This is a genomic window from Maridesulfovibrio frigidus DSM 17176, assembly GCF_000711735.1.
Taxonomy (GTDB): Bacteria; Desulfobacterota; Desulfovibrionia; order Desulfovibrionales; family Desulfovibrionaceae; genus Maridesulfovibrio; species Maridesulfovibrio frigidus.
Window position 1 is genome coordinate 1 of sequence record NZ_JONL01000004.1, and the last position, 57,671, is coordinate 57,671.

The window sequence follows — 57,671 nt, forward strand, 5'->3', positions numbered from 1 at the left end:
CTTAAATTGCAGACTCGGGTATCCATGTTCAATCCATGGCTACTTAAATTGCAGACTCGGGTATCCATGTTCAATCCATGGCTACTTAAATTGCAAAAAAAATCCCGCTAAGCTTAACGCCTAGCGGGATTTTTTTGTATTTCATACTGACCTTACAGCTGACAAAGATCCTCTTCCATATCATTGCGTAGATGCCCCTGCCCAGTGGACTCAAGCACCGCTCTCCAATAATCTGACTTCACATTCAGCTTCTTCCTTTTCAGCGTAACGAGATCAAGGGGCAAATGTACATAACGAGCCTGAAGTCTACTGATAACCATGTCCGTCTTGCCCGCCATTGCTGCATGCACAGCGTGCTGCCCTAAAAATCCGCAATAGACACAATCATTTGCGTTAGCCGGAACTGAGCGGATGATATAACTCGGATCAATAAATTTAAGAGTGAAATCTTTATCAACTTTCTTGAAATGCTCCTTAACACGCTTGATTAGCATAGTGCAGATATCGCAGAGAACAGGGTTGCCGGAAGCATCTTTTTCACCTGTATATTCACACTGTTCCTGCCCCGCACCCTCTGCGCAGACAATTACAGCGTGCTGCCTATCATCAAGCCTTTTCTCAAGAGACCTGAGCAGTCCATATTCACCGTCAAACTCGAACGGATGCTCAGGAACGAGCACAAAATTTACATCTTTCAGAGCAAGAGTCGCTTGGGCCGCAATAAAGCCTGACTCGCGTCCCATGAGTTTTACCAGGCCAATGCCGTTTACAACGCCTAAAGACTCAACATGGGCCGACTGTATGGCTTCTGTGGCCTTATCGACAGCAGTATCGAACCCGAAAGACTTAGTGACGAAGCCAATATCGTTATCAATAGTCTTTGGGATACCAATGATAGATATGCGAACATTACGTTTATTAATTTCCGCCACAATCTTTTGAGCGGCGCGCATTGTACCATCTCCACCAATCATGAAGAGAACACTGATATTCAAGCGTTCAAGCGCATCAACAATCTCTTCGGGGTCCTGTGGACCACGCGAAGAACCGAGCATAGTGCCACCGAACTGATGAATATTTGCGACAGCTTCAGCAGTAAGCTCGACGACATCATGTCCATATTTAGGAATAAAGCCCTGTAGCCCGAATTTGATACCGAGTACTGAGGACACTTTATAAAGATAGTGCGCTTCAAGAACAATGGAGCGGATTACATCGTTTAATCCCGGACAAAGTCCGCCACATGTAACAACAGCACACTTCGTTTTTGAAGGATCAAAATATGTTTTTGCGCGAGGGCCCGCCTTTTCAAATTCTTCATAAACGGTGTTGTCGTCAGTAAGGCCCATATCTTCTTCAGCAAGATTTACTAGCGTTCTATCTCCATCATCTATGAAGAAACAACGCTTCAGAGGTGAAGGAATTTTTGCGGTTCCGAGAACTGCAATATCGGTATCCAGTAACTTATTTTTTTTTCTAGCTTTCTTTATCACTTTTAAACTCCTCCGAGCATATCGCCCGGCCTTCATGAGTTGGAGAAATTAACGTATTTCACCCTGAATCAACGGGGTCCAAATGGCGGGTTCATTTGCTAGAATGGAATCCCTTACCGGTAGTTCCATTGGATGAGGAAGACTGTTTACAACACTTCCTGCCTGAGTCCACCACAAATAAAATCCCTTACCTTCAAGGTATCGGCAATAAAGTTTTAAAGCCCCTCTTTGGCAAACTTCATCATACAAACGAAACGAGCCTTTTCCGGCTTTGTAAATCCCGTTCTTAGGATTCAACAACTCCCAGTCAGAACCCTCTACTTTTGAAAATTCTTTTCCGTCTAAAGTGCTATAGTAGCGAGTTTTCGAATCCAGGTCACGAACTCTGAGCATTTTATTTGTTGCGGAATATGAAACAATGAACATGGGTCTTCCGAAATGTTCTGCAACCCTCCAGCGGTCAACTCCCGTAGAATAAACCAAAGAACCATCTTTTTCATATATCCATGAAGGAGACTCTTTCATGGCATCTGACTTTTTAACCAAAGCCCGCTTACGAAGATCCCAGTAAACATCCTTACCATCTTCACGTTGCAGGCAGACAACATAGCCGGCCAGCCTTGCGGAATCGAAAGGGCCACCGGGAACATCATCAGTGTTAATAAAAGACTGGTTATTCATGCCCCACATAGTAACCTTACCCGAAGCTTCAGCCGTAATAAGAATACCCTGCCCCGGGGTATAACCAAGGAATAAAGGAGTTCCCTCTAGAACGGACATCTCTTTTAAAGGACCATTCGAAGGGCCATATAAAAGAGCATTGAAACTATCTATGATTCCTAGCCAGTCACCCGTTCTGGAAATATCCATCATTTTAACGGGGCCATGCTCAACAGGAATATCACCGGGTATCCGCGTGCAAGTTTTTAAATCAAAAATATTTATCTTATCGCCAACACTGTCAGTAGCAGCAAGCATCGGACTTCCCGGAGCATACGCAACAAGCATTGCGCCCTTTCCAGATGGCAACCTCATTTTTTTACAAGGATAGTTGCTCCACAACCGAATAGACCCATCATATAAAGCGGCCGCAAGCCCCTCTTCGTCTCCAGAGTAAGCAGAAACTCCTCCGGCAATTATAGGAACAGCTTTTTCACGGATAACTGAAATATACAGCTTATCTTCAAGCCCTTCAAAAGGTGGAAGATACAGTTTTCCTGTGCTGACGTACTTCTTGGCAAGCTGCTGTTTAACATACGCTTTTAAGGATTTAGTCGTACCCTTTTTCAGCTGCGGCGGGAAATCAATGTAGCTTTGCCCAACCCGCTCAGTTATATCTGCATGGGAGAGTGTTGGTATGCTGAAAAGCATCACAAGAACTAGCAAAGTATAAATCTGAGCCTGTAAAATTCTGGCTGTCATTCCAGTTGTTCCTCGTACTTCTTGTCTGTAAATTTGGGAAGTTAGGCTTAATTTACTCACTGATTCCATCAATCCATGTTGCCGTCTGATCTAATACCGAGCCAAGAGCTTCTTGAGCTGCTTCTGCAAGTGACTTACCCGCCAAAGTTTTAACTGGCGCTGAACCGGCAATAAGCTTTCTGGCAAGCAGCTTTTTACCGGAGCTATCCCAGAGTGAATACCTGACTGCAACTTTAAAAAAATCGCTAGAGCTTCGTTGCACTTCAAAGGCCATAATGACACCCGATAAAATAAAATCATTACTAGGTCCGGGACGGTATGGCGCAACGACTTCGTAATTCTTCATACAGCCAAGAGCCGTTTCCGTTGCAATATCAAATATTTCGCAAGGTGTTCCTTCCCAGCTCCATCTATAATCAGGCTTTAAAACTGGACCCTTCGCGATGATCACGGTTTCGCGATCAAGAGCCGGAAGACTTGTAAATCTCTTTACTGCCAGTGTTGGAAGGCTGGAGTTTACATCTTCACAAGTTGCATTAAGTTCAAAATTTGAACCAACTCGGAGATATGAAGTCTCTACAGATTTACCGCCTATACACCCGCTCGTTAGCACCGCGCTACAAAGCAATATTATACTTAAAAAAGATTTTATCATTTACCAGCTCCTGAAGGCGGATTTAGCACCTGCCACGGACGCTCACGAAGCGATCGGGCTAATCTGTTCATTTCTCTAGATAGGCGATTTACATTCACGAGAATAGCTTCAATCTCTTCCTGATCATATTCAATATTTTTGCGTAGATCAGTAGTAAGACCGTCAATTCCATCCACAGCTCTTGTAACCTCACCATTCATATTTCCCAGAGTATACTTCATCTCGGTTTCAAGTGTCTCGAGAACATTTTCAACCTTATTTAAAGTTCCCGCGAAGTCACCAGTAATAACTTCAAGGCTTTTAGTTCCAGATTTAATTCCACTGGCAGTAGTCCTTGAAAGATCCGCCCAGTCTTTGCGGAAAGCAACGAAGGTAGCATTACTCTCTTTCAGAACACTAGTAGCCATTTTCAACGTTTGCTCCAGATACTCTCTATTTGCACCTGAAAACAACATTTCAAGACCTTCAGCGGCCCTTTCAAGCTTTGGAGCTATTGCCGCAACAGCTTTACCAATTTCAGCGGCAACAGCACTCATACTCATGGTGATAGCTGCTGGGATAAGGGCTCCGTCCGTTAATCTAGGGCCAGCCTGGGCTTGGAGTTCGAGCAAAATATAATTATCACCAACCAGACCTTTCTGAGTGATCGTTGCAACTGTTCCCTCGTATAGAGGAAAGTCTTGATCGATATTGATAACTACTCGTATTTTGCCGGGGTTATCCTTATCGACCGCGATGCTTCCGACCTTACCGACACTGAGTCCTGCATACTTTACAGGACGTCCGGAGGTTAGATCTTTAACATTACGGAACACAATATTATAACTTGAGTAGTCGGAGAAAAAATCGTGACCGCCCAGAAAAACAATAAAAATACCAAGCACTGTCATACCAGCCAGTCCGGCTAATAGTGCTTTAATTATATCAGTTCTTGAACTGCGCGGATTCAAAACCATTTCAACCTCCGATAAATCATACTCTACTTCTAAACGTAACTGACCGTTGCATTGAATTATCAATTTCAGTCGGTCTTCTTTCTAGAAAATCAATTAAATATTCATCATCTGACTCTTTGAGTCCTGGCAAATCGCCCTGATATAAGCACTTACCCTGATGCAACACCACGACATGATCTGCAATATTAAATAAACTATCCAAATCGTGCGTCACAACAACAGTAGTAACGTTAAATGTCTCTTTGAGCTTCAATATCAGCTGATCAAGATCTGCCGCACTTATAGGATCAAGCCCTGATGACGGTTCATCGCAAAGCAAAGTAGTCGGGTCCATTACCATTGCACGTGCGAGCCCTGCCCTTTTCCGCATACCGCCGGAGAGCTGACTCGGGAAATAATGTGTAAAATCACCAAGCCCGACCATTCTGAGCTTCATTTGCACAACTTCTTCAATTATTTCATCTGGAAGCTCAGTGTGCTCCTGCAGCGGCAAAGCCACATTTTCACCCAATGTCAATGATCCAAGCATGGCCCCATCCTGAAACAAAACCCCCATACGTGTGCGGATAAGCCTGAGCTCATCTTGATCTTTAAGATTTGTAAGGCTTGTAGCGCCTAAAAATATTTCACCCGAAACAGGAACATTTAAACCTAAAATGTGGCGAAGCAAAGTAGATTTACCGCAACCTGAACCACCTAGAATCACACTGATTTTTCCCGCTGGCAGTACTGCATTAAGATTTTCCATAAGAACATTACCCGGATACCCGAGGCTTAGTTCTTTTAGTGTTATGTCTTGCGCTAGGCGTGATACTTTCATGATAAATCAGCGGAACATAAAGTTCAGTGTTGTAAAAAATAAATCTAAAAGAATAATCATAAATATTGAAATAACTACTGAATTTGTAGTTTTTCGACCTACATCAGCAGCCCCTTCTCGAGCTAGAAATCCTTGCCAACACCCGATCACTGTGATCGAAACTGCAAAAGCTCCACTTTTAACGAGTCCTGCAAAAACATCACGCAACTGTAAAAATTCAACTGTATTATTGAAATATGTCGTTTCATTAATTCCGAGAGCAAGAGAAGAAAATATACCACCCGAAACTATGCCCACAAAATCGGCCCAAACTGTGAGGCAAGGAACCATTATCAACATAGCAATAAGCTTCGGGACAACAAGAAAACGAACAGGTTCAATGCCCATTACTTCTAAGGCATCAATCTCTTCGGAAATTTGCATGGTAGCTATTTCGGCTGTAAAGGCTGCACCGGAACGTCCGGTGATAATAATTGCGGTAAGAAGTGGTCCCAGTTCGTTAATAATAGTTACACCAACGAGATTAGCAACATAGCTGATAGCACCAACTTTTTCGAGCTGCTGCGCTGACTGGAGAGCCAGAATGATTCCTGTACAGGCAGAAATAACACTTACGATGGGAATGGAATCGGCCCCGACATTTGCGAGGTCCTTATAAAGCTTTTTGCGGTAAAAAGACTTTTTAGGTTTTATGCTCAGACGCATGCATCCCAATAATCTGGAAACCATCCAAGCCAGCACCTGCAACCCTTTCATAGCGCATCTACTCCATGCCGAATAAAGATTTCACCTGAGTAAGATGCAGAAGCCTGTCGACCTGCTCTGTAACTGAAATAATTACAACGGTACGATCTCTTTGCATCAGAATTCTGCGTAATTCAATTAATGAAGCAAGTCCTGAGCTATCCAAATATTCAAGTTTTGAAAGATCAACCCTGACTTCTCCAGTACTGACCTCAATAAATTTATGCAGTTCTTTTCTTAGTGCAGGAGTACCTGTGAAATCAATTTCACCGCTAATTTTAATAAGCGATTCTTCAACAGTAACTTCCAATTCATAACCAGACCCCATATATCTCTCCTTAAATTTCACCCTATATTGGCTCAATCCACCTAAGATTTGTAAATTTCAACCACAGTTGTATCATCATTAGGAGGGGTTTTACCTCTCCATTTTGACACAGCTTTCAACAGCTCCTTCCCTACAGGAGGGGCATCGAACCCTCGTAGTGCTTCTGCAAGACGCTCAGTCCCAAAAAAGCCGCCATCTTTATTTCTAGCTTCATCTACTCCGTCTGTTACGACGATAAGAGACTGACCTTTTTCAATCGTAATTTCTGTCATGCCAAACTCACCGTCACTGAGAATTCCTATAGGAAGTCCTGAAGGTCTGAACATTTCAGTGACCGCGCCGTCAGCCACTAGCAGTGGAGCAGGATGTCCGGCAATTGAATAGCTACAAACCCCAGTATCCGGTTCATAGCGGGCAAGCATCATTGTAGCAAAGACCTCGCCACCCATAAATTCATAAGCGGCACTGTTTATCTCTTCCATCATCTTACCCGTAGGAAGCTCTTTTGAAGCTGCGGCTCTTATCCTTGTCCACAAAGCCGACATTATAAGTGCGGCAGGCAGTCCCTTACCCGCGACATCTGCTACATAAACGTACCAGCTTCCATCTGAATTCGGTATAAAATCGTATAAATCTCCGCCCACAAACTGAGCTGGGACAGAATTCCCCCAAATATAATTACCGCCCTCTAGCACAGGCTGCTTTGGGCTAAACTGTCTCTGTATACGTGAGGCTGCTTCAAGCTGCGTTTCAAACTTCTGCTGATCCAGTCGTTGAATCAACAGTTCGGATCTAACAAGAGCGACACCTGCCAAATGACCGAAACTCTCAAGTAGCTCTTGATCCTCTATATTGAAGCAATCTTTCGCACTTGAATTAAGAACCTGAACGACACCTTGCAGTTCACCTTTATGAATTACAGGGACACAAAGAATGCAGCGCGTTTCAAATCCAGTTTTCTTATCAGCTTCGCGCGAAAATCTTTCGTCATTTTGAGCATCGACTACATTCAGAGATACTTTATGCTCTGCAACCCAACCAGCTATTCCTTTTCCTAAAGGCAACTCGATGCGAGTCTTTAGGATGTCCATCTTCACGTCGCTGAGCACATCATTCATTGCTAGAGCGAACTCAAGAACATTCTTTTCTCTATTATAAAGCATAATCGAAGAGGCTTCCGCACCTGTTACATCTTGTGCAAGTCGTAACAACTGTGGCAGCAGGTCAACTAAGGAATCAATGCTTGCCAAAACTTCGTTTGCCTGAATCAATTTTTTTAATCTACCTGCCTGATTACTCAAAACCTTCTCCTCATTTAAAACGGCCTGTTTGTCGCTAATTAAAGCCTATTTTAAACTTTCCCTTATTGATTAGTCACCTAGGGCATTATTACTTATTGCAAAGCAAGAGCTTACACTATTTTCAATGTACTTTAAATTAGTAAAAACTACTTGCTCCAAGTATTTACTTCTGGCTTAGGCCAATTGCGGACCGCTTCAGCTAGTTCTTCAACAGTCGCCGTAGCCGCGCCAACCTGTCCAACCACTATTCCGGCAGCATAGTTGGCGAGCACAGCAGAAGTTAATGGATCCAGCCCTGACGCAAGACCAAGTCCAAGTGTAGCTATTACCGTATCACCAGCGCCAGTCACATCAAATACTTTCTGCGCAAAAGTCGGAACATGCTTAACTACATCTCTGGACTCGAAAAGAGCCATTCCATCTCCGCCAAGTGTAATAAGAAGATGCGTCGGATCAAGTCTATCAAACAATTTTTTACCGACTTTAAGTACATCATCCCTGCTTTTAATCGTCATACCCGCGCCTTCTGCGGCTTCTTTCGCGTTCGGGGTAAGCAGATTCACGCCTTTATATTGATCGTAATTTACAGTCTTAGGATCTACCAAAACATGCGGGCTATGATCTTTACTTTTCAGCAGTTCCCAAAACCTATCAAAAAACTTTTGAGAAAGAGTGCCTTTGCCGTAATCTGATAAAATCACAACACTATAGTCACATATTTCTGTATCTAAAAATGCAAACAGCAAGTCCATATGAGAAACAGAAAACTCATCTGTTTTTTCTCTATCGACCCTGACCATCTGCTGATTATGAGCCATTACCCTAGTTTTTTTAGTGGTCGGTCTATCGTCAGATTCATAAAGACTGCATGGGATACCGGAATCAACGCAAAGCTTGTTGAATACCTGTCCCTCAGCGTCAGCCCCGACAAATCCAGTCAAATGCGGTTCCCCGCCGAGTGCGACAATGTTGCGAGCCACATTACCAGCTCCGCCAAGAAGATACTTTTCCTCTGTGACTTGAACAACAGGAACTGGAGCTTCAGGAGAAATTCGGTCGACAGATCCGATCACATAATGATCGAGCATAACATCCCCGATAATCAAAACCTTCTGACCTTTCAGCTTAGGCAATACACTTAAAATTGTCTTATCCATATCTTGAAAAATCCTTATGTAACTTATCTTCGCAGCCAGTTCAGTTATATATCAAGCATCGCGACTATGCGCTTAAGCTCATCTTCAGACATATATTTAATAGTCAAACTACCTTTCTCAGGTGAACCGCTGAAAACGACTTTAGTCTCAAGCGATAATTCCAACTGATTCTTGAATTGCCTGAGCTTATCATCCATTTCTTTTGGTTCTTTCTTCTTTCGAGAAGCACCCTTTAGAGGAGCAGCAACTTCACCTTCTGGAAGTGATCCGTGCTCTTTGAAATAGGAAACAGTACTCTCTGCTTGCCTCACAGACAAACCATCAGAAAGAACTTTTCTAAACAACTCTCCCCGCGCTTCATCGTCAGCAATGGATATCAATGCACGTCCATGCCCAGCTGAAATCTCCCCTTTACCTATTGAGCTTTGAATCGGCTCAGAGAGGGTTAAGAGTCTCATTGAGTTAGAAAGCGTAGAACGGCTTTTCCCGACTTGTCCCGCCAGTTGCTCCTGACTTAGGCCAAATTTGGAAATTAGCTCCTGAAAACCTTTAGCTTCCTCAATAGGATTAAGATCTTCACGCTGTAGATTTTCGATAAGAGCAATGGCCATGCTCTCCAGATCCGTCATCTCTTTGACCAGCACAGGGATTTCAGATAGCCCCGCTAGCTTGGAAGCTCTTAAACGACGTTCACCTGCAACCAACTCAAAAGAATCCCGGCGTCCTGCAATTGGCCTTACTAATACGGGCTGCAATACACCTTTAGTTTTAATTGAATCTGCAAGATCTTTTAAAGCCTCAGGTGCAAATTCTTTGCGAGGCTGATTAGGATTTGCAATAATTCTACTTATATCTATCTGACGGGCATCCACTATTGATGCCGAATCCTTCTCATTTAATTTAGCCCCGCCAAGTAGTGCGTCAAGGCCTCTTCCGAGCCCTCCTGTTACACCTGCCATGGACATCTCCTTATTTTTTATGAACTTAAACCATAAAGGCAAAATTCGATCTAATATTTCCTTTGACTTGATTGAAACCGTGATTAATGTAGCGTCTGACCTTGTTACATTAAAATAAACGTCGGAGGCGACATGTCTAATCAAGATGATAGTCTTACAGAACTTTTCGATAAAAGCGGCAACCTCATCGGCGCCCTTCTTACTGCTGAATTATGGACTAAAGTTAAGCCGCATATTCTACCCCTTCTTCCTAAAGCTGAGCCGGAAGAACGCCCTGAGCCTATGAGTGCATGGGTTGAACTTAAGCAGTACTGGGATTTTTCCTACCCGATTGACTTAGACGTCAAATGTGATCACTGCGGCAGTACCACCGAACATTGGGAAATTGACTCTCCCCGCAAATTCAGGCTCGTATCCGCAAACCTTGGCGGCTTAGTTTCTTTTAAATGCTCTGAGTGTAAATCTCGTATAACAAAGCAACATTTTAAAGATAAAATAGTTACTAAGTGCACTCCCTTCATAGATGAAAAAGATAAAAACTTTGAAGCAAGATACAACTACTCAAACAAATAACAATCCTAAGCATTACTAGCCGTGACCTTATAAGGCCGACAACTCGTCGGCCTTTTTCTTTGTCAAAACATCTTCCATAGCGGCATGTCTTTTCACTACTTCCTGAGCAAGGCTTAAGTAGGCCAGCGCCCCATTCGATTTTGCATCATAGGAAATAGCCGGCTTACCAAAACTAGGAGCTTCGGAGAGTCTTACATTCCTTGGAATTATTGTTTCAAACAAGCTATCTGGAAAAGCTTTACGAACTTCGTTTTTAACTTGGCGCGCAAGCCTGTTGCGACGATCATACATCGTTAAAACAACGCCGAGCAGCTCGAGATCAGGATTCAATCTCTTCTTCACCAGCTCATATGTCATCAACAACTGAGCTACACCCTCAAGTGCATAATACTCGGTCTGCAGCGGAACCAAGAGTTCCCTTGCCGCGCAAAGAGCATTTACAGTGAGCAGACCAAGCGAGGGAGGACAATCAAATATGATGTAATCATAATTGTCTTCAACCTGATCGATCAACTCCCTAAGGTAATATTCACGCCCCATCTTATCTATCAATTCAATTTCTGCACCTACCAAGTTCTGACTTGCAGGCATAAGCGACAGAAATGGTATATCCGTCTGAAATATTGCTTCTTCCGCCCGTTCAGGCTGAAAGAGCACCGAGTAAACATTCTCTCTGGAATCTCCAGGATAAAAACCCAAACCGCTTGAGCCATTCCCCTGAGGGTCACAGTCCACCAGTAAGACTTTCTTTTCCATTACCGCCAAAGAGGCTGAAAGGTTAATAGAAGTCGTTGTTTTACCGACTCCACCTTTCTGATTTGCTACTACTATTCTTTTTGCCACTGAAAACCACCTTGTTCACGATATTCCAATTTTCATGTTTCACGTGAAACATCACGTCAAAAGCAGACACGAAAACAACATAATGGAAATTAGACCGAAACCAAGTTTAAATCAAGAAATCAAAAAACAAAAAAAGACAAAACAAAACACCCTCTCACCTGCTCATCAAACCTAACAACCTAAATTAAAATACATAAAACAATAATGGCTATTGATTAATAACTTTGATCATCACGCCAAAAAAAAGGGTCGCTGAATATCAGCGACCCCAAAACAAAAGCAATATAAACCTGAATACTAAACTTTATAATACTCTTTGTACCAATCAACAAACTTAGCGATACCTTCTTCAATAGTAGTGCAAGGCTTGAACCCTACATCCTTAAGAAGATCATCAACGTTAGCGTAAGTACATGGAACATCACCAGCCTGCAAAGGCATCATGTTCATCTGTGCCTTCTTACCTAGACACTCTTCTAAGACTTCGATGTAACGCATCAGCTCAGTAGGCTGATTGTTACCGACGTTGTAAATCTTAAATGGAGCAGGACTTGTACAAGGATCAGGAGCATCCCCAGACCAGTCAAGATTAGGCTTAGCAGGGCTTTTTAATACTCTGACAACCCCTTCAACGATATCATCAATGAAAGTGAAATCACGAAGCATTTTGCCGTGATTAAACACATTGATAGGCTCATTGTTAACAATCGCCTTAGTAAATAGGAACAATGCCATATCAGGTCTGCCCCAAGGTCCGTAAACAGTAAAGAACCTAAGGCCAGTTGTCGGGATATTGAAAAGATGACTATAGGAGTGAGCCATCAACTCATTGGACTTTTTAGTTGCAGCATACATGGAGATCGGATGATCAACATTATCGTGTGTGCTGAAAGGCATACTAGTGTTCAACCCATAAACCGAGCTTGATGATGCATAAGCAAGATGTTTAACACCGTTATGCCTACACCCTTCAAGGATATTCATGAAGCCGACAACATTTGAATCAATGTAAGCCTGCGGATTTTCGAGTGAATAGCGAACACCCGCCTGAGCAGCAAGGTTCACGACATGCGTGAACTGATGATCTGCAAAGAGCTTTTCCATGGCTGCTCTATCGGCCATATCCATGTAAGCAAAGGTGAAGTTCTCATGATCTTCAATCTGCTTTAGACGATTCTTTTTAACCTGAACGTCATAATAATCATTTAAAATATCAAGACCAATTACTTCGTGACCTTCAGACAGAAGGCGCTTTGAAAGGTGGAAGCCGATAAATCCGGCTGCACCGGTTACAAGAACTTTCATTCTTCGCTACTCTCTTTAATGTTTTTTGCATTTAACTCTTCCCGGTTGGCACTAGGCACCAACATCCTCATCAAATCAAGGGGAAGAGGGATTATGGTAGAAGATTTGCCTTCAGCAGACATTTCTCTGAGTGTCTGTAAATATCTAAGTTGCAATGCTTCAGGGTGAACGGAAAGAATCGAAGCAGCCTGAGATAATTTCTCAGAAGCCTGAAACTCACCAAGAGCATTAATCACCTTAGCTCTGCGTTCCCGCTCAGCTTCGGCCTGCTTAGCCATTGCTCGTTGCATTTCCTGCGGAAGATCAACGTATTTAAGCTCAACAGTGCTGACTTTAATTCCCCAAGGATCAGTATGAATATCCAGAATTTCCTGGATCTCATTATTAACTTTTTCCCTTTGAGATAGGATATCGTCAAGCTCGACGCCTCCACATACGCTACGCAAGGTGGTTTGGGCAAGCTGAGAAGTGGCGAACATAAAATCTTCAATCTCCAAAATAGCTTTCGTAGGATCTGTAACCCTGAAATAAACCACTGCATTAACCTTAATGCTGACATTATCTTTAGTAATTACGTCCTGACTAGGAACATCTAAAGTCATTATTCTAAGAGAGACTCTCACCATCTTATCAACCAATGGGATCAAGACGATCAGCCCGGGCCCCTTGGAATCAATCACCCTACCGAGCCTAAAAATCACGCCTCGCTCATACTCATTTAAGACTTTGAGTGCAGTGATAAGAAAAAAAACGAGAAATAAAACCATAGGAATCATATAAGTCATGTCATCCTCCAGAGTTATAAATTGAAATTAGGAAATATTAATTACTGTCAAAGTAAGTCCTTCAGAGCTGATAACTCTAACCTTAGACCCGACATCCAAATCAGCCCCTTCTTCAGCGATGGCGTTCCATATTTCTCCGCGAACCCGGACCTTTAACTTGTTACTATCAATCAACAGCACCTTTCCCTCAAGACCAGCCATACTCTGCATGCCCACGCCGGGCTTTCTGGTATGGGCCTTTGCAACCAAATAGATCACTAGTGCGGCAAAAAGAGAAAACGAGAACACAGTTCCGAGAATCGTTCCGAGTGGAATTTGATCAACCTCATCACCGCGAAATAGAGCTTTAGAGCCTATGAAAAGACTGATGATCGCGGCTACGCTGAGCAAACCATAACTGGTAATAAACGCTTCTAATATGAATAATACAGCACCGAATACCAGCAAAAGCAGCCCTACGGCGTTGGTCGGGAGGATGGACATAGCATATAATGCAGTAACAAGGCTGAAACCTCCAAGAACTCCCGGTAGGATAGCCCCGGGATTAAGGATCTCAAAAAACAACCCGATAATACCGGCAACAAGTAGCAAATACGCAACCTGCGGATTAAGTAGCCACGACAAAACAGAATAAGAAAAACCTGCATCAAAAGGAGCCAACGAATAGCCCTCTTTAGAAAATTTTACTCGCTTACCATCAATCGTAGCTCCTCTAGCCCCCAACTGCTCAAGAAAATCTTCTGCAGAAACAGCTATGAAATCGACTACATTTAACGTTGCGGCGCCCTGAGCATCGATAGTTACGCTTTTATCAACCGCATCAGCATACCACTTGATATTCCTACCTCTTTTCTTCGCAATGCTTGTGATCAAACTAATTAGATCATTCTTGATCTTTGTGTTCATAGTTGTCGGCAGATCATCACCGGAAGATAACACGGGTGAAGCGGCCCCGATTGTAGTGCCCGGAGCCATCGCAGAGACGTCAGACGCAGCGACAATAAATGTGCCTGCGGATGCGGCATGTGAGCCATCTGGCCCTACCCAGATACATATAGGGATAGGCGATTTCATCAAAATTTTTACGATATCACGCATGGAAGAAGTCAAACCGCCAGGAGTATCTAATCGCAACAAAATCAAGTCATGCTCATCATCACGAGCCTCTAAAGCGAGATCTTCAATAAAACTGACCTGCGCAGGAGTGATAGCCCCCTCAATCTGGCCATAAAGAACACTGACGTTGGAATCATTCGAGTCATTCGCATGAGATAAAACAGTCATGAATGTGATAATCACGCACGCGATAATCATACATGAACAAGATTTAATGAATTGCTTGAAAAATAACATATGCATTCTCCCTGCAGATAGCTTTTGTAATCCATCATGCCAAATAGCAAAGCATAAGGAAACAAAACATTCAAAATAATGAACGCACCACTACCTTTGCCCGCAAGAGGCAAAAAATCACTCAGCTCTAAAAATAGAGGAAATCGCTGAACGGAATAGATAAAAGCTGTAATTTTTGAGCACCCTATTCGTTAAAAAAGAGGAAGCCGTAAAAGCGGAATAGATAAAAGCTGTTGCTCTTCTGGAGGTAGGACTTTCAAGAAATCAGGATCTTGCAAAACAATAACCTGCACACCATTAACGTGCACAGAAGATGCATTTGCCGGAGCTTCAGGAGCAATAATAGAGCAGGCTTGTGAACCGAAACAAGCAACAAAACGCACACCGTAGGACCGAACACCCTGCCAAAAAACATCAGTGTTGTTTTCAAGCTCAGATCCATTCCATGTTGTGCATGGCCAAAAAGAAATGGCTCCCTTTGGCAAGCCCATGTAGCCAATCAAAGATTGAAACAATTTGCGCCTTGCAGGGTCAGCGTCACCGGAAAGATCCTGTGCGAGCTGAGGATATGTCCAAAAAATTTGTAAACGAGGCGTAATGCGTGAAGCAAGTTGACACCACGGAGCAGGCCATGAACCAGCATCTGGATGACAAACGGGTGTTTGCGAAGGCTTACTCGGGGTAGGCGGAACTCGGGAAGACTTCAGAGGCGGCGTTTCCTGCTTAAAATGGCTTGGCATTGGCGCGGCGGCCGTCCTGCTGACAGGAGAGGAGTGTGGGCTATTTTGAAGGGGTGCGCTATTTGGTACGTCAGATTGAGCATGTACGGGCTGCTGCGCAGGATTCTGCTTAGCCGCAATACTCTGCCCTGCAGGCCTAACGCCTTTCTGCTTTACAGCTTGCTCAAGTTTCTCAAGACCGGGAAAAGCTTCTTTGTAAACAAAACGAAGCCCATTATTGTACCATGGTCTGAGGCTTTCAAGCACATTTAATTCTGCAGAAGGAGATCCCATATTCGCCACGCTATTTCTGTTTTAGGAAGATTAGGCCATTCTTCGGCCCGACCAGTCTTGTCTAAAACATAAACGGAATTAGTGGAAGACTCAAATCCAGCTCCGGGAATATTTATTGGATTCGCAATAATCATATCAAGATTTTTAGCTGCAAGTTTACCCGCAGCGGCTTCGTGAATATTTGAAGTCTCAGCGGCAAAACCGATAAGCTCCTGATCATCGCGTTTAACTGATCCGAGTGTTTTTAGAATATCAGGGTTAGATTCAAAATCTACACGAAGTGAATTCTGACTAGCTTTCTTAAACTTGCTATCTCCATGAGGTATAGGACGGAAATCAGCAACGGCGGCAGTAAGACATCCTGTTGTGCACTCGGGCCAAACGGTTGTGGCGGCTTCGTACATTTCAAGCGCAGTGTCCACTTTGATAACATTCACATCTTCTGGAAACCACCAGTTCACAGGGCCGGAAACAACAGTTACTTTTGCACCTCTGAGCCAAGCGGCCATTGCGATGCATGCGCCCATAAGCCCAGACGAAGGGTTGGACCAAAATCTGACTGCGTCCCATTTTTCACGGGTAGGTCCGAGAGTGATAAGAACATGTTTGCCACTCATATCTTGTGGAGAAACAGCCCTGAGAGAGTGTGCAAAAATTGATTCGAGAGGAGCAAGTCGCCCTCTTCCGTAATCACCACAAGCAACATCTCCACAATCAGGGCCGATGAATTCAACTCCGCGATTGGCTAGCAAAGCGCAGTTATCGACAGTCGCAGGTGCATCCCACATTGCGGGGTTCATGGCTGGAGCAACTAGCTTAGGTCCGGGAAAAGCTAAAGACTGACAGGAAAGCATATCGTCTGCCAAACCGTAGGCCATCTTAGCAAGAGTGGAAGCAGTAGCGGGAGCTATAACTAAAGCGTCCGCAGCCTGACCCGGCTCAAGATGACCGAAAATTTCATCACCGGCTGGAAACATAGAGTCCCAGACTTTAAACGCACCAAGGGGTTCAAAACTGAACCCCTTGATAAATTCCTGTGCACCCGAGGTGAGCGTAACACTGACTTCTATCCCGGCTTTACGGTACATCCGCAAAAGATCCAGAGACTTATAAGCTGCAACACTTCCGCAAACGCCAAGGTGTATCCGTTTCCCTAGGAAACAGTCAAAATTAAGATGATCATTCATTATTTGATATTCTGTTCAAGAACCCCGCCACCGTCGCGAAGAGATTCAGCTTTAAGTTCTACAGCGTAGATTTCTACTTCTGTGTTGTATGAACCGTCTGTGATGCGGATCATGCAGCTCTTATAAGGCTTCTTGAAAACGATAGTAGACATGCTGGAAATAATGGAGCTTTCTTTAGTCCAGTTATCTTTTGCCATCTGGTTAACGAAAAAGTCGATAAGGGACTGATTCTCAACACGGCCTTTCATTACGATCATGCCGGTTTTGAATTCGCTGTTTTCATAGATGAAAGTTCTATCTGGAACACGGCTGAGTTCATTAGGAACTGCAATGTCGTCAAATTCTGTATAAGGAACAAATTCTTCGTAGCTCTCAACTGCACCGGAATTGGAAACAACAGGTGCTTCGCTGTTAGGTGTCTTAGTCCCAACACAAGCAAACAACTGCATAGCCAACATGGAAACGAGTAAGACTTTAATAATATTACGCATATTCATACCTCCAATAATAAAAAATAAAAGCAAATTGAAATTTAGGCTCGCCTTTCTAAAGCAACACAGGGATCAAACGCAAAAATTAGTACTTATACAAAGCATAATCACGACTTCTTCTAGACTTTATCTACAGCCGTAAGCTTAAAAAATCAATTGCATATAAGCGTATCTAAGATTTAAGACGCTTGATTTTATCGAGGAAATAATTCTCCATATCTCTACGGTCTTTCCGAAGCCGCATAAGTTCGGCTTCCATTACTTCAACTTTGCCTCGCAGAGCGCTGTTATCTTGAGATAATTCGGTGGTCACTTCTTCAAGTTCGATATCTTTCTGCTCAAGAGCAGAAGCTCTTTCGTCATATTCTCCGGCAATTGCACTCATATCGAGTTGCGGAAGAGCCTTGATTTTTTTCTGACTGCGGGCAAGAAGAACGAAAGCTTTTTTGAGCTTGTAAATATCTTCGCGCTGTTCTTCGATGATGGATTTCTGATCCGCGACCACTTCAAGTGACTTTGTCATGTGTGCCATCATTTCTGAGAAAGCACCGCTAAGTTCAGCTTGCATCATATTAGAAGGCTGAGTAGCTACAGTTCTTTCGGTAGCGCTGACTTCAATGGTACGCGGATATTCAGCTCGAAGTTTTTCCTCTATCTCGGTGGTCACAAGACCTTCATTATAGAGGTTAACGATACGTTTAAAAATTTCTACAGCAGATTCTGGGTATTTCGTAACTCTACCCATTTTCCTGCTTGAAAGGTACTCCTTAAAAAGCGAAGCGTAACGCCTTGCTGTAGGAGCTGGAATCATAGTAATCTTGGATATTTCTGCAACCGATAACCATTTCATAGTATAATCCTGAAGTTCGTGATCAACGTGAAAATTGGGCAACTCATTTGAACGGATAATCAACCTTAAATTCTGCGTTTTAAAAGCATTACTCAGGGTTGATGAAATGATTCTTACCAGATTATCACCAATAAAGAAAACTGAAAAATTATGACAATCCCAACTGACTTTAATTTAGAAAGCTACAATTTTGAATTGCCGGAAGATCGCATTGCTCAGTGCCCTACTGAAGAAAGGCATGGCTCAAAACTTATGGTTTTGGACAGAGCTACAGGTGAAACCGAGATCAAGAAATTCACTGATATTATTGACCTTCTACCCGAGGGAGCACTGCTTGTTGCAAACAACTCCAAGGTCATTCCCGCAAGAATATTCGGCAAAAAACCATCTGGCGGTAAAGTCGAATTTCTGTTGCTCACGCCGATCCCACTGATTGATCCCGTGATTACCCCGCAAGGAAACAAAGCGGTAGTCAAAGGATTACTGCGTTCATCGAAACCAACTAAGCTTAACAGCGAAGTTCTCTTCGATTGCGGCATGAAACTAACCGTCTTGGGCAAAGGAAAATTTGGACTGTCGGACGTCGAATTGGAATGGCAGGGTGATCTCAAAACTATTTTTGAAACCTGCGGCATGATTCCACTTCCTCCTTACATCAGACGCGCAGCGGACGAAACTGACGATGACAGATATCAGACTCTCTACGCATGTGACGATAAGGCCGGATCCGTTGCAGCTCCGACTGCGGGACTACATTTCTCTGAGGAAATTGTAGAAAAGCTTCGCGAAAAAAACATTCAGCGAGTCGAAGTTACTCTATATGTAGGGTACGGAACTTTCAGTCCGGTCAGAGAAATGGACATTCGCAACCACGAAATGCACCATGAATATATCGAGATCCCCGATGAAACCGCCCTAGCCGTCCAAAAGGCCAAAGACGAAGGAAGACCTGTCATCGCAGTAGGTACAACTTCTGCGCGCACCCTCGAAGGGGCTTTCCTACAGACTGGCAAAATATCCGCATTTAAAGGCGAAACGAATATTTTCATTTATCCGGGTTATGAATTTAAGGTTATAGATCGCATGTTGACCAATTTTCATTTGCCAGAATCGTCGCTTGTTATTATGATTTCAGCTCTTGCAGGTAGAGAAAACGTTTTGAACGGATATCAGAAGGCCGTGGAGAATAAATTCAGATTTTTTTCCTACGGTGATTCAATGTACATCAGGTAGCAAACCGGATGTATAATCCTTAAAATTTGCGCCTTACAGTAAATAGTTATACGCTACTAAGTAACAGCTTAGTTTCATTACTGGCTGTTCTAAAATTATTAATGACCGTAATGGTCCTAGGCCCGTAAGATTACGGGCTTTTCTGTCACGGTAACAGGAGTTATGGATGTCCCGAGTTAAATTTTTGGAAGAACGGTGCAAGGGTTGCTTACTCTGCACAGTTGCCTGTCCAAAGGAAATCATAAAGCAATCCGACCGTTTCAATCAGCACGGCTATAAAGTGGCTGAAGTTCCGGCTGAGGATATGGATAAATGTACAGGCTGTACGTCCTGTGCACTGATGTGCCCTGATATCGCGATCCGCGTTTACAGGACCCCTAAGTCCAAAGGAGCTGCTAAAAATGACTAAAACTGGCGAAAAGCTATTTATAAAGGGTAATGAGGCTATCTCACGCGGCGCTATCGCTGCCGGTCTCAAATGCTACTTCGGCTATCCTATCACACCGCAGAATGACATCCCTGAATATATGTCAGCAGCTCTACCCGCAGCAGGCGGAGAGTTTGTACAAGCGGAAAGTGAAGTTGCAGCAGCAAACATGCTCATCGGAGCAGCTGCATGTGGCGTTAGATCAATGACATCATCATCAAGCCCCGGAATTTCACTCAAGCAGGAAGCTATTTCTTACCTCGCAGGAAGTGAATTACCTACTGTTATAGTCAACATGAACCGCGGTGGACCGGGTCTTGGAGACATCGGCCCAAGTCAGGGTGACTACTTCCAGTCTGTAAAAGGCGGCGGTCACGGTGATTACAGAACCCTAGTTCTAGCTCCAGGCACATGTCAGGAAGCATACGACCTAGTAATTCAGGCATTTGACCTTGCGTTTAAATACCGCAACCCAGTCATGATCTTAGGTGACGCCATTCTAGGACAGATGAAAGAGCCTGTCATAACATGGACTCCTGAAGCAACAGACGAGAGCGAAGGTAAAGGCTGGCGTATAGTCGGTGCAAAAGATCGCCCGGGTCGAATTCTTAAATCTCTGCATCTCAGCGAAGGCGCACTCGCCAAGCACAACTTGATGCTCAAGAATAAGTATGAAGATATGGCTTCTTTCACACAGAAAGAAGAGTACCAGACCGAAGATGCTGATCTTATTATAGTAGCATACGGGTCCATCGGAAGAATTGTGAAAAGCACAATTAAAAAACTCAGGAATGAAGGACACAAAGTCGGCCTATTTAGACCGATCACGCTTTACCCGTTCCCATCCGATGATCTCAAGAAGCTTGCTGAGCAAGGTAAAAAGTTCCTGACAATAGAACATAACCTTGGACAGATGGTTGAAGACGTTCGTCTTTCTATCCGCACAATTGCGGATTCAGAATTCTTCGGCTTCTATCCCGGTAACCTCCCTACTCCCGACGACTTCGAGGAACCAATCCTCAAAGCTCTTGGAGGTAAATAGATATGAGTGAAGAAAAATTAGTATTCGACAGAGCTGATGCTCTTGTTGATGTTCCAACGCATTACTGTCCGGGCTGTCAGCACGGTGTGGCTCAGAGACTTGCAGGTGAATTACTCACTGAAATGGGTCTGACTGAAAATACTTTGCTCGTAACTTCCATCGGGTGTTCAGTGTTCCTCTACAACTACCTTAATGTAGACAGCGTTGAAGCTCCTCACGGACGCGCACCAGCTGTTGCAACAGGTGTTAAAAGAGCACGCGCAGACAAATTCGTCCTATCCTATCAGGGAGACGGCGACCTCGCATCCATCGGTATGGCTGAAATTATGCACTGCGCAAATCGCGGTGAAAACGTTTCAATCATATTCGTAAACAACACAGTTTACGGCATGACCGGCGGACAGATGGCACCAACCACACTCGTTGGACAAAAGACCACAACATCTCCAGCAGGACGTAATGCTTCTAAAGAAGGATTACCAATCCGCATGTCCGAAATTATCGGGCAGCTTGGCGGCACAGCTTACTCAGCTCGCGTTGCAGTCAACAATGTTAAAAATATCCGCAAAGCTAAAAAAGCTATGAAAAAAGCCTTTGAAGTTCAGCAAAAAGAACTAGGTTTCGGATTCATTGAAGTACTTGCGACCTGCCCCACTAACTGGAGAATGGACGCGCTTAAAGCGAATGAAAGGATCGAAGAAGAATTGATCCCTTACTTCCCGCTCGGCGTACATAAAGATGTAACTGCAGAAGTGGAGGACTAGCCCGATGAGCAAGTATCTCGACAGTATCATAGCCGGATTCGGCGGACAGGGCGTTATGCTCATAGGCAACCTGCTGGCATACTCCGGTATGAATGCAGATCTGAACGTAACATTCATCCCGGTTTACGGACCTGAAATGCGCGGCGGAACAGCTAACTGTACCGTAGTTTTATCAGAAGAAGAAATCGGATCTCCAATCATCCGCAGCCCGCACAGTCTGATTATAATGAACCGTCCTTCATTGGACAAATTCCAGCCTACACTCATGGATGGCGGAGTTCAGATAATCAACTCATCACTTATAGACAAAGATCTGGTTGAAACCGAACGCGTAAAATCCTACTTTGTACCTGCAAACGATATTGCTGACAAAATCGGCAACACACGCATGGCAAACATGGTCGCACTCGGTGCGTTCATCAAAGCAACTGGAATTATGGATATCTCAGCTGTCATCGACAGTCTGCCTAACGTAATTTCCGCGCATTACAGCCACCTTATCCCTAAGAACGCAGAAGCACTACAAGCTGGTGTCGACGCTGTATCCTAAGTAGATTCTACAGAATCCATAATGGCTACCAAGGCCCGAATAGCTTGGCTATTCGGGCCTTTTTTTATTGGGATATTATGGTTATGTTATGCCTCCGGCGGCTCAGGACCTTTTGGGAAAAGGTCCTAAGAACCCCAAAACTTTTTAACAGGGTGGGATTTGAGATAGGTCGGGTGGATTCCCATGAAAACACACATAAAAACTATCACTAATCACACACATACAGCACTGATATAACTATTAGCCCCCTGCCCAAACCGACAAAAAGTTTTGGGAGTCTTGACCCCTTTTCCCAAAAGGGTTCAAGCCGCCGGAGGCATAAATCACCCATTCTTATCTTAAAAAAACAGGAGAAATATAAATGACCATATCTAAACCTGAGAAATTATTTGGTATTATTGGTTTTCCTCTTGGTCATACGATGAGTCCTGTTTTGCATAACTGGGGCTTTGCTGAGCAAGATATCAAGGCTGTTTATATGGCTTGGCCTACTGAACCTGAAAAGCTTGGCGATTTTATGTCAGCGTTTAAGACTTTGCCGATTTCTGGACTGAGCGTGACTATTCCTCATAAGCTTTCTGTAATGAACCACATAGATGTGCTTACGGACCGCGCTAAGGCGGTTGGGGCTGTTAATACACTCTATTGGGACAATGATCAGTTGGTGGGTGACAACACGGACACTGCTGGTTGCTCTGAGCCGCTTAGGCCTCATTGCGGTAAAGTTAATAGGGCATTACTGCTTGGTGCTGGCGGCGCTGCTCGGGCGGCTATTGTTGGACTTAAGAGTCTTAATATAAAGGATATTTTTATTAGTAATCGGACTAAATCTAAGGCTGAGAGTCTGGCAGAAGAATTTGATATTACTTGTGTAGATTGGGATGCGCGTGGCGATGAGCATTATGATCTTGTTATCAATTCTACGCCACTAGGTATGTCCGGTGACAAGCAAAGTCTTAATCCCATGATTATGGACAAACTTGATCAGAACACAATCGTCTACGACTTGGTTTATAATCCGCTTGAAACTGTGCTGCTTAAAGAAGCGAAGTCGAAAGGATGTAAAGCTATCAGTGGAATTGAAATGTTTCTACATCAAGGACTGGCTCAGTTTAAAATATGGACAGGCAGAGATTTAGATGAGACTAAGGCGCGAGAGATGTTGCTGAAACATCTCTAGTAATAACAGCATTTTCATAAAAAAAGGCCCGTTGCAAAGATTGCAACGGGCCTTTTTTTTGATTCGGATTATCAAATTTACTGAACGTAAACTTTAATTCTGTCACCCGGTCTGATGATGCTTCTGGAATTGAGGCTGTTCCACTTCATGAGTGAAGAAACCCTAACTCCGAACCTGCGAGCGATAACGGACAGATTGTCGCCTCGTCTCACTTTGTACTTCACTAACTGCTTGTTAACAGATTCCGCTTTAGCCTTGGAAGACTTTGAACTTTTCGCTGAATTATCAGGGATGTAAAGTTTCTGACCAATTTTTAGTCTGGAAGAACGTAGTCCGTTTGAGCGTTTAAGTGTGTTCACACTAACTTTGTAACGGCTTGCAATATCCCAGAGAGTATCACCTTTGCGAACTCTGTAGTTTGCTCTGCTCTGCGCCGTACGACGCGTTTTTGTAACTTGTCTGGTATAGAGAGAAGCAGTTGAACCTTTGCCCGGAATCATAATGAACTGGCCGGGTTTGATCAGGTTCGACTTGCGATTGTTAACACTTTTCAGAACCGCGACTGGCACTCTGTTGTTATTAGCAATGCGATGCCAAGAGTCGCCTCTTTTAATTTTGTAACGCCTGTAACCAGCGAAAGGCCTGGAGCGCGGGCTAGCCAGATAACTGGAAGCGTCCGCCATAACATGCAAAGGCAAATAAGCTGTTATCGCTGAATCAGGAGGGCTTACCTGTCTGCGGAAATGAGGATTGTATGTATGAAAATCGCTCCATTTCATATTACAAGCTTTAGCTAGTGCAAGTAGATCTGTTCCACCAGGAACTTCGACTGATTCTACTTTAATGCCATTATCCCAATTAATTTTCTCAAACCCTAATGGCTCAAGATTTTTGAATATTTTGGAAATAGCGATAAATTTTGGAACGTAATTCTTAGTTTCAGCTCTGAGTCTGTATCTTCTACTGAGCTTATAATTCTTTTTGGTGAGATCAAAAAAGTCTTCAGCGCCAGTCTTTTTGAGTGCTCTACCGATTTTACCTTCGCCTGCATTGTATGCAGCGAGAGCAAGATACCAATCTCCAAACATTTCATGGAGAATCTGTAGATATTCTACAGCTGCATGTGTTGCTTTGAAAGGATCTCTACGTTGATCAACCCACCAGTCAACGCGCAAACCAAACTTCCGACCTGTAAAAGGCATGAACTGCCACATTCCGGCCGCTCCAGCTCTGGAATAAGCCATGGAGTTGTATCCGCTTTCTGCAAAAGGCAGCATAGCGAGATCCTGTGGCATGTTATTCTTAGAAAGAACTTCCCGTATGTACGGAAGGAAAGGTTCAGCCCGTTTAAGCCAGCGAGTAAAAGTCTTACGTGCTTTGTGGTTGAAGTAACCAAAATATTGCTGAACTTCTTTAGTATCATGCACATCAAGGCCAAAATCTATTCCTGAGCCACTAGAAAGCAGTGCTTTCTGTTCCTCAGGTGATAATTTTTCTGGCTCTACTGGTGTATTCTCAAGTTCCGGATCAAGCACTTCTGTATCTGAATCTGAAAATTCAGATTCTGCTACAGTACTATCAGAAATTTGAGTTGCGGAAACAGTCTCATTTTCAGGGGTAGTATTTTTTTGCGAACAACCCGCAAATAAAATAAAAACAGCCATTAACGCGACTAAACGAAATAATTTCAGGCTTTTCACAGTCTGCTCCGTTTTATCATTATATGTATTAATTTTGTCCATAAATTATCTAGAAAAACTATAGATTCAGGTTATTTAGTTAGGCTATAAAGACCGCAAAGTCTTACAAATAAAGGCTTTTTGACTCTTTTAACCAAGAATTTCAAACACTAGTAGAGCTATCCTAAAGCTGAAGCGTTTGCAATAGCAAAATAAAAGGAATAGGTTGCCAGAAGTGGCGTATCCACAGGGCTTTTCAGCTATTCTGTTTTGTTTCAAGTACATAGCTCAATGAACATTTTGAGCCTATTTTGACAGATCTGAGAAAAATAAAATAGTTACATTCGTACTTAGCAAAAAATAACATTTATTTTTTGCATCATAAAACTTGCTCAAATGCCAAAAAGTAGCGAAGACCGTTGTCAGCAAACTAAAATCCATAAAAGTTTCAATTTAAGGTAATTTCATGAAAAATAGACAGCAAGAAGATGAGAACACCATCATAGCAGGCCGAAAACCCGTCCAAGAACTGCTTTTGGAAGATCCGAAAAGCATTGACATGCTTTACGTTCAAAAAGGACGTCAGGACAAGAATTTCGAGCGGACAATAGAAAGATGCAAAAAATTCGGGATCAAATATAAAATTGCTGACAAGCCTGAACTGAGCCGTATGTTTTCAGGGAACCATCAAGGAATAATTGCAAAAGTAGCAGCCTTGTCATTCGCAGACTATGACGACCTTCTTGCAAATATATCTGAAGCCCCGCTTCCGCTGCTCGTAGTGTTTGATCAGGTCCAAGACCCCGGCAATGTCGGTGCATTGGCTAGAACTCTATACGCGCTTGGCGGAGCAGGAATAGTTGTTGCCCGTCACGGCGGTGCATTTCTAGGACCAGGCGCTGTAAAAGCAAGTGCGGGCGCCTTAACAAAACTGCCTGTTTCACGTGTATCAAACATATCTCAATCATTAGATAAAGCTTTGGATATGGGTATCACAGTATATGGCGCAGGAATCGCTGATGATTCGAACCCTGTATACGAGGCCAAACTTCAAGGACCAGCAATTTTAGTTCTAGGTAATGAAGAGAAAGGTATTAGACTTGGCGTTGAAAAACGTTGTCAGGAACTTATCCACATCCCCTTCAAGCGTGAATTCGATTCCCTGAATGTTGCTCAGGCTGGCGCAATTCTTATTAGCGAATTTGCCAGAACTTTAAGTTAACAAATATTCCTAACAAGTAAAAACCCCTTGAAGTTTATAAACTTCAAGGGGTTTTTTTGTGAAATTATATTTTGGCTATTCAATTCAATCTTGCTATTTGATTACGGCTATTAAAATCGAACATTCACTTCAATTATATATGTAATTCAAGCCTATTATCGAATATAATCAGGAAGATTCAAAAAGATGTTACGCGTAAAGTCGACCATTTTTGCCATAATCCAAGGGAACGCAATCAAAAGAGCGATGAACATGGATACAATCTTTGGAACAAAAGTCAGAGTCATTTCCTGAATCTGAGTAGCAGCCTGAATAACACTGACGAAAATACCCACTACCAGTCCGACTCCAAGCATGGGCAAAGCAAGCGTAAGAGCCAATTCAATTGATTGTCTGGCGAATCCAATAACGAATTCAGGGGTCATAATAATCTCCGTGTTTAAACAATTACCTCTATCAGTAAACTTGGTCTAACTTTCGGTCGCTTAGGGCGATCCAGTCCTCAAGTCATTGAAAAGTATTTACAATAGAACCAGTCAGTAAGGTCCAACCGTCCACCATAATGAACAAAAGAATCTTAAACGGCAATGAAACCATCGCCGGCGGCAACATCATCATACCCATAGCAAGCAAAATACTGGCGATGACCATATCGAGAATCAAAAACGGTACATAAATCAAAAATCCGATGGTAAATCCAGTCTTAAGCTCACTGATTGTATAGGCAGCAATGAGAAGCATGGTGTTAACATCTTCTTTAGTTTCAGGCCTTTTTTCACCAGTTATGGAATAGAAAATTGAAAGGTCTTTTTCGCGGGTATGCTTGAAAAGAAATTTTCGCACAGGAATCTGGGCTCGATCCAAAGCTTCTTTAAACCCTATTTCCTCGTTCAAATAAGGCTGTAATGCCGTATTGTTAACAGCTTTCCCCGTCGGCATCATGATGACTACAGTCATAAATATGGCCAAACTGGCAAGAATCTGGTTAGGAGGCATCTGCTGCGTACCCATGGCCTGACGCAGAAAATGGAAAACGATAATGATTCGTGTAAACGAAGTCATCGTCAGCAATATGGAAGGGGCCATACCTAAAATAGTCAACAGAAATAGAATCTCAAGCAGTTTCGAAACCTGCTCGGGCTCATCCTGCCCAGCAGCAAGATTCAGAGTCAAAGTCGGAATAGTCTGATCCTGAGCGAATACAACTGCTGGTAAAACCAGTAGAAATACAGCGCTAAGAGTCAGAAGAGCCGGCATCCTCTTTTTTAAGAAATCCGGCAAAATCTTTTTCATCCTTTCCATGACCTTCTTCCCTTGCGTGAAGCAGAGTAATTTTATCCTGAGTAACACCAAGCACAAGATCCTGACCGCGATACTTAATCACCGTAATATTCTGACGAGGACCAAGCGGAAGACGATCAACTATTTTAAGCTCACCTTTACGTGCACCTGTAAATCCATGCCCTAAGTTAAGGCGCTTCATCAAATAATAAATCAAAAAAAGCATCGCCAAAATCAGAAACAGAGCCCCTGACATTTTCAAAATGGAGGTAACTCCAGCGTCAGGGACAGAAACCGCAAGCGGCGTTGTGGAATTAAGCAAGATGTTTGACTCGCTCAATAGGACTGATAATATCTGTCAATCTTATACCAAATTTTTCATTAATAACAACAGCTTCGCCACGAGCAACCAGCTTTCCGTTAACATAAATTTCAAGAGGCTCACCGGCAAGCTTGGTAAGTTCTACAACAGACCCTGCGCCGAGCTGTAAAAGCTCATTGATAAGCATTTTGGTACGCCCAAGTTCAGCAGAAACATCAAGCGGAATATCGAGAATAAAATCGAGATCGCGTCTTGAACCATCATGACGAGGGTTTTTCGCTTCGCTGGTGAAATCCTTTAAATCTGCATCGCGAGTCTGAGTGCGGAGGAACTCTTGTTCCTTCTCTTTACGGAGATCATCACCGGTATCATCAGCAAGAGCGGAAGCCCACTCATCAGCAAGAGCGTCATCGCCACCACCACCGCCGCCGCCGATATCACCAATATCGTCCGTAGCATCACCGGATTCGCCCAGAGCTGCTGCCCATTCGTCAGCAAGAGCGTCATCACCACCAGCGTCATCAGTATCGCCAGATTCAGCAAGAGCAGAAGCCCATTCGTCAGCCAAAGCATCGTCATTGCCATTGCCGGGGTCTGCACCTGCTTCTGCACCACCATCGCCATCCGTTAGTGCATCCGCCCACTCTTGTGCGAGTTTATCTTGATCAAGATCATCAGACATCATTGCCGTCAACCTCCGGCTTTATCATTTATTACCAGTCAACTAACTCGCCATGAAAGCCAATTAGTCGACAAAGCAATACAGCAATTGCAAAAAGCGTGCTACTGAATAACCATATCCGTAAAATATACCTGTAGGACCTTAGAACCACCCATAATCTGATTCAATCTATCCACAATTTCTTTCTTAAGCAGGATCTTATTTTCCATACTGGATAAATCCTGAAAGGTCTTACTGGAAAGCAAAAGAATCAAGGTGTCTTTAATCATCGGCTCTTTTTTGGCAATTTCAGCCACGGCTTCTTCAGTAGTAACTTCTACATCAATTCCGAGTTTTAAATATCTTCGGCCAAGAGGGTCGGCAAGGTTAACCACAAAGATCGGCAAGGTAACCGTAAACCCGTCACCCGGTAGCGGAGCAGCATTGGGATCAACTTCAGCTTCTTCAACCTTAGCAGTCTCAGCTGCATCTTCCGGCGCACCAGCAAAAAATTTATCATAGGCGAAATACCCACCACCACCGATAATAACAAGAAGCAGGATTAAAATAATCCACTTCAGCATTCCACCCTTTTTTTTCGACCCTTCTCCAGCTTCATCAGCCATGATAATGCACCTTTTCCAATGTTTACTTTATATAATCTATGAATAACCACCCAAATGGGGTGTCGTCTTTATCAAAATTTCCACACGCCTGTTCTGGCCTCTACCTTCCGGTGTTGTATTGCTAAACATCGGATAAGTCGGCCCGTAACCAGACACTGTGAGCCGCTGATTCGAAATTCCCTGCTCAACAAAGTAAGAAAGCACAGCCATAGCCCGCTGACCGGACAATTCGAAATTAGAAGGATTCATTCCCCCGACATCGTCAGTATAACCAGAAATATTTATATCCGCCGCACCTAGGTACTCAAGTACAGGAATAAACTGATGAAGCAGAACTTTCGCATTGTCATCAAGCTCATACGCACCAAGAGGAAACAAAAGCTTGTCCGTAAGTACCAGCGCAACACCTTCCGGCTTTGCAAGCACCTTCAGATTTTCATCAAGCGTCGATCTATCCATATCCGGAGGCAAAACATCATCAGGAAAGAGTAGGTCTTTAATCCTATTCTGTTTATCCATTACTTCCCAAGGCCGCTCAAGCAGCTCGCTGACCAAGGTGACTTTCGCTGTAACCTTTCCCGATCCCCTTTTAGAAAGAAAACCAAGCTCCGCAGGAGTAATGGTAACTCGCGTCATAAAACTCTGATCCATGGAAGCCATACTGAGCAAGAGCACAAAAAAAGTCAAAAGAAGCGTAACAAGATCAGAAAAGGTGACCAGCCAAGCCCCACCCGGATCAGGAAATTTTTTCTGCTTTTTTTTACCCATAATAAAGCAACCGTTACTGCTTACCCTGATTAGGCTTTACCGAATCTTTAATCGGGAAAACAAAATCATTAAATTTAAACTTGTCATCCGCCTTATCTTTATTATCCGGCTGATACTTCCTAAGCTCGCGCTCAACCAGCGGGTTCCTGCTATCCAAAACAATATCAACTCTGCGGTTTTTTAACCGCCCTTCAGGCGTTCCATTCGGATAACGAGGATTGAACTTTCCGTAAGCCTCGATCTTGAGCATCTCGGTATTCATACCGTTTCTAACTAAGTAAGTATAAACCGACAGCACCCTATTAAGTGATAATTTCCATGAAAGATCAGGAGTTATATTCTTATCTTCCACACGGTAATCTTCACCAAACTCATCACGTAAAATCGAAGTATGTCCAGCCAATAATATAGGGCTTTTCACGCGTTTCAAAACAGGCAATATCGTATCTAAAACTTTTCTACCTTCAAGAGAAAGATCTGTACTATCAGGAGCATAAAGCACATCTGATCCAATAGAAAGAATCTGTACAAATCTATTCGATTCAAACCGCAAATCATCTTCCGCAAATTCCCAAAGAAGTGGCTTGATCAGTTCAAGATCGTCCTTAACCTCAAGCGGACCAATGGCAATGGTACGGCGCGTATCTTTCGTAGAAAGAACATCATATCCTTTATTACCAAACCCGAAGGTTCCAATAATCGAACCAAGAACAACCAGCTTTCTGCGTTCATCAACCACAGACATACTAACCAAAAGCACGAAGAAAGTGAGCATCAGTGTCATAAGGTCACTGAATGTAATAAGCCAGAGAGGCTGTCCCTCTGGCGGGATCTGTTTCTTCTCTTTAACCATTTACCCCCCGACCGAACTCAAACTCCACCTAGTCAACTGCTCTACGAATTTTAGGTGGCAAAAAGCTATTCAACTTTTCTTCAATAATCTTAGGGTTTTCACCTTTGGAAATAGAAATTATACCTTCCATGACCATTTCACGTAAAAGGACTTCTTCCTTACTTCTGGTCTTAAGCTTACCGGACATCGGCGTAAATACGAGGTTGGCTAGAATAGCACCGTATAGAGTAGTAAGCAGAGCAACAGCCATAGCAGGTCCAATCGAACTTGGATCACTCATGGTCTGAAGCATCTGTACCAGCCCAATAACTGTACCGATCATTCCCATTGCTGGTGCGAAGTCAGCAAAAACTTTCAAAATTTCCGCACCAGTTTCATGCCTATTCTCAAGGTACTGAATTTCAGTTTCCAAAATTTCCTGGATAACCTGCGGCTCCAGTCCATCAACAGTTAACTGCAAACCTTTGCGCAAAAAATCATCTTCAATACTTTTAAGCGCGGGCTCCAGAGAAAGAATACCTTCGCGGCGGGCGCGGTTTGCGAAATCCATGAATTTGTCGATGATATCGGAAGGAGATTCAAGGCTGGAAAAAAAAGTTTTCTTTATGACTCCAAAGACCCCAACAACATGACCTGCTGGATAATTAACTAAAGAAGCCCCGATAGTTCCACCGATAACAATGAATACAGATGGAACAGAAATGAAGATGCCCAAAGGACTCCCGACTAGAATAGCCGCAAGTACAAGGCCGAACGAAAGAACTATCCCTATAATGGTACCGAGATCCATTTAGCCCGCCTTTCGGTGTTTTGAGCCGGTTTAACCCGGTCTCTGTCCAAAAATTCTAGTTCCGACTCTAACCATTGTGGACCCTTCCTCAATGGCAACTCTGAAATCTCCCGTCATACCCATTGAAAGCTCAGGAAGCTTAATCCCAAACAACTTTTCCATACCTTCGGAGAGCATACGCAGTCTGGCAAAGTAAGGGCGCGCACCTTCAGCATCTCCAAAAAATGGAGGAAGAGCCATAAGTCCTGTCAACTTCAAATTCTCGTAATCAGAAATTTCTTCAATCAGCGCAGGCAGTTGCTCTTCTGAAACGCCGCTTTTCTGCTCTTCGCCAGCTGTATTTATCTGGATAAGAATATTTTGGACAACTCCAAGTGAGTTAGCCTTTTTATTCAAAAGGTTTGCCAGCTTAGCCGAATCAACACTATGTATAGCGCAAAAACGTCCAGAAACATACTTAGCTTTCTTGGACTGAAGACCGCCAATATAATGCCAGTCGATATCAAGACCAGCCAGTGCTTCCTGCTTAGCTAGGGCCTCCTGCATATAGGACTCGCCAAAGCTTCTATGACCCGCACGATACAATATTTCAACATCAGAAGCCGTGTGAAACTTAGAAACCGCCATCAGCGCAACCTCACCGGGCTTGCGCCCAGCTCTAGCAACCGCATCAGCAACGTCCGAGTTGACTGCTGAAATGTTCTCTATAAGTTCTTTTTCCCTATTTTCCATCTGCTTACTGACTTACCTTAGCGGGCATACTTATATTAAATTTCGGTTGATTCTTGAAATATCTTTAATAAAAAGAAAATAAAAGAACAAGGAAACTCGTAATTTAACTATTAGAACCCTCTGTTTGAAGGCTTGCAGGGAATACCTAAAAGTGATTATTGAACCACACTCTCAAATATCCCCGCAAAGCAAAGCCATTACTATTAATTTCTAATAATAACAGCTAATTATAGACAAACTTAATCTATTCGCCAAGACCAATGGACCTTAGGAATCCAACGTCTTCGGTCCAGTCTTCTTTGACCTTAACCCAAAGCTCTAACATAACTTTCTGTTCTAACATCTCTTCTATTTCAGTACGAGCCTTGATGCCAATTTTCTTAAGGTTTTGCCCACCCTTACCGATGATCATACCCTTGTGGTTCTTCTTTGATGTGTAGATAATCGCGCCAATATTAACGAGATTTTTATCAGGGTCCTGATTCCAGAACTCAATTTCTACTGCTGTGGAGTACGGAAGTTCCTGCTGAAGGCTCATGAAAAGCTTCTCGCGAATAACTTCTGAGGCCATAAAGCGCATAGGAACAGTGGATACCTGATCTTCAGGGAACATCGGAGGGCCTTCAGGCAATGCTTCTTTGACCTTTTCAAGAAGAATATCAATGCCTTCGCCTTTACGGGCGGATACTGGAAAGAATTCAGCTTCAGGCCACATAGCCTGCGCTTTTTCCATGACAGGAAGCAGCATCGCTTTATCTTTAACTTTATCAATTTTATTAACAGCAACAAAAATCTTACGGCCTGAACCGTTGATAGGTTTAACAAGTGGCTCAAGTTCTTTTTCCATCATGTGCGGCTTCGCTGCGAAAAATGCTGCATCAAACAGAATTACGATGACGTCAGAATTGGAAAGAGCATCCCACGCAGTATCAAGCAAGAAACGATTCATCTTGCCGCGCATTCTATGGATACCCGGAGTATCGAGGAACACAACCTGCGAATCTTCATCTGTGAGGATACCACTGATACGGTTACGAGTGGTCTGAGGCTTGGGAGAAACAATCGCGATTTTCTGCCCAAGATATTGATTCATCAATGTGCTTTTGCCAGAGTTTGGAGGCCCGAGAAGCGCTACAAATCCGAATTTAGGTTCTGACATAGAAATTATCCTTATTTATTATTTCGATCCGCATGTTCATTTGAAAATGCGGAATAAAGTTTATATTTTTCCAAAAAAGATTCTCTGCTAAAATAACTACACGAAAAAAACTATACACGCCAATTTTCATGTCGCCTGATATTTTTTCCAGCAAAGACATTCACACTTTTAACAATCAAACCCTTCCCAAGCATGCTCGGGAAGGGCTTATATATACAATTTTCAACATAGACTTTGTCTAGAGTTTTGCAAAACAAAGTCTAGTCTAGGCTTATAATCTATTAAAATCAGACCAGTAAGACTATTCCTCTTCTTCCTTAACGTAGCCACACCCTTTTTCAGGACAAGCAACGTGTGCGCCCTTCGCCTTAGTGGTCTTTTGGACCAGAACAGGGTGATTACACTTAGGACAAGGCCCGTCAATTGGCGGATACCATACTGCGTAATCGCAATCTGGGTACTGGTCACAAGAATAAAAGATCTTACCACGACGAGAACTTTTCTCTACCAAATCGCCTTTACAGCCATCCCTAGGACACTTAACGCCAGTGGTAAACGGCTTAGCAAATTTACAATCGGGGTAGTTACTACATGCGATGAAACGACTGCCTGTGCGCGCTCTCTTAATAATGAGATCGCCCTTACAATCAGGACACGTTCCGACCACCTGTGACTCTTCCGTCTCAACTACTTCAATCTTACCATCATCATCACGAGCAAAATTCTTAATACTGCGACAGTCAGGATAACCGGAACACCCGAGAAATTCACCGCGGCTTGAACGCTTGATAGCCATAGGCTTTCCGCATTTTTCACAAACTACGCCGGTATCTTCGGGGGCTTCATCCTCAAGTACAACAATCGCACCTTTTTCATCGCGGGCGAAGTTAACGATGGATTTGCAGTCAGGGTAACTAGAACAACCTAAAAATTCGCCAGTGCGACCGAACTTGATAACCATCGGTGCTTCGCATTTTTCGCAAACTACACCAGTATCTTCGCCGCCGCGCTTCATTTCTTTCTGCGCAACTGCAAGGGTCGGATAGAATCCGTCAGCGAACTTCCTCATCAGATCTGTCCACAGAACCTTGCCTTCCGCAACATCATCAAGCTGTTTTTCCATGGCGGCGGTGAATCCCACATCCATAAGCTCTTTGAAATGTTCGCTTAGCTGGTCACTGACAACAAACCCGAGTTCGGTAGGTACAAATTTCTTTTCTTCAAGGATTACGTATTCACGATCCTGAATTGTTGAAATAATCGCCGCATAAGTTGAAGGACGGCCAATGCCTTTCTCTTCAAGCTCGCGAACAAGTGATGCCTCTGAATAACGTGCAGGCGGCTGAGTGAATTTCTGCTCTTTATCAAGCTTATTCAATTTCAGAGTTTCACCGATCTCCAATTTTGGAAGCTCGATAAGTTTTTCGTCGCCAGTCTTACCGGTTACGCGCATAAACCCAGGGAAAAGCAGTCTTTCACCCTTTGAACGCCAGAGAGTTTCTCCAGCTTTAACGGTAACAACAGTATCCCAGAAACGAGCCTGAGCCATCTGCGAAGCAACGAACCTGCTCCAGATAAGCTTATAAACTTTAAACTGATCAGGAGGCAGAAATGATTTTATATCTTCAGGCTGAATCATAACGTCTACAGGTCTGATAGCTTCATGAGCATCCTGCGCGCCACCTTTAGATTTAAAGACTCTGGCCTTTGGCGGATAAAATTCTTTGCCGTACTTATCAAGAATGAGTTCTTTGGCTGCGTCGCGTGCTTCATTCGCAATGCGGAAGGAATCAGTACGCATATAGGTGATAAGCGCTGTTGTGCCCTTCTCGCCAAGCTCAACCCCTTCATAAAGCCTCTGAGCAAGAGTCATAGTACGCTTAGCGGAGTAACCTAATCTACGGTTAGCATCCTGCTGAAGAGTAGAAGTAATATATGGAGGCAGCGGATTACGCTTACGTTCTTTTTCAGTAAGATCGGTAATTTCATAAGTCGCATCCTTAATTGATGCTTCTAATGCTTCCGCTTCATCAGCAGAACCGATAGCGGCTTTTTTGCCTTTTATTTTCCAAAGATCGGCAGCAAAAGGAGGTGGGTTAATACCTTCCAGTTCCGCCTTAAAAAGCCAATATTCCTCAGGAATGAATAAGCGTCTTTCTTTTTCGCGCTCTACAACAATCTTAAGCGCAACAGACTGAACACGTCCGGCTGAAATACCGCGCTTAACTTTTTTCCATAGGATTGGAGAAATTTTATAACCAACGAGGCGGTCAAGAATACGACGTGCCTGCTGTGAATCAAAGAGCTGCTCATTAAGCGGCTTAGGGTGCTCAAGAGCTTCTTTAACTGCACGGGCGGTGATTTCATTGAACTGAATACGGCTTACGTTCTCGTTAACGTCCTTAATAATGGCCGCAACATGCCAACCAATGGCTTCACCTTCGCGGTCGGGGTCAGGTGCCAGATAGACGTGGTCAGCCTTGGCTGCCGCTTTCCTCAGTTTGCTTACCACATCCTCTTTACCGGGGATGATCTGGTAGTGGGGGGTAAAATCACCTTCTTCATCAACACCAAGCTTGTTCTTAGGCAAATCACGCACGTGACCGACTGATGCGGCCACTTGATAATTTTTACCAAGGAACTTGCTAATGGTTTTTACCTTTGCTGGGGACTCGACGACAATCAGATCTTTACTCATAGTTTGGAGCCTATAACCATCACTGAGAGACTATGCAACCCTAAAAACAGCGTGAAAACTGATTTCAGACCTGAAAAAGACATCAATAGCGAGGAACGTAATTATTTTTAAACTGTTTAACAATCAGGAAGTAATGAGATTTTTCAACGACATCAACTTGTCAGATAAATATTTTGCATCTTTTTTATCACGGGCTGACAACTCAAGCTCTTTAGCCACCACACTTACTTCAGGAAAACCAAATGTTCTAGCTGATCCAGCAAGCGCATGCGCTCCTTTATATAAATTCTCAAGGGAATCCTCACACCCTTTAGACGTGTAAGCTGCTAGAAACTCTTCCAGCAAACCGACGCGCCCTCCAAGATCTGCGGCATACCGCTTATTAAGTTCCGCTAACTTTTTTTCCAACTCATTCACTACATTACCCCTTAAACTTGAACATTCCGAACCGTTCCCTGAAAATATTTCCGTTTAAAAAATAAAGCGACACCCACAAGTGATATCAATACAGGAACCTCAACTAATGGCCCGATAACTGCGGCAAATGCTTCTCCTGAATTAATACCGAACACCGCAATAGCAACAGCTATAGCAAGCTCAAAGTTATTTGAAGCCGCTGTAAAACTAAGGGTTGCTGATTGCTCATATGTTGCACCAAACTTATGCGCCATGTAAAATGAGACTAAAAACATAATCAGGAAATATATAGAAAGAGGAATTGCAATGCGAATAACATCAAAGGGTAATTCAATAACTTTTTCACCCTTTAAAGAGAACATAACCACAATTGTAAAAAGTAAAAAGACAAGAGTTAAGGGACTGATTTTAGGGATGAATTTTTGCTCATACCATTCCAGTCCTTTAAATTTTATTCCAATAAAGCGGGAAAGCATACCAGCTATAAATGGGATGCCTAAATATATAAATACACTTTCAGCTATCTGCCCCATGGAAATGTTTACCACGACACCTTCAAAGCCGAACCAACCGGGCAAAATAGTGAGAAATATATACGCGTATGCTGAAAAGAATAGGACTTGAAAAATTGAGTTAAATGCAACCAGACCGGCACAGTACTCTGTATCGCCTTTAGCTAAATCATTCCAAACAATAACCATCGCTATACAACGAGCCAAACCTATAAGAATTAAGCCGACCATATACTCATGATAGCCAGATAAGAACGCTACCGCGAGGCCAAACATAAGCACCGGACCAATCACCCAGTTTTGAACCAAAGACAAAGCCAGAATTTTTGTATCCTTAAAGACTTTACCAAGTTGCTCATATTTCACCTTTGCAAGAGGTGGATACATCATAAGAATAAGACCGATCGCAATGGGAATATTAGTCGTCCCTACCTGAAAAGAGTTAATTACATCTTTAATACTAGGATAGAAAAATCCCCCACCTACTCCAATAAGCATCGCTAAAAAAATCCAAAGAGTTAAGTAACGATCAAGAAATGATAACCTTTGAACGGTAGAGTCAGACATACATAGCTCTCCCTTAAAAAATCTATATAAAAACTGGCCCGCTGTTTGGCGTTAAACCTCCGAACCAATATCTTTCAAACGCTTCTTATCTTCTTTACGCTTTTCTTTCCACTCCATGAATCCCATCAGCAGGTCCCACTCTACGGGAATGATAAATAATGTCAGGAATGTTGCGGTGCAAAGGCCCGTTACGAAAGTAGAAGCCATGGCGCCCCACACTAATGAATAGGACGGAAAACCTATTGCCATCGGTAGTAAACCGAGGGTTGTGGTCAGTGTGGTTAAGAGAATGGGCCGGAGCCTGATTCGAACACCTTCACGGAGGGCGTCCTTGCGGCTCATGCCTCCCTGATACAACTTATTTATAAAGTCTAATAACACTAAGGAATCATTAACGACAACCCCGGTTACACCAACCGTGGCAATAAAGCTATTTACCGTAAATACTGTTTGCGACAAAAATGTCCCGAGTATTACCCCTGTAAGAGAGAATATTACGGCTGATAAAATAATAACCGGTTGTAAATATGATTGAAACTGAGTCGCTAAAACCAGATAAATTATCAATATTGCGGTTAAAAAGGCATACAATAGGGACGTATATGACTTTCTGGTAGATTCAAATTCACCGGAGAAGTTAACCGTTGCACCGGGAAAATCTCCGCGTACTGATTCATAAAACTTCTTAACTCTGTTCACAGCAGTCGAAGAAGAAAGACGCGATCCCGGTTTAATATTGGCAGTGATTGTCACAGCTCTCTGGCTCATGAATCTGTTAAACTGCCCGGGCTCCATATATATAGACACCTTGGATATATCACCAAGCCTAACGGCACTTTCATTATGTTCGAGAATTGGAATGCTGAGCGCATCTTCTGGCGCATTCAGGTATTCTGGATCAATTTTTAAACGTAAATCAACATCTTCGTCAGCAAGTCTAAACTCACCTACGAAACGGCCATCAAGGACTGATCCGGATAATTTAGCCACCTGTATAGGGGTAAGTCCATACTCAGATATTCTTTCATTAATAGGCATGAACCTGAATATTCTGTTAGGCGTCCCATCATCTTTACCTAGATTAATTAGTTCAGGAGCTAGCTCTTGATTGTTTTTAATAAATCCTAAAACCGCTCCTGTCAGACCTTGAACAGATCCATGATCAGTTCCGAGAATCCTGATATTCAAATCTTTACCAGTAGGAGGACCGTCCTTTTCGGGGCGAACTCTAAGAGTCCATCCATTGCCCTCAAACTTCTCAACCTGCTTCCGTATATATTGCAAATGAGTTCCCGGATCATTTTCCGGAGCATCAGCGAAAACCTGTTTATTTTTGGCAGGCAACTCGACAACAATGTTCCCTAAATTACTTCCGTGAACCATTTCATAATCTTCGTTCTGATAGAAACCTGCAAAAGCTGTTGCCGACTTGGACATACCCGGACCCATTTTTTCAATAAATACCGACATCCTTTTAAGCTTATCAGATGTTACCTCAATGGGGGTTGCGATAGGCCCTTCCATTTCTATATAATAAAGGCTGTAATCATCAGGGAAGAACTTAATTTTAATGAGAGGTATGGCACCGGAAATGGATGCTCCTAAAATGAAAATAGCTAAGAAGAAGGCAGCAAACACAACTCCCAGCGAACTAAAGCGAAAACGCATTACAACTGAAAGAAGTTTATCCGTCCAGCGTCTAAGAGGGCGCATGAATACTGGCTCATGGAGAGTGTGATCACCACCCTGAGTCAATTTTTTTGCTCCCGGCCAGTCAAGAAAATGCGAAGGCAGAATGATCAAACATTCTATCAGTGAGGCGATGAGCGCAAAAGTTACTGCTTTTGGAACCTGAGCAAAAAACTCACCTGTCGAACCGGACATTATAAGCATTGGCAAGAAGGCGGCGACCGTTGTTACTGTTGCTGAAATAACCGGTAGGAAAACTTCCGAAGTCCCGTCAATTACCGCGTCTTTTAAACTTTTACCTTCCTGCACATGACGAAAAATATTCTCTACAACAACGATTGCATCATCAACAATAATACCACTCACCAGAACAAACGAGAAAAGAGTTATCTGATTGAGCGAGTTGCCTGTGAGGCGCATTATGGTCATGGTCACGAGAAATGCGAATGGCACGCCGATGGTGGTGAGCATTGCATTTCGAAAGCCCATAACCAGATAAATAACTATAAATACCAGCCCAATACCAACCAGTAAGTTAAGGCCGAGAGTTTTCATGGCCTCATCAATATGAAGCCTCTGATCATTAGTCAGAACAAGTTTAACTCCTTCACGCTCCAAAGCTTCCTTGAATGAAGCAGCAATAACTTCTACTTCTTCTGCAATACTTACGGCATTACCGTCGCGGGTTTTAACAATCTTAAGTGTTACCGCATTCTGTCCGTTGATCGAGGTAATGACCTGAGGATCGCGGTATGAAACACGTGCGTCACTCATGACATCACCGATCGTAACAAATGAACCTTCGCCATCCATACGGATAATTGTTTCAGCTATTTCTTCTCTGGTACGGAACCGTTCGTCCACAACGACAACAAACTCGCCCTCATTCGAGACAAAATCTCCGGCAGGAATGGAAATATTAGATTCAGCCAGCGCGCGCGCCGCATCATCAAAGGTAACTCTAAACCGGATTAATTTTTGCGGATCAAGGCTGACATGATATTCCCGTACGTATTCGCCTTCCACCTTAACCTGATTAACACCGGGAATTTTGCGCAAGGGGACTTTCATTTCGTCCGCCATCATAGCAAGTGCTCGGTTAGCCCTATCACCCACTAAGCACACCCTGATCACAGGTAACCACTCACTCACGTTTATTTCGGAAAAAACCGGAGGATCCATCTCTTTGGGCAGGTCATTCTGAATAGAAAGCACTCGAAAACGTAATTCGTCATAACCAGTTTTGTAATCGGTATCGTCAATAAATTTTACAAGAATACTAGACCTTTCGCGAAAAGAGCGTGATCTTATGTATTCGACGTTCTCCAGATCATCAAGGGCATCCTCAATCTTCTTCGTTACAAGAGCCTCAACGTCTGCAGGGGAAGCGCCCGGTAAGAATCCCGTGATCACAACCTTTCCCATGTGAACATTAGGATAACGTTCAACAGGAAGATCGTAGGCACAAAAAATACCGACAACCATCAGCAATATAAAGATAATATTGATGAAGACAGTCTGTTTCAGGGTAAACCGCATAAATCCCTTCATGAGAAGGCTCCTTGTTAAGTTGCAACACAGTCGCAATTAACTGAAAATATAATGATTAATCTTGAAAACAAAACAATCAGACAATATCTAGTCCATCAATTAAGGCTTAAGTAAAAATTCTTCTCCAGCTTTAACAGCACGTGAGGAAACGCGAAGATTACCATCCTTAGACTTGCCAAGTAGAAGGACTTTAACCCTTACACCATCGGGCCTGACAAGGAATTTATCATCGTAAGCTTTCACAAGTGATGACTCAGGCACAACCACAGCTCCCCCAGGATCAGGCATTTCAATTTTTAACTCGGTACGAAGCCCGCCACGGAACTTAAAATCTCCGCTGATTATCTCAAAATCAGCATCAATTTTACGTGTTTCAGGGTCAAAATCAGGTGAAATCCGCTCAAGTTTAGCTTCAACCGTTTTATCAAATCCGGGGAATTCAAGAGTGACTTTACTGCCCATTTTAATAATCTTATCAAGCTCCTTTACTGTGAGCGCATAAGGAACCAGCAAAGTTTTAAAATTACCAAGCTCTGCCACTTTTTCGCCCTTGGTCACCCATTCGCCCGGCTCAATGTAACGCTTTATTACTTTCCAGCCAGCAGGTGCGCGCAAAGTGTAACGGCGCAAATGTTCCTGATCCACGCTAAGCTTAAGCTGAGTCAGCCTAAGTAAGCTTTTTGCTCCATTCAAATTTCGCATATGCAGATCTAATTCAGACTGGGCGGCAGTATTACGCTTAACCAGCTTTGTGTAACGATCAGCTTCTTTACGAAAATAATCCAAGTCAGACTGCAACCTACTAATATCGGCCTTTAGCTGAGCTATTTCAAGCTTAATGAATTTTGGGTCAAGAGTAGCAAACCTACCCTTAGCGCCGATGGTATCGCCGATATCAGCAAAAACGGACACGCACATGGCAGACTCTTCACTTACCAAAGTCATTCCAACTCTTGGACGTGTAAAGCCAGTTAAAGTCACGACTCTAGAAGCAGGTGTTGCTTTAAAGACTTCCGCCGCAGAAGCCCTTAGCGTCGTGGGCGTTGTTAAACACACCATTGCTGCTAAAACAAAGAACTGAAGATATGATAACAAGTTGTTATTTTTAACTTTCATCTTGTTTATCCTTTCTCATTTTTTCCCGCTCAATTTGCGGAATGGTTATGAAATCAAGAACTTCTTCGAAAATATTATCCATATCGATGCCGGGAAGACTACTTTGGAGCCTGCCTGTTGCCGCCAATGAGGCCAACCCATGAACCGTAGCCCAAAGCGTAGCCACTGAAGTTTCAAGAGAAACATCACCAACATGGCCAGTTGCAATGCACTCACGGACAGTTTCTTTAAAATTAATAAAACTTTGGTGAGGTTTACCTACCCACTTTTCTGAACAGCAAAATGAAGGAACAGCTTTGGTAAAAAGAAGATCGTAATATTCTGGTTCCTTACGAGCATAATCCAGATATATTCGGCCTCCTTCTCTAAGCCGCTGAAAAGGGTCTTTGATATCACCCAGATGGCTTTGCATCTCTCCGAATCTCTGCATTCCTTCCATTTTAAGGGATAAAATTAAGTCTTCTTTGTTCTTGAAGTAACGGTAAAGGGCTGCAGGACTGTATTTTATGCGGGATGCAATCTTTCTCATAGAAACATTGTCAAACCCGTCTTTAGCAAAAAGCTCTTTTGCGGCATCTAAAATCTTACGCCGCATACGCTCATGTTCCATTTCTTTTCTTGTTGCTGTTGTCATAAACAGAAAATAACAAACAGTGTTCACGTTGTAAACAGTGTTCACATAAAGCATTGCTATAACGTACACAGATGCTCATTACTAAAAACAGCAACAGTAGGCCTTGCATTTTTGATCAAAAGTATTTGGGGATAATAATTTGGAATAGATGAAAAGAACGTAAAATAAGTGCCAAATTTTATGGATTTATAACCTTACTTCCATTGAAAATTATCTGCCATAACCTCTCGAAGGCATGGCCTGTATTCTCTGCATCATAAGGATCAGCTTCAATAAGGGACAATCCCTTTTCATAAAATTCAAGCGGGCGCGTAAGAATTCTATCTTTGCGGACCATAAATAAACCAGTTGCACCACTTGCTATAAACTGGCTGGGAGAAGGCCTATTAAACAATCTCTCGTAAACAGCGCCAACAGGTATATCTTTACCCCAGCCCAGCCACTTACCTTTACTCTCTAGGTCGCCCATTTGGTGCGGCCTGCCTAGCTGGTCACAGCGGAGCCGAAACCATGCCAATCCTTTAAAGGGAACATTGCGCGCGACAATTTCCTGAATCTGCTCAGCCAGCGTAATAGAATTCGCCCCTTCTTCCATATGAAAGAAGGGGGAACCCTGTAAAAAAACTGTGAATTCAGCAAAATCAGGATAGCTCCGCACAATATGAGTCAGATAGGTATGAGCCTCCCTGCCTATATTAGGCAGGGCAATAGCCCCGTCCACGGTAGTTTCACCTTTATTATATATGACAGAGGGATACCGGACATCCCCAAGCCATGAAAGGTCTTCACTATAGCGCGCAACTACTAGCTGAACCTTATCCTTACTTCTGCACATGACACTCACACTTTAGAGAGAGAGGGCAGCTGCGTAAAACTATATAGCCGAGAATACCTGCGACCAAGGAGGCCACCAGAATACTGAACTTTGCGTCTACAATAAATGGAGAATCAGTACCCCATGCGAGGGTGGCTATGAAGATCGACATGGTAAAACCGATACCTGCAAGCAGTGCAGCCCCCAAGAAATGACCGGGTTGCATGGTCGAAGGCATCACACCAAGGCCTGTTTTAATGGCTAGCCAACTTGCCAGACATATACCTACGGTCTTACCGACAATAAGCCCCATAAAAACACCGATACTAACCGGATGGAAAATCTCAAGACCTCCACCAGCATCTCCAGAGAAGTTAATTCCTGCGTTAGCAAGAGCGAATATCGGCATAATTCCGAAAGCTACAAAGTAATGTAGATTATATTCAATCCGTTTGAGTGGGGGAGCAGCGTTCAGCACATCATTATTCATAGCTCCAAGAGAAGAAAGCATCTGCTTATTGGATAGAGTAGAAAGCCCGTCCCCACCTGCCATTTCGTAATCAATCAAGTGACTGCGCATGGAACCTAGAAATTCACCACAACAGATTCGCGTGGAAGCAGGAATAGTCATTGCAGCTAGCACACCGGCAACAGTTGCATGGACTCCGCTTTTTAAAAAAGCCAGCCACATAAAAACACCTAGAATGAGATAAGGTAGTGGCGCCCGAACACCCATTTTATTTAACAAAATCATAAACAAGAAGAAAAATAGTCCAACCCCGATTATCCAAAGTGAAATGCCGGAAGAATAAAAGATAGCAATAACCAAAATTGCGCCGATATCATCAACAATTGCGATGGCGGTAAGAAAAATTTTAAGGCTAAGAGGAACACGATCCCCGAGAAGTGCGAGAACACCTAGACTGAAAGCAATATCAGTCGCCATGGGAATACCCCAACCGTCCGCAGAAGGTGTGCCATGATTGAAATAGGCGTATACTAAGGCAGGCACGACCATTCCACCGATAGCTGCGCAAATCGGAAGTGACGCCTGCCTCATAGAGTTAAGTTCACCAACTAAAACTTCGCGCTTTATCTCAAGGCCAACCAAAAAGAAAAATACAGCCATCAGCCCGTCATTAATCCAAAGGATCGCAGGCTTTGAGAGTATAAATTCTCCTGCCCCAACGGTAAGCGGAACGTTTTTGAATGCTTCGTACAAATATGCCAAAGGAGAATTTGCCCATATCAAGGCAATAACTGTGCACAGTATAAGTACAACCCCTCCAGAAGACTCCACTTTTATAAACTGATTGAAGGGTATCAGCATTTTTTCAATAACAGGTATTTCTTTAAGATTTTGAACTTGTTGTTCGGCCATAATGACTCCGATTTTTTATAATAATAAACAAAATACTCTACTAGATACCAATAAAACCCTTGTTTATTCAATCAGAAATAAGAGCTATTCCGCCGAGAACGCAGGTACACCCTATAAAATGTGAAAACTGCAATTGTTCACCTAAAATCAATGCTGAAAGACAAACTGCAGATAGCGGCATGACTCCGGTAAAAACGGACGCTACAGAACTAGATACAGACACTATCCCAGCGAACCAAAACAAATAAGCCAGCACAGTGACAACTACACCATAATAAACAACTGCGAGCCATGGACCAATGGCGACCACGCTATAATCATGGGTAAAGAATTGGTAAAGTCCTGCTGGCAAAAACCATAAAAATCCGAATAATGATATTATTGTTGTAGCGGCTATTGGAGACAATGGTTCTGGCACCCATTTGCGAAAAAGCAAAAATAATGATTCAGAAGCGACAGCACCAACCATAAGTAAACTGCCCAAAAATGACGCTCCAAAAGCTCCACCTTCACCCAGAATATTTAAGACCATCACTCCTGCCACAGACAGAAAAATACCCGCAAGAGTCCTACCCGAAGGCCGCTCTTTCAACAGAATCCAACCGATAATACCCATACATGCTGGAGTGGTGCTAGTGATAATTCCAGCTGAAGCAGGGCTAATCATGGTAAGACCAAACAACATGAGCACCGTGAACAAAAATGAGCCACATAGCGCCTGAACACACAGTATGCACCAACTTCTGCGTGATAATTGAGGTAAGCCACCTTCACGGAAGTATAAAATTGGAACCATTAATAAGGAAGCTATCAAAAAACGTAACGCGGAAGCAAAAAAAATAGGCAACTGATCAATCATAATTTTACCGGCAACCACAGAGCTGCCGACAATAACCATTGCCATTGTCAGATTAAGATAAGCTTTAAACATGTAAATCCTCCTATTAGGAGGATTTAACTAAGCGTAATTAAGTCTAATTGTTTTGAACAATCTTGCGGTATTTACCGGGAGTGATCCCGAACTGGCGGCGAAATTGGCGGGTGAGATGACTTTGGTCAGAAAAACCGCATTCAGCGGCAATATCTGCTAACCTTTTAGAACTGGTAATCAGCTTTTTAGAATGGTTAACCCTAGCCTGCATCAAGAAAGCATGCGGGGTAATCCCAAGCTGTTTTTCAAATACGCGAACAAAATGAAAAGGACTTAGATCCACAAGCTTGGCAAGGTCATCTAGCCGCACATCCTCTGCATGCTGATCAAGCATAAATTCCCGAGCAAGACCCACAGCGCGGTGCTCGCTGCCCACATCCGGACAACGGAGTCGATCTTCTCCATGACGAATTATCCAATTAACCAGCATACGTAGCAATAGAGTTTCTTTTTCAAGATTCGAAACGTCGCTATTTCCTAAACTCATATGAGTATCATAAATCGCTTGAGCAAAAATAGAGTCGTCCAGTACACCTTTGCTAAAATGCGGCTGAACAGGATGTTTAGCACTGAGTTCACGCGCAGCAGACATAAGCAGTTCAGGCGACAGGTAGAACATGCGATAACCCCAACCTTCATCATCAGCAGAGTGGCCGTCATGAACTTCACCCGGAACCACAAGGTTAATGGAACCTTTGGGAGCAATAAGATTAGAACCGCGATATTTAAACTTCATAGCGCCGCTTTCAATAAAGCCCACAGCATAGCCTTCATGAAAATGTTTTGAAAATTTTTGAGTCACAAACCGTGCTCGCAATATTTCGACATCGCTTCCCATGAAAGGAACTATTTTGCAGGATACTGATTCTTGATTATTAGCGCGCGCCATTATCTTTCTCCGATTGAGAAAATATAAAGCGTATTAGCTCAATTGGGAAGGACATAAAATAAGCCCAAATGTATTTTATTACATTTGGGCTTATTTTTTTGTACTACTGATTAGAATGAGCTTCAGTAATTCTTGCGACAAGATAATCTTTCATTTCTGGATCATCAGCATCGAAACAATGCCCGTCTTCGCCTAAAAGGCCGCCGGGAACAAGATCGCCGAGTTCATCTGGGTCAGTAATTGTATCCCCGAAAAAGCAGACTGAAAGCCAGCGATCGGAAGGATCATCATCAATTACATCAACCATTACATATAAGGGCCATTTACTCTGTGAGTTTTTAATTCCGCGCAAAGAATAAGTTACGCCCGGTCTAGCTTTAAAATCGAGATCTGTAGAATCCAAAGATTCAAGCAAACCTTTGAGTGTGATAAAAGTTTCTTTAACGCCGGAAGGGTCTTGATCCCAATCAGCTATAAATTTCTCAAGTTCCATTTCTAAGCTCCTTATGAATTTCTTATCCGAATAGACATGCAATTGTCTTTAAGTTGCGACATTCATACCCTTATGTGTTCTTTTCGGCAATGAGGATTTGACATTGGCCTTTGTTACATTGTAGGAACTTGCTATTCGTAACGGTAACAACAAGTCAATCGAGTACAGTTAATGAAATCAGCTAAAGACATCTTTTCAGAATATCTCTCCAAACAGAGACTGAAAATGACCCCTCAGAGAAGAACCATCCTTGATGCGTTCCTAAATGAGGAAGGTCACGTTTCTTCTGAAGAACTGTACAACATAATCCGTAAAGAAGACTCTTCTATCGGACAGGCGACTGTATACCGCACCCTAAAGCTCCTTGCCGAATCCGGCATTGCCAAAGCTGTAGATTTTAATGATGGAGTGCTCCGTTACGAGCATAAGTATGGTCATGATCATCACGACCATCTCGTTTGCGAGCATTGCGGAACTACCATTGAAGCTGTTGATCCAGAGATTGAACATCTTCAGGAAGAACTCGCAAAAAAGCACGGATTTGTGCTTACCCATCATGAAATGTACCTCTTCGGCGTTTGTAAGGAGTGTCAGGATAAAAGCGAATAATACGCATTTTCCTACAAGCACACTTTAAAGCGCCGCCTGAATTCAGGTTGGCGTTTTTTTTTTCGCTTGTATGAGGATACTTATCGGTGATTACCGGGGATATTGTATTCCCATAAAATCTTTAGAAATTCACGCGGCTGTGGAGCCACCCAAAGCAGAGGATTGTATGATGAAACCTGATTTTGCCAAAATGAACGGTCTCGTTCCTGCCATTGCACAGGATGCCGAAACAGGAGAAGTCCTGATGATGGCATACATGAATGAGGAAGCATGGAATAAAACCATTGAAACCGGTGATGCTCATTATTGGAGCAGAAGCCGTAACACCCTCTGGCATAAAGGCGGGACATCAGGTCATGTACAGAAAATCAAATCTATTAGGATTGATTGTGACGATGATACTCTGGTACTGCTAATCGATCAGATCGGCGGGGCCGCGTGCCACAAAGGTTATAGAAGTTGTTTTTTCCGTGAACTGAAAGACGGCGAAGTTAAAGAATGTTCGCCTTATATTTTTGACCCTAAGGAGGTATACAAATAATGTCTAATATGCTCAAAATCGGCCTACCTAAAGGCTCCCTACAAGATGCTACTATTAAACTTTTCGAAAAATCCGGCTGGAAAATAAACCTGCACCACCGCAATTATTTCCCAGATGTTAACGATGACGAATTGACATGTGCCATGTGCCGCGCGCAGGAAATGGCTGAATATGTCGAGAATGGAACATTAGATGTAGGTCTAACAGGAAAAGACTGGGTTCTCGAAAACCAGTCTGATGTTGTAGAAGTTTCTGACCTTATCTACTCCAAAGTAAGTAATCGTCAGGCTCGCTGGGTTCTAGCTGTTGCTGGAGATTCTCCATACAAAACAGCTCAAGACCTCGCTGGTAAAAAAGTATCCACCGAGCTCATGGGCTTCACAAAAAGATACTTTGAATCAATCAACGTACCAGTTGAAGTTTCATACTCTTGGGGCGCAACAGAAGCTAAGGTTGTTGAAGGACTTTGCGACGCAATCGTTGAAGTTACCGAAACAGGTACAACTATCAAAGCAAACGGCCTGCGCATCATATCCGATTTGATGTACACAAACACAATGCTTATCGCCAACAAAGAAGCATGGGCTAACCCTTGGAAGCGTAAAAAGATTGAAAATATCAATCTACTTCTACAGGGAGCACTCAAAGCTCAGAAGATGGTCGGCCTTAAGATGAACATGCCTAAGGATGTTCTTGATGCAGCCATGAAAATCATGCCTAGCCTGAACTCCCCAACAGTATCGCACCTATCCGATCCAAAATGGGTTTCAGTTGAAATCATGATCGAAGAAGTTGCAGTACGCGAACTTATCCCAGAGCTCATCACAATGGGCGCAGAGGGAATCATCGAATATCCTCTCAATAAAGTAATCTAAGGCTCTAAATTTAAAGGGGAAGATATTCTTCCCCTTTAATCAAATCATGCTTACGATCTTATCAAATAGGCTTCCAAACCAACTCAATATACTTTCAAGCCAACCCAATATACATCTCGGCTAATCAAAAAACTCGCCAGCCAACTCAATTTACTTGCTGGATGATCAAAATTTCATCTTTTCATCACAAAACTCTAGCGGCCTACATTTAAATCATGCAAAATGCTCAAACGCGTCAGGCATAAGCTTTTAGATAAACAAAGCAGACCATTTGCTTTGATAAATCTTCAATAAAATTTCACCACGGCTCCCCCTAAAATATGTTCAAGATATCAATATTCATAGTTATCCTCTTTCTGATCTTCGGATATCGTAAAAAGCAGAAAAAAAAGGGCGGTATCAATATCAACACGATATTGATGGTGGCGCTTGTTGTCCTTTTTATTATTTCTCTACTTACACGTTTCCAAACTAATTGAAGATGAAGAAAAGATAGCAAAGAAAAAGAGAAGAATTTATGGGTGATTTCGCCTTCGACTGGACCAAAGGGGATAATCCCCTTTGGAAACCTTATCGATTAAAAAGTTAATTTTTCCCATGCCTCATCCCGATAAAAAGTTTTTGGGATTCTTAAACCCTTTTTTCCAAAAAAAGGTTTAAGTCGCCGAAGGCATAACCCAATATGGTAGGTAGTTATGGTTTTGTCAGCCTGTTCTTTGGATTGTCCTGATAGTTGTTCATTTGTTGTAAAAACTGATGGCGACGATATTAAGATTTCGGGTAATCCTGATCATCCTGTTACTCAGGGATTTATCTGCGCAAAGGGCAAAGGACTTTTGAAGCGCATTAATCATCCTGACCGCATAACTGAGCCACTTTTGAAAGTTGACGGTTCATTTGTGAAAATTTCATGGGAAGAAGCTTTTAGGGTTTGTGCTGATAAGATTGGTGCTGTGGAGCCTGAACAGATTCTGCATATTAGGGGCTTTGGTTATAGGGGCGTTTTGGCAAATGCCAGCAATGTGTTCTTTAAGACTCTTGGTGCCCTTGAGACTTATGGTTCTCTTTGTGATGAAGCTGGCTGCGAAGCTGTTGAGCAGACCTTCGGATCTATGGAACAGAACGATTTATCAGAGCTTGCTAAAGCAGATGTGGTGGTGAATTGGGGCAAAGATATTTCGAGAAGCTCGATTCATATCGCAGCTATTCTGAAAAATTTTCGCAAACAGGGCAAACGCGTTATTTCTATATCACCGGGCGGCGACGGTAACGATAAATTTAGCGATAAAACTATTTTGATAAAGCCCGGAACAGATCGCTTTCTAGCCGCTGCAATCATTAAATATTTGATAGAGTCTGATGGGATTAACCTAAAAGCTATTGAAAAGAGCGATGGTTTTGAGGGGCTGGCAGAAGTTCTTGGAGAACACTCTATTGAAGACCTTTGCGATTTGAGCGGAATAAGTCTTGAGAATGTCCGAGAACTTGCTAATACCTATTCTTCGGATAAAAAGGTATCGTCACTTATCGGTTGGGGAGTGCAAAGATATACATTTGGCGGGGAAAATATCAAGTACATATGCTCGCTTTGTGCGCTCAGCGGACAACTTGGAAGGGCAGGTTCCGGCTTTTATTACAACATTTCGTCGGGAAGAAATTTCGCGCCTTGGGCTGAAACTCCTGAAGTGCCCAATGACCGTAAAGTTCTGCTATTTAAACTAGAGAGCGAGCTGGCAAACAGAGCCAAAGAAGTTAAGTTCATTTGGATAGACGGCATAAATATAGCGAACCAGACACCCGACAGCGAATCTTCTGCCCGGGCGATTGAAAATTGCGAGTTTGTCGTAACTGTTGATGCTTTCATGAACGACACAGCCATGCGCTCAAACTTAATTCTGCCATGCGCACTAACAATGGAACGTGATGACCTTATAGGAAGCGCACTTCATAATTGCGTGAACTGGTCTGCCAAAATTAAAGAGCCACGCGGTTTAGCAAAATCAGATTTCGAAATTATAAAAAAACTTGCCGCAATGACTCTCGAGAAAAGCCCAATTTCAGATGCAGATATTTGCATCCAAAAAGCACTAGAATCATCCAGCATACCCATCTCATTTGAGGAGCTGAAAGCGCAAGGTTTTGTTGCCTGTGACTGGCCGTCAATCGGGTATGAAAATTTCACCTTTAAGCATGCAAATGGAAAGCTCAAACTTCCGCAAAATCTCAGTCTAGAAATCAACGAAAAAAAAGGCTTCAATTTACTAAGCCTACTCAGGAAAAATCACCTCCACTCGCAAATATTTCCTCATGACCAGAAAGGTATTCCTGAGCTTTTCATTTCTCCTGATTCACCATACCTAGGTGACTTAAATGAAGGAGATGAAGCAATGCTAGCGACTGACCTTGCAAAGATGAAAGTAACGCTCCGCTTCGACCAGACACTCCACACAGAAGCGGCAATCATCAGGCGCGGAGGCTGGCTAAAGCATGCTCATAATGCGAATAAAGTGATAGAACCGCTCATCACTGACATAGGGTTTGGGGCAGCATACTACAGCCAGAAAGCATGGGTCGAGAAACCTTAGTTATGGTTATCGATAAGAGATATATCAAATAGTCTTTTATTACTGGATATTATCTCAGATGGTATTCATTAAGATAGAGCAGCACAAACACACTTTATAGTCTAATAAAAATCTGGATTTTATCTAGAGTCTTTTATTCACGCAAAACAATAATAACTCTCTGCAAACTTATCTGAGAAGCTCTGAAAAACTAGAAAGCTTCAAATAGGGACAATCTAGACTTAGCATTGGCTAACTTTCTACTGACAAATATCAAGCTGAATAAAACCATCTAGTCTTCATCGCAAAAAGTGCGACCGACAATAATTTATGAGTTTGAATGCTTACAAGATACCCGAGAAATGAAATTTTAGTGCATTATGAAGTATACTTTCAAGATAAACTTACACCCAAAAATATGGGCGGAATTATGCCTAAATTGAAGCGAAAATTACGACCATAAATTTTGATAAATAATTATGCAAAACCACTTCATTTTTCTTCACCAAAAACGATATAAATTTTCAACACTCTGATACAAGTATAATGACATTTAATCACACCTAAAAAAGACACTAGGATCATACTAATTTGATTCTTATTTTAGGCAAAAAATTACAAGCAATTACGCCATTAAATTTGTAGGAAAATTTCAAGATTGAATAAACCTGCTGGAAATATAACAACTGAACCCAATTTTGTTCCCGTTAACTGCACCCGCTGTCATATATCCATTCCATATAAAATTCAGACGGTGTCAAAAAATCATCACGAAACATCTGATATCTACATAAAAACATGACACAGTTGACCTCATTTACGATTACAGTTATCGATAAGCTATAGAAACAATATTTCTATTATATAGGTAGAGTATAATGACGATAGCTAAGTAAAAATAGAATGCTCGACTTGAAAATTATACCACTATGAGAAATATGCTCATGCGAATCAAAGTTGTGCGTGTTTGCCAAAAAGGCTTAAATGAAACAACCTGAAAGTTATTTATGTGCTTTTAGTATAGATACCTAACCTCTAAAATTATTATAAAACGCGTCTTTTCGGGATATGACGGATCAACCGCAAAAAGGATAATACGAGCCAATGAGTACAGACACATTTACACATAAAGACCTCTCACAAATTTCAGGCGTGTCTGTTACGACCATTAAAAGCTACCGTAAGAAGTTTCCTGAATTTTTCATGATCTCAGGACACGGTAAACCGCTCCGCTTTAAAAAAGGATCAGACAAACTCTGCCTTCGTATTAAAGAACTTTTCGCCAAAAATTTATCGTCCAAACAGATACGCGACAAGCTACTTATCGAATTTGAATCCGTTAAAGAAAATCGTCAGCTATCGGAAAGTTCAAAACCGACTACAGCCAGTAATGAAGAGATTGAAAAGCTTACCCGTGTAACAATGCAAATGATGAATGGACTAGCAGGCCTCGCGACTGCGCAAGCGAAATCAGAGCAGCGACTTGGTAAAATTGAGAAGGGATTGCTCCAGCTAATTGAAAGGCAGGATTCTGGAAATGTTGCAGGCGAAGATTTGATTGAACAGATAAAAGATGTCCTTTTGACTGCAAACGGATTGCCTCAAAGTGAACGTGTTAAAGCAAAAAAAATTGTCACTATTAAGAAGGATCACGGTCAATCTAATTCCTATACCCTTGAATCTGACAACAGTAAAATTTTCCCTGAAATAGAATTCCTCGACCTACCAGTTGTAATTCTATCTGAAACTGGAGAATTTCTAGGCATGCCCGGAAGGCCGGGTCACCCTTTTGCTCTTAAAGAGCTAGTCCATTTGGTCACTAAAGATGAGAGTAATTATTCGAAAGTCTGGCGAAAAGACGGAAGCGAATGGATCCTATCATATAAATCACCGACAGGCCCGCTTCACGAATTATTCTTTCAACGCAAAAAAACCCCTAAGGGCAACATCGTTTCGTTCTTTAAGCGGCTCGATATTAATTCAGAATCTAAAAACCAGACTTTCATCATCACATTTTTCCGTGAAGTTCGTGATCTAATTGATGAAATATAATTTCTCTGAAAAATTTTATTAATAGTGTTTGCAAGAATACTATTGACTCGGTTAGTATTCGAAGATTAATGAATTCTTCTTACTTCTTTTACATACATGCTAGTAGGTTAAACATGCATCGGCTTTGCCGGAGCAAAATAAAATCAAAATCTTCAACCGGGAGGAAAGTCACTGTGAATGCGCCAATTTTTAACTGCAAAAATGCAGATGATGTTCTCAAGGCTGTTAGAGACTACAATATCAGCTTTGTACAATTCTGGTTTGTAGACATTCTCGGAACTCTCAAAAGCTTTCAAATCACTCCGAAAGAGCTAGAATCAGCATTTGAAGAAGGTATGGGCTTTGATGGCTCATCCATTCTTGGTTTTACCAGAATCGAAGAATCAGACATGATCGCTCTTCCTGATCCAACTACATTTCAAATGTGCTCATGGCGTCCAACCGAACGTCCCGTAGCACGCATGTTCTGTGACATCCAGAACCCTGACGGCACTCCATACGAAGGCGACAGTAGATGGGTACTCAAAAAAGCGCTCGATAAGGCAGCTGACAAGGGATACACCTTCTACGTTGGCCCTGAGCTTGAATTTTTCCTCTTCGAAAACGAGAAAGGTACTAAGATTATAGATAAGGGTGGGTACTTTGACGCTCCACCACTTGATCTTGGTAACGATATTCGCCGCGACATCATCTTTTCACTCGAAGAGATGGGCTACGATGTAGAATACAGCCATCACGAAGTTGCTCCTAGCCAGCATGAAATTGACCTACGCTTTTCTGAAGGTATGAAAATGGCGGACACAGCCATGACGTATCGCGTAATCGTTAAAGAAGTTGCCCGTAAGCACGGTATTTACGCGACTTTCATGCCTAAACCGATGGGTGGTGTTAACGGATCCGGCATGCACGTTCATCAGTCCCTTTTCAAGAACGGCAGAAACGTATTTTTCGATGCGAACGACGAATATCACCTAAGCCCTGAAGGGAAAAGCTACATCGCAGGTATTTTAAAACATGCACCAGAATTCACCTGCGTAACAAACCAGTGGGTAAATTCTTATAAACGACTTGTACCGGGCTATGAAGCTCCGGTTTACGTATCATGGGCAAGGAAAAATAGATCCACCCTAGTACGTGTACCGATGTACAAACCAGGTAAAGAAGGCGCAACCAGAATGGAACTGCGCTCCCCTGATCCAGCCGCTAATCCATACCTATGCTTTGCAGTAATGCTTGCCGCAGGACTCAAAGGTATTGATGAAGGATACAAGCTTCCTGATCCTATCGAAGAAAACGTATTCGCCATGGATGCACCTACACTTGAGGAAAATGGCATCACTGCACTTCCCGGAAATCTCTACGAAGCAGCAGTTGCAATGAAGAAAAGTGAAATGGTAAAAGACTGCCTCGGTGAGCACATCCACAGCAATCTATACAAAAATAAAATCAAAGAGTGGGACGCATACAGAACTCAGATCACTGAGTATGAAATAGCAACCTACTTACCTATTCTATAAAATGAATTATCGATAAGCGTTTCAACATTATCCCTTTCGCATAGCGCGGAAGGGATTTTTTTTGAAAGGCTCCTCTGCTCCAATATAGTTGGAATATTAACCAGAATCTCAGTTACCGGACAATTAAACTTTTAGAATTTTCAAAACAAGGTAGTCACGATGATATCATTATCAGACATTAATACAGATCAGCGTTTAGATTCAGTCACTATGATGCCTGACTACTGCGTTCAAGAAATTTTCAGTTGTGATATAAACAATGAATCCTGCGCGAAAATTCTTGTTGTTCTTTCAGAGCAATCCCGCGAAATAATCTTTTCGAATTTAAACGTTGTTCGTAAAGAGAAAATTTCTGAATTACTTGAACTATTTTTATCCGAAAAAAATAAATTAACTAAGCAAGAAGTAGAAGTATCATGTGAATCACTGCTCGACAGAATTGAGTATCTCGTAAAGGGCGGATTCATTAGAATAGCGACAAGAAATGAGGTAGATGAATCATTTTTAGATATGGGTGCGGAACTGACAAATTTCTCAGACGGGCTGCCTATATTTGATTTTAATCACAATGACTTACATGATTTGATAGTCTGGTGGAATTTAGCCGCCAAAAACAGCAAAAGCATCCTCGGTAAAAAACATGAAGTTCAAAATATCATCTTAGAACGGCTGGATGATCAATTCAGCACCGAGCTTTACTCAACATCAATAGATGATGCGACAGAACAAGAGCTGCGTGAAAAATCCAAGCTATTAATAAACGAAGCCCTCGAAGACTACAAAATAAGGGCTAACCTGATAGAATCGTTTATCATTAATACATCTCAAAAACTTTCCGTTCAGCAACTTGCAAGCGAGTTAAGCTCCTTTTTCAGCGATAAAGAAGAAATGGAAGAGCGACTTCTTAAGCACGGACCTCTCTTGCTATATCCAGCAATAAAAGAACGCTTACCAGCTCGGGACATAGCAATGTCCCTTTACAAACTAGGACTAATTATAGCGGATGAAGGGCTGGATGAGATGGATAAATACACCAAAAAATTTGATGATCAATTTTTCCGCAAAGGAGCGGCACTGCTGCTGGCCGGAATAGACGAAATCAACCTTGGAAAGATCATAACCGAGCGCAAAAAAGCATACACATGGGAACTGGAAACCAAAATGAAAATGATCACCGATGCAGTCATTTGCATCAGAAACAACGTAAGTCCCTACATAATGCTAGAACTTATGAGCAGCTACACAGTCTACGATTTAGAGGAGTAAAGGGTTCAAGCCGCCGGAGGCATCCCATCCACCTCCACCCATACTTATTTACCGCTAATGCTGTATTTTTTTAGCTTATACTGTAGCAAACTTTTAGAAATACTGAGCATTTCTGCCGCATCTACTTTCACAAAATTGCTGTGTACTAATGCTCTGCGAACCAAGGTAGCTTCGATTTTATCTAAAGCCTGCGCCAGATTTATTTTTGTGGGCAATAAATCCACCGCACTTTTAAACTGGGCTTCTTCATCTTTTATTTCAGCCGGCAGATCGTCAGTAGTAATGACAGTACCGGAAGTAAGTACTACGCACCGTTCAATCACATTTTGAAGCTGACGCACATTTCCGGGCCATTCATATGCGGACATATAGTCCATAGCAGACGGAGAAAAACCTTCAAATTTCTTATTATTTTCCGCAGAATATTTGACCAGAAAATGATCGATCATAAACGGAATATCTTCTCTGCGCTCCCGAAGCGGTGGAAGCTCAATGCTTACAACGTTGAGTCTGTAATAAAGATCCTCACGGAAAGTTCCATTCTCAACAGCTTTTTTCAAATTTTTGTTGGTCGCTGCGACAATTCGAATATCAACTTTAATAGTATCAACACCACCAACCCGCTCAATGGTCTTTTCTTGCAATACTCTTAAAAGCTTAACCTGCATGTCATGTGATAGCTCGCCGATTTCATCGAGAAATAGGGTTCCCTTATCCGCCATCTCGAAGCGACCGCGCCGAAGGGCAGTTGCTCCGGTAAATGACCCTTTTTCATGCCCGAAAAGCTCACTTTCGAGCACTCCTGCACTTAGCGCCATACAGTTAACGGAAACAAAGGGGTTATCACAGCGCGGAGAGGACTGATGCACGGCCTGCGCAACTAATTCCTTACCAGTACCAGACTCACCGGTGATAAGCACGGTAGAATTGCCCGGAGCGGCTTTCTGGATCATTTCGAAAACTTGAAGCATGGGCTTAGAGCGCCCGATAATGTTATTCGGAGAGTAGCGATCTTTAATCTGTTCGCGCAG

The 57,671-nt window shown here is 42.7% G+C and carries 57 protein-coding genes (1 of these 57 running past the window's edge); 16 read left to right on the forward strand and 41 right to left on the reverse strand.

Annotated elements, in window-relative coordinates:
- Positions 1-152: 152 nt before the first annotated feature.
- The 10 genes from BR06_RS0109240 to BR06_RS0109285 all read right to left on the reverse strand — a co-directional run bounded on the left by BR06_RS0109240 (position 153) and on the right by BR06_RS0109285 (position 9,835).
- Positions 153-1,493 (reverse strand): ATP-dependent 6-phosphofructokinase, encoded by a 1,341-nt coding sequence (locus BR06_RS0109240; RefSeq protein WP_235727701.1) that lies wholly within the window; start codon positions 1,491-1,493, stop codon positions 153-155.
- 48 nt (positions 1,494-1,541) lie between these two features.
- Positions 1,542-2,915, reverse strand: coding sequence for a WD40 repeat domain-containing protein (locus BR06_RS0109245; RefSeq protein WP_031482245.1), 1,374 nt, complete (start codon positions 2,913-2,915; stop codon positions 1,542-1,544).
- 52 nt (positions 2,916-2,967) lie between these two features.
- On the reverse strand, positions 2,968-3,570 hold the full coding sequence (locus tag BR06_RS0109250; protein WP_031482247.1) for a hypothetical protein: 603 nt from the start codon (positions 3,568-3,570) through the stop codon (positions 2,968-2,970).
- A complete protein-coding gene (locus BR06_RS0109255; RefSeq protein ID WP_031482249.1) occupies positions 3,567-4,526 on the reverse strand; it encodes an MlaD family protein in 960 nt (319 codons plus the stop codon). The genes BR06_RS0109250 and BR06_RS0109255 overlap by 4 nt, the downstream gene beginning before the upstream one ends.
- Positions 4,527-4,542: 16 nt before the next feature.
- Entirely contained in the window at positions 4,543-5,346 is an 804-nt protein-coding gene (locus BR06_RS0109260; RefSeq protein ID WP_031482251.1) for an ABC transporter ATP-binding protein, read from the reverse strand.
- A 6-nt stretch (positions 5,347-5,352) separates the two neighbouring features.
- On the reverse strand, positions 5,353-6,102 hold the full coding sequence (locus tag BR06_RS0109265; RefSeq protein ID WP_031482253.1) for an MlaE family ABC transporter permease: 750 nt from the start codon (positions 6,100-6,102) through the stop codon (positions 5,353-5,355).
- Between the two features lie 7 nt (positions 6,103-6,109).
- Positions 6,110-6,418: an STAS domain-containing protein gene (locus BR06_RS0109270; RefSeq protein ID WP_031482255.1), complete on the reverse strand. Its 309-nt coding sequence runs from the start codon at positions 6,416-6,418 to the stop codon at positions 6,110-6,112.
- 41 nt (positions 6,419-6,459) lie between these two features.
- Positions 6,460-7,719 (reverse strand): GAF domain-containing SpoIIE family protein phosphatase, encoded by a 1,260-nt coding sequence (locus tag BR06_RS0109275; protein WP_031482257.1) that lies wholly within the window; start codon positions 7,717-7,719, stop codon positions 6,460-6,462.
- Positions 7,720-7,865: 146 nt separating this feature from the next.
- Complete coding sequence (gene rfaE1 / locus BR06_RS0109280) at positions 7,866-8,876, reverse strand: D-glycero-beta-D-manno-heptose-7-phosphate kinase (protein WP_031482259.1); 1,011 nt, start codon at positions 8,874-8,876, stop codon at positions 7,866-7,868.
- A gap of 44 nt (positions 8,877-8,920) precedes the next feature.
- Entirely contained in the window at positions 8,921-9,835 is a 915-nt protein-coding gene (locus BR06_RS0109285; RefSeq protein ID WP_031482261.1) for a ParB/RepB/Spo0J family partition protein, read from the reverse strand.
- 132 nt (positions 9,836-9,967) lie between these two features.
- Here BR06_RS0109285 and BR06_RS0109290 point away from each other — a divergent pair, with 132 nt between their 5' ends.
- Complete coding sequence (locus BR06_RS0109290) at positions 9,968-10,408, forward strand: hypothetical protein (protein ID WP_031482263.1); 441 nt, start codon at positions 9,968-9,970, stop codon at positions 10,406-10,408.
- Positions 10,409-10,435: 27 nt separating this feature from the next.
- Here the strand turns inward: BR06_RS0109290 and BR06_RS0109295 are convergent, their stop codons facing one another.
- The 8 genes from BR06_RS0109295 to BR06_RS0109330 all read right to left on the reverse strand — a co-directional run bounded on the left by BR06_RS0109295 (position 10,436) and on the right by BR06_RS0109330 (position 18,235).
- Positions 10,436-11,251, reverse strand: a complete 816-nt coding sequence (locus BR06_RS0109295) for a ParA family protein (RefSeq protein WP_051676989.1) — start codon at positions 11,249-11,251, stop codon at positions 10,436-10,438.
- 297 nt (positions 11,252-11,548) lie between these two features.
- Complete coding sequence (locus BR06_RS0109300; protein WP_031482267.1) at positions 11,549-12,556, reverse strand: NAD-dependent epimerase; 1,008 nt, start codon at positions 12,554-12,556, stop codon at positions 11,549-11,551.
- Positions 12,553-13,341 (reverse strand): slipin family protein, encoded by a 789-nt coding sequence (locus BR06_RS0109305; RefSeq protein WP_031482269.1) that lies wholly within the window; start codon positions 13,339-13,341, stop codon positions 12,553-12,555. The genes BR06_RS0109300 and BR06_RS0109305 overlap by 4 nt, the downstream gene beginning before the upstream one ends.
- Before the next feature lie 27 nt (positions 13,342-13,368).
- Positions 13,369-14,694 carry an NfeD family protein gene (locus BR06_RS0109310; protein ID WP_235727702.1) on the reverse strand — a complete coding sequence of 442 codons (1,326 nt, stop codon included), beginning with the start codon at positions 14,692-14,694 and terminating at the stop codon, positions 13,369-13,371.
- A 191-nt stretch (positions 14,695-14,885) separates the two neighbouring features.
- On the reverse strand, positions 14,886-15,707 hold the full coding sequence (locus BR06_RS0109315) for a hypothetical protein (protein ID WP_031482273.1): 822 nt from the start codon (positions 15,705-15,707) through the stop codon (positions 14,886-14,888).
- Positions 15,683-16,894, reverse strand: coding sequence for a bifunctional phosphopantothenoylcysteine decarboxylase/phosphopantothenate--cysteine ligase CoaBC (gene coaBC, locus BR06_RS0109320; RefSeq protein WP_031482275.1), 1,212 nt, complete (start codon positions 16,892-16,894; stop codon positions 15,683-15,685). Before coaBC ends, BR06_RS0109315 begins: the two co-directional genes overlap by 25 nt.
- Positions 16,894-17,385: a hypothetical protein gene (locus BR06_RS0109325; RefSeq protein ID WP_031482277.1), complete on the reverse strand. Its 492-nt coding sequence runs from the start codon at positions 17,383-17,385 to the stop codon at positions 16,894-16,896. Before BR06_RS0109325 ends, coaBC begins: the two co-directional genes overlap by 1 nt.
- 172 nt (positions 17,386-17,557) lie before the next feature.
- Entirely contained in the window at positions 17,558-18,235 is a 678-nt protein-coding gene (locus BR06_RS0109330; RefSeq protein WP_031482280.1) for a hypothetical protein, read from the reverse strand.
- Between the two features lie 150 nt (positions 18,236-18,385).
- On the opposite strand from BR06_RS0109330, the gene queA reads away from it, so the two are divergent.
- The 6 genes from queA to aroE all read left to right on the forward strand — a co-directional run bounded on the left by queA (position 18,386) and on the right by aroE (position 23,431).
- A complete protein-coding gene (queA, locus tag BR06_RS0109335; RefSeq protein WP_031482282.1) occupies positions 18,386-19,468 on the forward strand; it encodes a tRNA preQ1(34) S-adenosylmethionine ribosyltransferase-isomerase QueA in 1,083 nt (360 codons plus the stop codon).
- Positions 19,469-19,634: 166 nt separating this feature from the next.
- Positions 19,635-19,877, forward strand: a complete 243-nt coding sequence (locus BR06_RS0109340) for a 4Fe-4S binding protein (protein ID WP_031482284.1) — start codon at positions 19,635-19,637, stop codon at positions 19,875-19,877.
- Positions 19,870-20,937 carry a 3-methyl-2-oxobutanoate dehydrogenase subunit VorB gene (locus BR06_RS0109345; RefSeq protein WP_031482286.1) on the forward strand — a complete coding sequence of 356 codons (1,068 nt, stop codon included), beginning with the start codon at positions 19,870-19,872 and terminating at the stop codon, positions 20,935-20,937. Before BR06_RS0109340 ends, BR06_RS0109345 begins: the two co-directional genes overlap by 8 nt.
- Positions 20,938-20,939: 2 nt before the next feature.
- Complete coding sequence (locus BR06_RS0109350) at positions 20,940-21,701, forward strand: thiamine pyrophosphate-dependent enzyme (protein ID WP_031482288.1); 762 nt, start codon at positions 20,940-20,942, stop codon at positions 21,699-21,701.
- A 4-nt stretch (positions 21,702-21,705) separates the two neighbouring features.
- Positions 21,706-22,251, forward strand: a complete 546-nt coding sequence (locus BR06_RS0109355) for a 2-oxoacid:acceptor oxidoreductase family protein (RefSeq protein WP_031482290.1) — start codon at positions 21,706-21,708, stop codon at positions 22,249-22,251.
- 361 nt (positions 22,252-22,612) lie between these two features.
- The gene (gene aroE / locus BR06_RS0109360; protein ID WP_031482292.1) at positions 22,613-23,431 is read left to right on the forward strand and encodes a shikimate dehydrogenase; all 819 of its coding nucleotides are present in this window, start codon (positions 22,613-22,615) and stop codon (positions 23,429-23,431) included.
- A gap of 77 nt (positions 23,432-23,508) precedes the next feature.
- On the opposite strand, the gene BR06_RS0109365 is transcribed toward aroE, so the two are convergent.
- Positions 23,509-25,131 (reverse strand): LysM peptidoglycan-binding domain-containing protein, encoded by a 1,623-nt coding sequence (locus tag BR06_RS0109365; RefSeq protein WP_328285896.1) that lies wholly within the window; start codon positions 25,129-25,131, stop codon positions 23,509-23,511.
- 445 nt (positions 25,132-25,576) lie between these two features.
- Between BR06_RS0109365 and rlmB the strand changes: the two genes are divergently transcribed.
- Complete coding sequence (rlmB, locus tag BR06_RS0109370) at positions 25,577-26,332, forward strand: 23S rRNA (guanosine(2251)-2'-O)-methyltransferase RlmB (protein WP_031482295.1); 756 nt, start codon at positions 25,577-25,579, stop codon at positions 26,330-26,332.
- 155 nt (positions 26,333-26,487) lie between these two features.
- Here rlmB and fliQ read toward each other — a convergent pair whose 3' ends face one another.
- The 15 genes from fliQ to BR06_RS0109450 all read right to left on the reverse strand — a co-directional run bounded on the left by fliQ (position 26,488) and on the right by BR06_RS0109450 (position 41,903).
- The gene (gene fliQ, locus BR06_RS0109375; RefSeq protein ID WP_031482297.1) at positions 26,488-26,757 is read right to left on the reverse strand and encodes a flagellar biosynthesis protein FliQ; all 270 of its coding nucleotides are present in this window, start codon (positions 26,755-26,757) and stop codon (positions 26,488-26,490) included.
- A gap of 82 nt (positions 26,758-26,839) precedes the next feature.
- Positions 26,840-27,625, reverse strand: coding sequence for a flagellar type III secretion system pore protein FliP (gene fliP / locus BR06_RS0109380; protein ID WP_031482299.1), 786 nt, complete (start codon positions 27,623-27,625; stop codon positions 26,840-26,842).
- On the reverse strand, positions 27,567-27,935 hold the full coding sequence (gene fliO / locus BR06_RS0109385; protein ID WP_031482300.1) for a flagellar biosynthetic protein FliO: 369 nt from the start codon (positions 27,933-27,935) through the stop codon (positions 27,567-27,569). Before fliO ends, fliP begins: the two co-directional genes overlap by 59 nt.
- Positions 27,928-28,620 carry a flagellar motor switch protein FliN gene (gene fliN / locus BR06_RS0109390; RefSeq protein ID WP_031482302.1) on the reverse strand — a complete coding sequence of 231 codons (693 nt, stop codon included), beginning with the start codon at positions 28,618-28,620 and terminating at the stop codon, positions 27,928-27,930. Before fliN ends, fliO begins: the two co-directional genes overlap by 8 nt.
- A 98-nt stretch (positions 28,621-28,718) precedes the next feature.
- Positions 28,719-29,222 (reverse strand): flagellar basal body-associated FliL family protein, encoded by a 504-nt coding sequence (locus BR06_RS0109395; protein WP_031482304.1) that lies wholly within the window; start codon positions 29,220-29,222, stop codon positions 28,719-28,721.
- 36 nt (positions 29,223-29,258) lie between these two features.
- On the reverse strand, positions 29,259-29,990 hold the full coding sequence (locus BR06_RS0109400; RefSeq protein ID WP_031482306.1) for an OmpA/MotB family protein: 732 nt from the start codon (positions 29,988-29,990) through the stop codon (positions 29,259-29,261).
- Between the two features lie 13 nt (positions 29,991-30,003).
- A complete protein-coding gene (locus BR06_RS0109405) occupies positions 30,004-30,843 on the reverse strand; it encodes an OmpA/MotB family protein (protein WP_031482308.1) in 840 nt (279 codons plus the stop codon).
- Between the two features lie 28 nt (positions 30,844-30,871).
- Positions 30,872-31,633 (reverse strand): motility protein A, encoded by a 762-nt coding sequence (locus BR06_RS0109410; protein WP_031482310.1) that lies wholly within the window; start codon positions 31,631-31,633, stop codon positions 30,872-30,874.
- A gap of 30 nt (positions 31,634-31,663) precedes the next feature.
- Entirely contained in the window at positions 31,664-32,365 is a 702-nt protein-coding gene (locus BR06_RS0109415; protein WP_031482312.1) for a YggS family pyridoxal phosphate-dependent enzyme, read from the reverse strand.
- A gap of 244 nt (positions 32,366-32,609) precedes the next feature.
- The gene (gene era, locus BR06_RS0109420; protein ID WP_211252476.1) at positions 32,610-33,530 is read right to left on the reverse strand and encodes a GTPase Era; all 921 of its coding nucleotides are present in this window, start codon (positions 33,528-33,530) and stop codon (positions 32,610-32,612) included.
- Between the two features lie 295 nt (positions 33,531-33,825).
- Positions 33,826-36,222 (reverse strand): type I DNA topoisomerase, encoded by a 2,397-nt coding sequence (gene topA / locus BR06_RS0109430; protein ID WP_031482315.1) that lies wholly within the window; start codon positions 36,220-36,222, stop codon positions 33,826-33,828.
- Between the two features lie 123 nt (positions 36,223-36,345).
- On the reverse strand, positions 36,346-36,639 hold the full coding sequence (locus tag BR06_RS0109435) for an Hpt domain-containing protein (protein ID WP_031482317.1): 294 nt from the start codon (positions 36,637-36,639) through the stop codon (positions 36,346-36,348).
- Positions 36,640-36,650: 11 nt separating this feature from the next.
- Positions 36,651-37,718, reverse strand: a complete 1,068-nt coding sequence (arsB, locus tag BR06_RS0109440) for an ACR3 family arsenite efflux transporter (protein WP_031482319.1) — start codon at positions 37,716-37,718, stop codon at positions 36,651-36,653.
- A gap of 51 nt (positions 37,719-37,769) precedes the next feature.
- Positions 37,770-40,958, reverse strand: coding sequence for an efflux RND transporter permease subunit (locus BR06_RS0109445; protein ID WP_031482321.1), 3,189 nt, complete (start codon positions 40,956-40,958; stop codon positions 37,770-37,772).
- A 99-nt stretch (positions 40,959-41,057) separates the two neighbouring features.
- Positions 41,058-41,903: an efflux RND transporter periplasmic adaptor subunit gene (locus BR06_RS0109450; protein WP_235727703.1), complete on the reverse strand. Its 846-nt coding sequence runs from the start codon at positions 41,901-41,903 to the stop codon at positions 41,058-41,060.
- Between BR06_RS0109450 and BR06_RS20720 the strand changes: the two genes are divergently transcribed.
- The gene (locus BR06_RS20720; protein ID WP_235727704.1) at positions 41,875-42,039 is read left to right on the forward strand and encodes a hypothetical protein; all 165 of its coding nucleotides are present in this window, start codon (positions 41,875-41,877) and stop codon (positions 42,037-42,039) included. The genes BR06_RS0109450 and BR06_RS20720 overlap by 29 nt on opposite strands.
- A gap of 24 nt (positions 42,040-42,063) precedes the next feature.
- On the opposite strand, the gene BR06_RS0109455 is transcribed toward BR06_RS20720, so the two are convergent.
- The 6 genes from BR06_RS0109455 to BR06_RS0109480 all read right to left on the reverse strand — a co-directional run bounded on the left by BR06_RS0109455 (position 42,064) and on the right by BR06_RS0109480 (position 47,216).
- Positions 42,064-42,777, reverse strand: coding sequence for a TetR/AcrR family transcriptional regulator (locus BR06_RS0109455; protein ID WP_235727705.1), 714 nt, complete (start codon positions 42,775-42,777; stop codon positions 42,064-42,066).
- Between the two features lie 109 nt (positions 42,778-42,886).
- The gene (locus BR06_RS0109460) at positions 42,887-43,543 is read right to left on the reverse strand and encodes a DUF3431 domain-containing protein (protein WP_031482327.1); all 657 of its coding nucleotides are present in this window, start codon (positions 43,541-43,543) and stop codon (positions 42,887-42,889) included.
- Positions 43,530-44,903, reverse strand: a complete 1,374-nt coding sequence (nhaA, locus tag BR06_RS0109465) for a Na+/H+ antiporter NhaA (RefSeq protein WP_031482329.1) — start codon at positions 44,901-44,903, stop codon at positions 43,530-43,532. The genes BR06_RS0109460 and nhaA overlap by 14 nt, the downstream gene beginning before the upstream one ends.
- A gap of 67 nt (positions 44,904-44,970) precedes the next feature.
- Positions 44,971-45,834: a DMT family transporter gene (locus tag BR06_RS0109470; protein ID WP_031482331.1), complete on the reverse strand. Its 864-nt coding sequence runs from the start codon at positions 45,832-45,834 to the stop codon at positions 44,971-44,973.
- Positions 45,835-45,877: 43 nt separating this feature from the next.
- Entirely contained in the window at positions 45,878-46,723 is an 846-nt protein-coding gene (locus BR06_RS0109475; protein WP_031482333.1) for an AraC family transcriptional regulator, read from the reverse strand.
- A 103-nt stretch (positions 46,724-46,826) separates the two neighbouring features.
- Positions 46,827-47,216 (reverse strand): hypothetical protein, encoded by a 390-nt coding sequence (locus tag BR06_RS0109480; protein WP_031482335.1) that lies wholly within the window; start codon positions 47,214-47,216, stop codon positions 46,827-46,829.
- A gap of 171 nt (positions 47,217-47,387) precedes the next feature.
- Here BR06_RS0109480 and BR06_RS0109485 point away from each other — a divergent pair, with 171 nt between their 5' ends.
- From BR06_RS0109485 to BR06_RS0109515, 7 genes are all read left to right on the forward strand, one after another.
- Positions 47,388-47,825 carry a Fur family transcriptional regulator gene (locus BR06_RS0109485; protein ID WP_031482337.1) on the forward strand — a complete coding sequence of 146 codons (438 nt, stop codon included), beginning with the start codon at positions 47,388-47,390 and terminating at the stop codon, positions 47,823-47,825.
- A 166-nt stretch (positions 47,826-47,991) separates the two neighbouring features.
- The gene (hisI, locus tag BR06_RS0109490; protein ID WP_031482339.1) at positions 47,992-48,366 is read left to right on the forward strand and encodes a phosphoribosyl-AMP cyclohydrolase; all 375 of its coding nucleotides are present in this window, start codon (positions 47,992-47,994) and stop codon (positions 48,364-48,366) included.
- Positions 48,366-49,241, forward strand: coding sequence for an ATP phosphoribosyltransferase (hisG, locus tag BR06_RS0109495; protein ID WP_031482341.1), 876 nt, complete (start codon positions 48,366-48,368; stop codon positions 49,239-49,241). Before hisI ends, hisG begins: the two co-directional genes overlap by 1 nt.
- A 695-nt stretch (positions 49,242-49,936) precedes the next feature.
- A complete protein-coding gene (locus BR06_RS0109500; protein WP_031482343.1) occupies positions 49,937-51,826 on the forward strand; it encodes a molybdopterin-dependent oxidoreductase in 1,890 nt (629 codons plus the stop codon).
- 1,083 nt (positions 51,827-52,909) lie between these two features.
- On the forward strand, positions 52,910-53,857 hold the full coding sequence (locus BR06_RS0109505; protein ID WP_031482344.1) for a MerR family transcriptional regulator: 948 nt from the start codon (positions 52,910-52,912) through the stop codon (positions 53,855-53,857).
- Between the two features lie 173 nt (positions 53,858-54,030).
- The gene (locus BR06_RS0109510; RefSeq protein WP_031482346.1) at positions 54,031-55,374 is read left to right on the forward strand and encodes a glutamine synthetase family protein; all 1,344 of its coding nucleotides are present in this window, start codon (positions 54,031-54,033) and stop codon (positions 55,372-55,374) included.
- Positions 55,375-55,533: 159 nt separating this feature from the next.
- A complete protein-coding gene (locus BR06_RS0109515) occupies positions 55,534-56,640 on the forward strand; it encodes a hypothetical protein (RefSeq protein WP_031482349.1) in 1,107 nt (368 codons plus the stop codon).
- Positions 56,641-56,684: 44 nt separating this feature from the next.
- Here the strand turns inward: BR06_RS0109515 and BR06_RS0109520 are convergent, their stop codons facing one another.
- A protein-coding gene (locus tag BR06_RS0109520; RefSeq protein ID WP_031482350.1) for a sigma-54-dependent transcriptional regulator crosses the window boundary here: on the reverse strand, positions 56,685-57,671 show its 3' portion. The gene runs 387 nt beyond the window's last position; only the last 987 of its 1,374 coding nucleotides appear in the window; the start codon falls outside the window, past its right edge; it ends in the stop codon at positions 56,685-56,687.

Bases quoted from the DNA above. Each gene is read 5' to 3' on its own strand.
- aroE (WP_031482292.1), top strand. From the start codon at position 22,613: ATGACCATATCTAAACCTGAGAAATTATTTGGTATTATTGGTTTTCCT.
- BR06_RS0109300 (WP_031482267.1), bottom strand. From the start codon at position 12,556: ATGAAAGTTCTTGTAACCGGTGCAGCCGGATTTATCGGCTTCCACCTT.
- BR06_RS0109245 (WP_031482245.1), bottom strand. From the start codon at position 2,915: ATGACAGCCAGAATTTTACAGGCTCAGATTTATACTTTGCTAGTTCTT.
- BR06_RS0109255 (WP_031482249.1), bottom strand. From the start codon at position 4,526: ATGGTTTTGAATCCGCGCAGTTCAAGAACTGATATAATTAAAGCACTA.
- BR06_RS0109480 (WP_031482335.1), bottom strand. From the start codon at position 47,216: ATGGAACTTGAGAAATTTATAGCTGATTGGGATCAAGACCCTTCCGGC.
- BR06_RS0109315 (WP_031482273.1), bottom strand. From the start codon at position 15,707: ATGGGATCTCCTTCTGCAGAATTAAATGTGCTTGAAAGCCTCAGACCA.
- BR06_RS0109350 (WP_031482288.1), top strand. From the start codon at position 20,940: ATGAGTGAAGAAAAATTAGTATTCGACAGAGCTGATGCTCTTGTTGAT.
- BR06_RS0109265 (WP_031482253.1), bottom strand. From the start codon at position 6,102: ATGAAAGGGTTGCAGGTGCTGGCTTGGATGGTTTCCAGATTATTGGGA.
- BR06_RS20720 (WP_235727704.1), top strand. From the start codon at position 41,875: ATGGCAGACTCTTCACTTACCAAAGTCATTCCAACTCTTGGACGTGTA.
- coaBC (WP_031482275.1), bottom strand. From the start codon at position 16,894: ATGAATGATCATCTTAATTTTGACTGTTTCCTAGGGAAACGGATACAC.
- topA (WP_031482315.1), bottom strand. From the start codon at position 36,222: ATGAGTAAAGATCTGATTGTCGTCGAGTCCCCAGCAAAGGTAAAAACC.
- BR06_RS0109405 (WP_031482308.1), bottom strand. From the start codon at position 30,843: ATGGTTAAAGAGAAGAAACAGATCCCGCCAGAGGGACAGCCTCTCTGG.
- BR06_RS0109475 (WP_031482333.1), bottom strand. From the start codon at position 46,723: ATGGCGCGCGCTAATAATCAAGAATCAGTATCCTGCAAAATAGTTCCT.
- arsB (WP_031482319.1), bottom strand. From the start codon at position 37,718: ATGTCTGACTCTACCGTTCAAAGGTTATCATTTCTTGATCGTTACTTA.
- BR06_RS0109450 (WP_235727703.1), bottom strand. From the start codon at position 41,903: ATGACTTTGGTAAGTGAAGAGTCTGCCATGTGCGTGTCCGTTTTTGCT.
- BR06_RS0109355 (WP_031482290.1), top strand. From the start codon at position 21,706: ATGAGCAAGTATCTCGACAGTATCATAGCCGGATTCGGCGGACAGGGC.
- BR06_RS0109250 (WP_031482247.1), bottom strand. From the start codon at position 3,570: ATGATAAAATCTTTTTTAAGTATAATATTGCTTTGTAGCGCGGTGCTA.
- BR06_RS0109470 (WP_031482331.1), bottom strand. From the start codon at position 45,834: ATGTTTAAAGCTTATCTTAATCTGACAATGGCAATGGTTATTGTCGGC.
- BR06_RS0109515 (WP_031482349.1), top strand. From the start codon at position 55,534: ATGATATCATTATCAGACATTAATACAGATCAGCGTTTAGATTCAGTC.
- BR06_RS0109445 (WP_031482321.1), bottom strand. From the start codon at position 40,958: ATGAAGGGATTTATGCGGTTTACCCTGAAACAGACTGTCTTCATCAAT.
- BR06_RS0109270 (WP_031482255.1), bottom strand. From the start codon at position 6,418: ATGGGGTCTGGTTATGAATTGGAAGTTACTGTTGAAGAATCGCTTATT.
- BR06_RS0109410 (WP_031482310.1), bottom strand. From the start codon at position 31,633: ATGGATCTCGGTACCATTATAGGGATAGTTCTTTCGTTCGGCCTTGTA.
- fliN (WP_031482302.1), bottom strand. From the start codon at position 28,620: ATGATGTCTGATGATCTTGATCAAGATAAACTCGCACAAGAGTGGGCG.
- BR06_RS0109310 (WP_235727702.1), bottom strand. From the start codon at position 14,694: ATGTTATTTTTCAAGCAATTCATTAAATCTTGTTCATGTATGATTATC.
- BR06_RS0109500 (WP_031482343.1), top strand. From the start codon at position 49,937: ATGGTTTTGTCAGCCTGTTCTTTGGATTGTCCTGATAGTTGTTCATTT.
- BR06_RS0109305 (WP_031482269.1), bottom strand. From the start codon at position 13,341: ATGACTTATATGATTCCTATGGTTTTATTTCTCGTTTTTTTTCTTATC.
- BR06_RS0109325 (WP_031482277.1), bottom strand. From the start codon at position 17,385: ATGCGTAATATTATTAAAGTCTTACTCGTTTCCATGTTGGCTATGCAG.
- BR06_RS0109505 (WP_031482344.1), top strand. From the start codon at position 52,910: ATGAGTACAGACACATTTACACATAAAGACCTCTCACAAATTTCAGGC.
- fliP (WP_031482299.1), bottom strand. From the start codon at position 27,625: ATGAAAAAGATTTTGCCGGATTTCTTAAAAAAGAGGATGCCGGCTCTT.
- rfaE1 (WP_031482259.1), bottom strand. From the start codon at position 8,876: ATGGATAAGACAATTTTAAGTGTATTGCCTAAGCTGAAAGGTCAGAAG.
- fliQ (WP_031482297.1), bottom strand. From the start codon at position 26,757: ATGACCCCTGAATTCGTTATTGGATTCGCCAGACAATCAATTGAATTG.
- BR06_RS0109415 (WP_031482312.1), bottom strand. From the start codon at position 32,365: ATGGAAAATAGGGAAAAAGAACTTATAGAGAACATTTCAGCAGTCAAC.
- BR06_RS0109260 (WP_031482251.1), bottom strand. From the start codon at position 5,346: ATGAAAGTATCACGCCTAGCGCAAGACATAACACTAAAAGAACTAAGC.
- BR06_RS0109290 (WP_031482263.1), top strand. From the start codon at position 9,968: ATGTCTAATCAAGATGATAGTCTTACAGAACTTTTCGATAAAAGCGGC.
- BR06_RS0109345 (WP_031482286.1), top strand. From the start codon at position 19,870: ATGACTAAAACTGGCGAAAAGCTATTTATAAAGGGTAATGAGGCTATC.
- BR06_RS0109485 (WP_031482337.1), top strand. From the start codon at position 47,388: ATGAAATCAGCTAAAGACATCTTTTCAGAATATCTCTCCAAACAGAGA.
- hisI (WP_031482339.1), top strand. From the start codon at position 47,992: ATGATGAAACCTGATTTTGCCAAAATGAACGGTCTCGTTCCTGCCATT.
- BR06_RS0109285 (WP_031482261.1), bottom strand. From the start codon at position 9,835: ATGGCAGGTGTAACAGGAGGGCTCGGAAGAGGCCTTGACGCACTACTT.
- rlmB (WP_031482295.1), top strand. From the start codon at position 25,577: ATGAAAAATAGACAGCAAGAAGATGAGAACACCATCATAGCAGGCCGA.
- queA (WP_031482282.1), top strand. From the start codon at position 18,386: ATGACAATCCCAACTGACTTTAATTTAGAAAGCTACAATTTTGAATTG.
- BR06_RS0109330 (WP_031482280.1), bottom strand. From the start codon at position 18,235: ATGAAATGGTTATCGGTTGCAGAAATATCCAAGATTACTATGATTCCA.
- BR06_RS0109460 (WP_031482327.1), bottom strand. From the start codon at position 43,543: ATGTGCAGAAGTAAGGATAAGGTTCAGCTAGTAGTTGCGCGCTATAGT.
- BR06_RS0109340 (WP_031482284.1), top strand. From the start codon at position 19,635: ATGTCCCGAGTTAAATTTTTGGAAGAACGGTGCAAGGGTTGCTTACTC.
- hisG (WP_031482341.1), top strand. From the start codon at position 48,366: ATGTCTAATATGCTCAAAATCGGCCTACCTAAAGGCTCCCTACAAGAT.
- BR06_RS0109400 (WP_031482306.1), bottom strand. From the start codon at position 29,990: ATGGGTAAAAAAAAGCAGAAAAAATTTCCTGATCCGGGTGGGGCTTGG.
- BR06_RS0109395 (WP_031482304.1), bottom strand. From the start codon at position 29,222: ATGGCTGATGAAGCTGGAGAAGGGTCGAAAAAAAAGGGTGGAATGCTG.
- nhaA (WP_031482329.1), bottom strand. From the start codon at position 44,903: ATGGCCGAACAACAAGTTCAAAATCTTAAAGAAATACCTGTTATTGAA.